Consider the following 48,819-nt stretch of genomic DNA (forward strand, 5'->3'; position numbering starts at 1 on the left):
GGTCGGCATTTGGGATCTCCCTATCAGGGTCCTTGTGGTGGCCTGACGGCTTGCCCTCAGCTGCGGCAATCCCGTCAGGCGTTCCTCGCGCCGGAGCCCCCGGGGGCATGCTCATCGCGTCGGGGCGGTGACCCGGCCTGCGGCGCCGCCGAGGGGCGCTGTCGTTGGTCCCGGGCGATGCGCGGCTCGATGGCCGTGGCGCCTGCGGATCAGCGGACGCTCGGGGCAGGAGCCCCCGGCCGGTCTCGCGGGTGCTGTCGCGATGTACCCCGCGGCACTGCGTGCGCCTGTTCTCCCGTACGCTTAGCCTAGGTCCCGAGCCCCATCGGCACTAGATGTCAAAGGGAAGAACCCGTTTATAATGAAAGGCATATATCCGGCCCCTCGGTCCGGTGCCGAATCCCACCCGGACCGCTCGCGGGAGGCGCGGCTGGCCGGCGACAGGGCGCGCATCGGGCGACACCCCTGCGGGATGAAGGACAGGGCTGTTGCCGCCACTCCAGCCGCCTCCAGCGCCGCGGCATGCTTGACACCTGGGTGCGGAAACCGGACGATGACCGCCTGCGTGACTACTCGATCGGCCGTCCCGGGGTTGTAGACGGTCTGTCCCCACCTCATCCATTGACCCACCGGGCGGTCGCGCACTCCCTTCCCCTAGGCGCTTCATGCTTCGCAAGCTCTATATCCAGACCTACGGTTGCCAGATGAACGAATACGACTCCGCCCGCATGGCGGACGTGTTGCGTGCGGCCGCGGATCTGGAGCTGACCGGGCGCCCCGAGGATGCGGATGTCCTCCTGCTCAATACCTGCTCGATCCGCGAGAAGGCCCAGGAGAAGGTGTTCTCCCAGCTCGGACGCTGGCGTCCGTTGAAGATTGCGAATCCAGACCTGGTCATCGGCGTGGGGGGCTGCGTGGCGAGCCAGGAGGGTGAGGCGATCCGGGCACGCGCACCCTTTGTTGATCTGGTGTTCGGTCCCCAGACTCTGCACCGGCTCCCGGAGATGATCAGGACGTTACGCCAGCAGCGCCGACCCCAGGTGGACGTGTCGTTTCCCGAGATCGAGAAGTTCGATCGGCTCCCGGCGCCCAAGGCCGAAGGGCCGAGCGCCTTCGTCTCGGTGATGGAAGGCTGCTCGAAGTACTGCACTTACTGTGTCGTACCTTACACGCGGGGTGAAGAGATCAGCCGCCCGTTCGACGACGTCATCGCGGAGGTCGCGAATCTGGCCGAGCAGGGTATCCGCGAGGTCAACCTGTTGGGTCAGAATGTCAACGCCTATCGAGGTGCCCTCGCAGACGAGCAGGGCACCGACCCCACCGCGGATCTCGCCCTCCTGATTCGCTATGTCGCGGCGATCGACGGCATCGACCGCATCCGCTTCACGACCAGCCACCCGGTGGAATTCTCCGCCGGCCTGATCGAGGTCTACGCAGAGGTCCCGAAGCTGGTGAGCTTCGTCCATCTGCCCGTGCAATCCGGCTCGGACCGGATCCTTGCAGCGATGAAGCGGGGCCACACGGCCCTGGAATACAGATCGACGATTCGCCGACTGCGCGAGGTTCGCCCGGACATCGGCATCTCCAGCGACTTCATCGTGGGTTTCCCGGGCGAGACCGAGGACGACTTCGCCGCAACCCTGGGGCTGGTGGAAGACATCGGATTCGATCAGAGCTACAGCTTTATCTACAGCCGCCGGCCGGGGACCCCGGCCGCAGAGTATCCCGACCATGTGCCGCTCGCGGAAAAGAAGGCCCGCCTGGATCGGCTGCAGGCGCTCATCACTGCCAATGCCCGGCGCTACAGTCTCGAGATGGTCGGATCGATCCAGCGGGTCCTGGTCGAAAGGCCTTCGCGTAAAGATCCGCTGCAGCTCTCCGGGCGAACCGAGAATAATCGCGTGGTCAACTTTGCCGGTGCGTCGGGGCTGATCGGCGATTTTGTGGACGTCGAGATCACCGAAGCGCTCCCGAATTCGCTCCGCGGTCGTGTCCTCGGGCCCGTTCCGGCGCGGATGCCGATGACCGGCCCGGGGGGGTGAGGCTGGCAACCGGCTTGTCCACGCAGCCCCAAACATTGGATCTGGAGCTCGAGCCCGCGGACAACGAGCGTCTGGCGAATCTCTGCGGTCAGCTCGATGGCCACCTGCGCCAGCTGGAGCACCGTCTCGGCATCGAGATCAGCAACCGGGGGGTAAGCTTCCGTCTGATCGGCGACCCCGAGGGTGTGCGCCTGGGCGAGCAGCTGCTTCAGGACTTGTACGCGGAAACCGAGCACGCGGTCTTGACGCCCGAGGCGATCCATCTCTCGTTGCAGGATTCAGGCGCCGATGCGTTGTTGGAGACGGCCGAGTCGCGACTGCCGGACGTCGTCATCAAGACCAAGCGTGGTCTCATCAAGGCGCGCGGGCCGAATCAGCAGAGCTACTTGCACGCCATCCTCAGTCACGACATCAACTTCGGCGTCGGCCCCGCCGGCACGGGCAAGACCTACCTCGCCGTCGCCTGCGCGGTCGAGGCACTGGAGGCCGATCGCGTGCGCCGGCTTTTGTTGGTCCGTCCGGCGGTTGAGGCGGGCGAGCGGCTTGGTTTCCTGCCCGGTGATCTGGCCCAGAAGATCGATCCCTATCTGCGTCCGCTCTATGACGCCCTTTTTGAGATGCTCGGTTTCGAGAAGGTCACGAAGCTGCTCGAGCGCAATGTCATCGAGGTCGCCCCACTCGCCTATATGCGGGGTCGGACGCTGAACGACTCATTCATCCTCCTGGACGAGGCGCAGAACACCACGCCCGAGCAGATGAAGATGTTTCTCACGCGGATCGGATTCGGCTCGACCGCCGTGATCACCGGCGATGTCACCCAGGTCGACCTGCCGCGCGGGCAGCCGTCTGGCTTGCGTCAGGCCGTGGAGATCCTGAAGGATGTCGATGGCATCAGCTTCACCTTCTTCAATGCCCGGGACGTGGTGCGCCACGCCTTGGTGCAGCGCATCGTCAACGCCTACGATGCCTTCGAGAAACCGAGTCCCCTGCGCGGTCGGACGGCTCCTGGTGCCCGTCAGCCAGGCGGGGGTTGAGCGAGACCGTGTCTGTCCGACTCGAGCTGGATCTGCAGATCGCAACACGGGCCACGTCCCTGCCCGAGGCCGCTGCCTTCGAGCGCTGGGCCGCCGCCGCCCTGGAGGGGCGGCGCGCTCGTGCCGCCCTGACGATCCGTGTGGCCGGTACAGAGGAGGCGACGATCCTGAATCGGGTCTACCGGGGGCGCGATGGGCCCACCAATGTCCTGTCTTTTCCCTTCGAGCTGCCCCCAGGGGTGGATCCCCGGGATCCGATCGCCGAATTGATCGGCGATCTGGTGATCTGCGCTGATGTCGTGGAGCGGGAGGCGCTCGCGCAGCGCAAGGCCGCGCCGGCTCACTGGGCCCATATGGTGGTCCACGGGGTCTTGCATCTGCTTGATTACGATCATCTGACCGAGCCCGATGCCGCCCGGATGGAAAGCCTGGAGACCCAGATCCTAGGCGGGTTAGGATTCCCGACACCCTATGAAACCGGAGCTGTGCGGTCAGGATGACCCGCTTCACAACAGCAACATGAGGACAGACGGCACACAATGACGAGCGATCGATCTAGCGAGGGTTCGCGTCCACGCAATTGGCTTGAGCGGATCGGCCATATGCTTGGGGGCGAGCCACAAGACAAGGAGCAGCTCTTGGAGGTGCTCAAGGACGCGCGGGAGCGCGAGCTGCTGGACACCGATACCTTGAGCATGGTCGAAGGGGCCTTGCAGGTTTCCGATCTGCGGGTCCGGGATATCATGATCCCGCGTGCCGAGATGGTCTATCTCAAACGCGATGACCCGCTGGAGACGATCCTCGAGATCGTCGTCAAGTCAGCCCACTCGCGCTTTCCCGTGACGGGAGAGGACAAGGGCGAGGTGGTCGGTATCCTGCTCGCCAAAGACCTCCTCTCGTTCTGCAAGGGCAACGGCCGGCGAGCCTTCAATATTCGAGAGCTGCTGCGCTCGGCAGTCTTCGTTCCGGAAAGCAAGCGCCTGAATGTGCTGCTGAAAGAGTTTCGCTCCAGCCGCAACCACATGGCCATCGTGATCGATGAGTATGGAAGTGCGGCGGGCCTCGTCACCATCGAGGACGTGCTCGAGCAGATCGTCGGCGAGATCGATGACGAGCACGACTATGACGAGGGTCCCGGCATCTTTCGGCGCGGCAAGAACGAGTTCAGTGCCAAGGCGCGCACGCCCATCGAAGACTTCAACGAGTATTTCGGCAGCGATTTCTCCGATGAGGAGTTTGACACGATCGGCGGCTTGGTGGTCAACGCCTTGGGGCATCTGCCGAAGCGGGGCGAATCGGTCGAGCTCGGCCGGTTTCGCTTCACCGTGATGCGTGCCGACAGTCGCCGTGTCCACTTGCTAAGCGTTGAATCCCTGGATTTCAGCGACGAGGCGTCCCACCCCGCAGAGGCCGCCCGGCGCGCCGATTGAGTCCAGCTCGCGATTCGACAATGCGATGTCTGAATCGCTAGGTTGACAGACCCGCGCTCCTCCCGGCCTGCGGCCCACCAATCTATGCTGGGCGCGAGGGCCCCGTCCCAGGGCAGCGGTGCCACGGACTCCCCCGCGGGCCCGGCTCGCTCTCGAGCCCCGCAGCGCAGCGGCAGTGCCCGGCCCTCAGACCTTACGGGCCTCCATCATGCGCTCGATGATGGGCTGAAGGATGATCTCCATGGCCATCCCCATTTTTCCGCCCGGCACGACCATGGTGTTGCGCCGCGACATGAAGGAGTCGTGAACCATGGAGAGCAGATAGGGGAAATCGATCTCCAGCTTTTCCGGGTTCTTAAAACGAATGATGACGAAGCTCTCGTCGGGTGTCGGGATGTCGCGGGCGATGAATGGATTGGATGTATCGACCGTCGCCACGCGCTGGAAGTTGATATCCGTCAGCGAAAACTGGGGCGTGATATGGCGGATGTAGTCCGGCATCCGGCGCATGATGGTGTCCACGATCGCCTCCGCCGAATAACCCCGCTCGGCATTGTCGCGGAAGATCTTCTGGATCCACTCCAGGTTGATGATCGGGACGACGCCGACCCCGAGATCGACGTGCTGGGCGACGTTGTCGCTCTCGGTGACCACAAGGCCGTGCAGGCCCTCGTAGAAGAGCAGGTCCGTGTTTTCCGGCAGATCCTCCCAAGGTGTGAACTGCCCGGCGTTGAGCTGGGTTCCGAGGCGTCCGTTGTGATACTCGGCTTCGGCGTCGCTGTGGATGTAGTAGCGCTTCTTGCCGGAGCCGCTTTCACCATAATTGCGGAACAGGTCCTCGAGGAGATCAAACCGGTTGGCCTCGGGCCCGAAGTGGCTGAGGTTTCTGTGCTCCTCGGCCGCATGAGCCATCTCTCTCTTCATCTCGGCCCGGTCGAAGCGATGGAAGCTGTCGCCCTCGATGACGGCCGAGTTGATCCCGTCACGATAGAAGATGTGCTCGAAGGCGCGCTTGACGGTTGTCGTACCGGCACCCGAGGAACCGGTCACCGCGACGATCGGATGCTTCTTGGACATAGTCTCTCTCCCCGTTCTCTTGAGCCAACAGCCGCAGCACGTCCGCCGGTGATCCGGCGGGGTGCGCAGACGGACCGGTCGATCCTGTCGCGCGGCATCGGACCGAACCATCGCCCGGTGAGCGCGAAGCGATTGGCTAATATACCATGATCCTTCGAATGACATTCGACGGCTTCTCTTCTCATCCAACCAATTGAACTGGCGGGCATTTGGTGGCGCGGATGGACCTTCCGCCGCGCGAGCTCGGCGACCTGCCCGCCCGCGCGGCAGGGCCGTACGCACGCCAAATGGATGTGTTGCCCCGGTGCCCTCGTGCCGACGTCGTCGGCCTCGAAGGGTAGCCGCGCCTTGCTCCGTGTAGCACAAAAAGCGCTCGAATTCCCGAGAAAGGTGTACAATTCGTGTGCGACCTGTCCGCAATGGCGAATGGCCATGTCCAGCCTGACCCCGTGCGGAACGGGCAGCGGGACCCTTTTAAGGGGATGCTGATTCATGGCTGTCCCGGTCAGAATCAGCACGAAGCGGCAAGACACGGTTTTTCCGTTCGCGGATTGTCGATCGCTTGAGCGACTGCGAATGGCTGCACCTCCGTGTGCCGCGGGAAGGGCCGAATTGTTCAGTGCGGTCCTCAGGGGCGGGAGTGGGAGGCGGGTGGATGGGCGGACTCATGCGGCGTTTCGGTCTGCCAGGCGCGCTGGGCGGGAACCCGGAATTCCAGTCTGCGCTGGTTCGTGTGACCGCCTGTCTCCTCGGCGCCCTCTACATTGCCTTGGCTGCCTTCACGGGGTACTACCGGATCGACGTCCCCGATTACCTGGTCCTGTTCGCACTCTACCTGGCGTCGAACATCGGTTTCCTGGCCAGCATCCTGCGTCGCCCCGACTGGCCGGCACGCGTCTATCTGGGAATCTGTCTGGATGTCGTCGCGATCAGTCTCGCCATCTTCATCACCCGCGAGGCGATCAGCCCCTTTTACCTGCTCTATATCCTCGTCTTCATCTCAGCCGGTACCCGATTCGGGAAGTCTCAGCTCGTCGTCGCCTCCACGGTGGCCGTCGCCGCCTACACGGTCGTCCTCATCGCGCTCGACGAATGGCCGCGCCACACCTTCGAGGCGGCCTTCTTCCTGGCGCTGCTGGTCCTCCTCCCACTCTATCAGTTTTTCTTGGTGCGCCAGGTTCAGCTGGCTCGCGCGGAGGCCGAGAAGGCGAACAAGGCCAAGGGTGACTTTCTGGCCTTCATGACGCATGAGCTGCGAACTCCTCTCACTGGCGTCATCGGCATGACCGATCTCCTCCGTGGTACCCGCCTCGATGCGGAGCAGCGTGATTATGCGGAGGCCATCGCCACCTCGGCCGACGTCCTCGGCGCGCTGATCGGAGACATCCTGGATTTCTCCAAGATCGACGCTGGTCAGCTTGTGTTAGAGCGGATTCCGTTCGATCCGCGTGTCCCGGTGCGAGACGTCTGCAACGCGCTTGCGAGCCGCGCCCGCGCCACCCGCCTGGAGCTCATCTGTGACCTGTCCCCCGATGTTCCGCCAAGCGTGGTGGGCGATCAGCTAAGGGTGCGCCAGATCCTGTTCAATCTGATCGGGAACGCCATCAAGTTCACCGAGCAGGGTGAGATCCTGGTGCGCGTGCGCGTCCAAACCGCGGTGCCGGGCCTCGACCGGCAGCACCTGCTCTTCGAGGTCCTCGACACGGGGATCGGCATCCCGGAAGACGCACTCGCGCATCTGTTCGAGCGTTTTCGGCAGGTCGATGAGTCCACCACGCGCCGCTTCGGAGGAACCGGTCTCGGCACCGCCATTGCCCGTGAGCTGACCTTGCTCATGGGCGGAACGATCGGCGTCGACAGCAAGGAGGGCCAGGGCAGCCGGTTCTGGATCCGGCTGCCGCTGATCGGCGCCGTCTCGCCGGGAGACGCGCCGAAGCGGCGACTCGGCGACATGCGGGTTCTGGTGGTGGAGCGGAACGCCACCTACCGGGATCTCGACCGGGCCGTGCTCGAGCGGGAAGGGGCGCGCTGCGAGGCCGTTGCAGAAACCGCGCAGGTCACCGCGCCGGACATCCGGGGCGACGGTGTGGATCTGATCGTCATCGCCGATCACCCGGAGGGTTTGGGCTTCCAGACCGCGCTCGCGCAGGTCACGCGGGCGCTGGCTGCTTCAGTACCCTGCCTCTTTCTGGTCTACCCCGGACGGCGCCCGGACCTGGGTTCGGCGCGGTGCGCCTATCTGGGCAAGCCGTACCTACCCGAGGACCTGGTCGCGGCTGCCGAATCGCTCCTCGGACGCGCGGAGCTGCGGTCGGGAGAGCCCCGAGCCGATCCGCTCGACCCGGCACCCCGTGCCGTCCGGGAGGTGTCGACATTCGATCGCTACCCTGTCCTGGTGGCGGAGGACAACGAGATTGCTGCCCGAGTGATCACCAGCCACCTGACCAAGATGGGGCTCGCCGTCACGCGCGTGGCGGATGGTCGGACTGCCTTGTCCGAGGCCCTCTCCGGGGCCTACCGGGTCGCCATCGTCGATCTGCGGATGCCCGGGCTCGACGGGATCGGGTTCGCCCGGTGCTATCGCCAGCAGGCGCCCGATCGACCGCTGCCGATCCTGGCCCTGACCGCGAATGCGTCGGAGGAGGTGAAGCAGCGTTGCCTCGCCGCCGGGATGGACGCCTTCTTGGCCAAGCCGGTTCGCCCGGATGCGCTGAGGCGGGCGTTGGAAGTGGCGGCTCAGGGACAAGACCGGTCCGCGGCGTCGAAGAACCCGAACCGTCAAGCGCTCGCGGACCAGTCCCTGGCGCTATGAAGCCAACCATTCGCTCAGCCCGGCGCGATCGCGCCGCTCGCGGGTGCCTGTGGAAGCTCGGGATGTGCCGCTCGCGCAGCTGCGCGGCGTCTGTTCCGTGCGTCGATCAGGTTCTTGAGCGCGATCAAGAGGCCCAGTCCGATGAAGGCCCCGGGCGGGAGGATCGCGACGAGGGCGCCCTGAAAGCCAGCGCCGAGGCTCAGGCTCAGGCCGGTCGCGGCCTCCCCGAGCAACAGATTGGCCTGATAGAAGAGTGTCCCCTGGCCGACCAGCTCGCGCATTCCCCCGAGCGCGACCAATGCGAGCGTGAAGCCGATGCCCATGGCGATCGCGTCGAGCAGCGCACGATCGACCCGGTTCTTGGATGCGAAGGCCTCGGCCCGGCCGATGATGGCGCAGTTGGTGACGATCAAGGGGATGAAGAGACCCAAGACAAGATAGAGCTCGTAGAAATAGGCTTGCATGCTCAACTCGACCGTAGTGACGAAGGAGGCGATGACCAGCACGAAGACGGGGAGCCGCACCTCCGGGCGCACGAGGTTGCGGATCAGCGAGACGGTGACATTGGACAGGATGAGCACCGCAGTGGTGGCAAGTCCCATACCGAGGCCGTTGGTGGCGCTGGTGGTGGTCGCAAGCAAAGGACAGAGGCCGAGCAGTGCAACCAAGGCCTGGTTATTGCGCCACAAACCGTCGCCGATGATGCTGCCGTAGGGTTGGGGGGCCGCCATCAGCCCGTCCCCTTGGTGGCGGTCACGTCGACCGGATCGAACAGCGTGTCACCCTGCTGCCGGACATAGATCAGCGTGTTCTTGACCGCATTGACGATTGCGCGGGGTGTGATGGTCGCCCCCGTGAACTGATCGAACTCACCGCCGTCGCGCTTGACCGCCCAGCCCTCGATCGTGGGGTCGGACAGGGACTTCCCGTCGAAACCCAGGACCCAGTCGGACTTGCGTTCCTCGATCTTGTCACCGAGTCCGGGCGTCTCATGGTGGAGCAGCACCCGCACCCCGCCGACCGTTCCATCGCGCAGCACCGACACCAGGAGCTTGATGGGTCCCGCATAGCCGTCCGGGACGACCGGATCCAGGATCACCGCCACCGGCTCGTCGCCCTTGCGAACGCGATAGACCCGCGTGCTCTCGGCACCCAGAAGCGGGCGGGCGCTGACCTGGATCAGGTCCTCAAGCGGGTCGTTGTCGAATTGTCCGCTCGGGATGATCGACTCGATCTTGCCCTGCATGGCCAGGCGTTCGTTCTCGGCGATGCGGCCATCCATCACCTGATGGGTCACGGCAACCAGCGCAACACCGGCCACTGAGAAGGCGCTCAGAACGACGGCGGCGAGGAAAATGGGTGCTGTCTTCATCGGTCGGCTCGGTCTTTGGCATGTCCGAAGACACGGGGTTGGGTGTAGTGATCGATCGTCGGGGCGGCGATGTTCATCAGCAAGACCGCGAAGGCGACCGCGTCCGGGTAGCCGCCCCAGGTGCGGATTGCGAAGACCAGCAAGCCGATCGAGGCCCCGAAGATGAGCTGTCCGTTCTTTGTGGTGCAGGCGCTGACCGGGTCGGTGGCGATGAAGAAGGCCCCCAGGATCGCCGCACCGCTGAACAGGTGGAAGGCCGGGAAGGGGTGAGTCTCAGGGTCGAGCAACCAGAAGATGCCCGCCGCGATCATCAGGGCGAGCAGCATCGCGGCGGGGATGTGCCAAGTGATGATGCGTCGCCACAACAGATAGAGCCCGCCCAGCAGGAACCCGTTGGCGACCCACTCCCAGCCGCGGCCGCCGAAGTCGCCCCACAGCGGACTCTGCCGGATCTCCTCGATGCGGAGACCCTGATCGAGCTTTCCCCGCATCTCATCCAGGGGGGTCGCTGCCGAGAGGGCGTCCCACTCCAGGCCTGTCGGCAAGGCGCCGGTGAAGATCAGTCGGAGTGATTCCGCAAACGACAATGGGTGCTCGGCCAGCACGTCGGGGGCCAGCCACGTGGTCATCGCCACCGGGTAGGAGACCAGGACGAAGACATAGGCGGCCATGGCCGGGTTGAAAGGGTTGTAGCCGAGTCCGCCGTACAGCTGCTTGACCAGGACGATGGCGAAGAGCATCCCGAGCAGGGTCATCCACCACGGCAGCGTCGGGGGTACCGAGATCGCGAACAGCACGGCCGTGACCACGGCGCTGTAGTCCCCGATGGCCGGGGTTACGGGGCGCCGCCGCAGCAGCATGATTGAAGCCTCGGCGGCGACGGCGACCAGCGTGGCGAGGGCGATATTGATCAGCGTGCCCCATCCGAAGAACCAGGTCATGACGATAACGCCGGGCACCAGCGCCAACAGGACCTCGAGCATGACGCGGTCGACCCGATACGGCCGGGGTCCGTGCGGGGAGGACACCACTGGCCCGCTCATGCCGATGCCTTCTTGGCCGCGGCGCGCTGCCGCGCGGCGGCGATGGCCGCCTTCTTCGCATCCTGCTCGGACTGTCCTGCCCCTGGGGCGGCGTCGAGCGACGCCTTCTTCTGACGCAGCCTGGCCTTGCGCTCGCGCTCCTGGCGTTCGAGGCGCGATTGCCTTGCCTCATGGCGTGCGCGTGCCTGTTGCGCACTGCGTTTCTCCTGCTCGCGCGCCCAGACTTCGTTCTTGGCATACCGATAGTACTGGACAAGCGGGATGTGGCTCGGACAGACCTGCGCGCAGCAGCCGCACTCGATGCAGTCGAACAGGTGGTAGTCCTGAGCCCGGTCGAGATCCTTTGCCCGGGCGTGCCAATAAAGCTGCTGAGGCAGCAGCTTGGCCGGGCAGACCTCGGCGCAGCGCCCGCAGCGGATGCAGGCGAGGGCCGGACCCGGGTCGGGCGCCTCCGCCTCGGTCAACGCCAGGATGCAGTTGGCCGATTTGGTCACGGGCACGTCGGCGCTCGCGAGGTCGAAGCCCATCATGGGTCCTCCGCACACGAGCTTGCGCGGGCGCTCGCGATAGCCGCCGGCGCGTGCGATCAGCTCCGAGACCGGCGTGCCGATCCGCACCTCGAGGTTTCGCGGCTCGCCAATTGCGCGTCCCGTGACGGTGACGATGCGCGAGATCAGGGGGCGGCCCTCTAGGACCGCGTCGGCCACGGCCGCCGCGGTACCGACATTCTGGCAGACGATGCCGATCTGCGCCGGGATGGCGTGGCTCGGCACCTCCTTGCCGGTCAGGATCCGGATCAGCTGTTTTTCACCGCCGCTCGGGTAGAGGGTCGGGATGGATCGGATCTCGGTATAGCCGCGCATGTCCGTCTCGGCCAGCGCGAAGCGGAGCGCCTCACAGGCCTCGGGCTTGTTGTCCTCGATCCCGATGAGGATCCGCGCACCTCCGAGCAGATGTCGCATGATCCGGGCACCCGCCAGGATGCTCCCGGCGCGCTCGCGCATGAGCAGGTCGTCGCAGGTGATGTAAGGCTCACACTCCGCACCGTTGATGATCAGGGTGCGGATCCGATGATCGGTGCTCGGGTTGAGCTTGACGCTGCTCGGGAAGGAGGCCCCGCCGAGCCCGACCACGCCCGCCCAACGGATGCGCTCGCGAATCTCGGCCGGATCCAGCTGGGGATAGCCCCCCATCGGCTCTGGCAGCTCGGCCCAGGTGTCCTCGCCGTCGGTCTCAATCACCGCACAGGGTGCCGAGAGGCCGGAGGGGTGGGGCACCGGGTGATCCTCGATGGCAACCAGTGTGCCCGAGCTGGATGCGTGGACGCAGGCGCTGACATTCCCGTCGGCAAGCGCCAGCAACTGCCCCTTCAGCACGCGCTCGCCGACCTGGGCGATGGGGCGTGCCGGCGCGCCGATATGCTGCAGCAAAGGGATGATGAGGCGCCTCGGCAGGGGCGCGCCCTCGACAGCACGCCCGTTGGAGAGGGCCTTCTCGTCCGGCAGATGGAGACCGCCGTGGAAGGTCCAGAGGCGCCGCCGGCCAATCAGTGGAAGCAGGGCTGCCATGCGTCTCCTCCGGTCAGGCCGCCTGGGGGGCCTCATGCTCCGGCGTGGTGGCTCGGGCCGACGACTTGCTGGATGGGTAGGGCCAGCGCCAATGCGGAATGTCCGCTGCGATCGGGACCATCCGAATGCAATCGACCGGGCAGGGCGGGAGGCACAGCTCGCAGCCCGTACAATCCGCGGCGATCACCCCGTGGAGCTGTTTCGCGGCCCCGACGATCGCGTCGACCGGGCAGGCCTGGAGGCAGAGTGTACAACCGATGCAGGTCTGCTCGTCGATCACCGCGACCGCGGGCGGCTTCTCGGCGATCTCCAGTGCGACGGGCTCACGTCCCAGCAAGTCGGCCAGGGCCAGGAGGGTGGCCTCGCCCCCGGGCACGCACTTGTTGATCTCGTCCTCACCCCTGGCGAGTGCCTCCGCGTAGGGACGGCATCCGGGATGGCCGCACTGCCCGCATTGGGTCTGAGGCAGGAGGGCGTCGATCTGATCGGCGATCGGGTTGCCTTCCACCCGAAAGCGCATCGCCGAATAGCCGAGCAGGAGACCGAGGGCACAGGACAGGCCGGTCATAGCCAGGATGGCGGTCAGCACATCGATTCCCCGTCAGCTCGACACGAGCCCGGCGAAACCCATGAAGGCCAACGACATGAGCCCCGCGGTGATGAGTGCGATGGCGCTGCCCTGGAAGGGTTCGGGGACATCCCCCACGGCAACCCGCTCGCGCACCGCGGCGAACAGGGTGAGCACCAGGGAGAAGCCGACCGCGGCACCGAAGCCATAGAGGGTCGCCTCGACCAGGCTGCGCTTGGCCTGGAGGTTCAGCAAGGCGACACCAAGCACGGCGCAGTTGGTCGTGATGAGTGGCAGGAAGATCCCCAGCACCTGATACAGGAGGGGGCTGGACTTGCGCATGACGGTCTCGGTGAACTGCACGACGGCCGCGATGACCAGGATGAAAGCGATGATGCGCAGATACTCGATGCCCAGCGGTACCAGCAGGTACTGGTTTACGAGCCAGGAGGTGATCGAGGAGAGTGTCAGCACGAAGGTGGTCGCCAATCCCATCCCTGCGGCGGTCTCGAGCTTCTTGGACACCCCCATGAAGGGGCAGAGTCCGAGGAACTTCACCAACACGAAGTTGTTGACCAACACGGTGCCGATAAGGATGAGGGCGTATTCAGTCATGCTGTCTGCGGGGCGTGCGACCGGAGCTGTGCAAACGCGGCCAGGGATTGCCGCGGGTGCGAAATCCTCGAAGGATACGCCCCCGGGCCGGATCGCTACAAGATTGGCCGAGGAGGGTTTTGAGGCAACGCGCCGAGCCGCCGGCGTGCAGCATCCTCGCCCTATTTCACCCGCATGCCCGGCTCGGCGCCCGCGTCCGGACTGAGGATGAAGATGTCCTTGCCGCCTGGGCCGGCAGCCAGAACCATGCCTTCTGAGGTGCCGAAACGCATCTTTCGAGGGGCCAGATTGGCGAGCATCACCGTGAGGCGGCCTTCTAGATCACGTGGGTCGTAGGCGGCACGAATGCCAGCGAAGACGGTCCTGGTCTCGCCGCCGAGGTCCAACTCGAGTCTCAGAAGCTTATCAGCGCCCGCGACTGGGCCGGCCGAGCGGATGCGGGCGATCCGGAGGTCGAGCTTGGCAAAGGTCTCGATGTCGACCACAGCGCCGATCGGGTCCCGAGCCAGGTGTGGGTTGGTGGGCTCAATCGCCGATGCGGGGCGGGCCGCGCTCAGGTCTTCCTTCGAGGCCTCCAGCATCGCGGCGATGTGGGCCGGCTCGACGCGGGTCATCAGGGGCTTGAACGGGGCGATCTCTCGGTCGAGCAGGGGTTCGGCCAGCGCCGCCCAGGTGAGGGGGCCGATCCGCAGGAAGGACTCCGCATCGGCGGCGGTGCCGGGCAGGATGGGGCGCAGATAGCCGATCAGGATGCGGAAGAGATTGAGTCCCAGGGAGCAGACGCCGTGCAGCCGCGCCTCCTGTCCGGCTTGTTTGGCAAGGACCCATGGCGCCTGCTCGTCGATGTACTGGTTGGCCCGGTCGGCCAGGGCCATGATCTCGCGCACAGCGCGACTGAGCTCGCGCCTCTCGTAGGCGTGGGCGATCGACTCGCCGGCCTGGACGAACGCGTCGAAGAGTCCCGTGTCGCACAGCGTCGGTGCGAGCCTGCCGGCGAACCGCTTGGTGATGAAGCCGGCGCTGCGGCTGGCGATGTTCACGACCTTGCCGACCAGGTCCGAGTTCACCCGTGCGGTGAAGTCCTCCAGGCTGAGGTCGACATCGTCGACGCCCGGGCCCAGCTTGGCCGCGAAGTAATAGCGCAGGTATTCGGGGTTGAGATGCTCGAGATAGGTCCGGGCCTTGATGAAGGTGCCGCGGGACTTCGACATCTTCTGACCGTCAACCGTCAGGAAGCCGTGCGCGAAGATGGCGCTTGGTGTGCGGAAATCCGCGCCATGCAGCATGGCTGGCCAGAAGAGGGCATGGAAGTAGATGATGTCCTTGCCGATGAAGTGATAGAGCTCGGCCGTCGCGTCCTTGGACCAGAAATGGTCGAAGTCGAGCCCTGCGGCCCGCCCGCGCGGGCTGTCGCAGAGGTTGCGGAAGCTCGCCATGTACCCGATCGGCGCATCCAGCCAGACATAGAAGAACTTGCCCGGATGGTCCGGGATCTCGAAGCCGAAATAGGGCGCGTCACGCGAGATGTCCCACTCCTGCAGACCGGCGGCGAACCACTCGTCGAGCTTGTTGGCGACCTGGGGCTGGAGTCCACCGCCGCGCGTCCAATCCTTCAGCAGGGCCTCGAAGTCGCCCAGACGGAAGAAATAGTGGTCCGACTCGCGCTGCTCGGGTACCGCACCGGAGACCGCCGATCGCGGGTTCTTGAGCTCGTTGGGTGAATAGCTGGCCCCGCAGACCTCGCAGTTGTCGCCGTACTGGTCGGCTGCCCCGCACTTGGGACACTCTCCCTTGATGAACCGATCGGGCAGGAACATGTGCTCGACCGGGTCGTAGGCCTGGGTGATCGAGCGCTTGCTGATGTGGCCCTTGTCGCGGTTGCGCGCGTAGATCAGGTTGGCGTAATAGCGGTTCTCAGCCGAGTGGGTGGAGTGGTAGTTGTCGAAATCGATCCGGAATGCCGCGAAGTCCGCGCGATGCTCCTCGGCGACCCGCGCGATCAGGTCCTCCGGCGTGATTCCCTCATGACGCGCCCGCAGCATGATCGGGGTGCCGTGCGCGTCGTCCGCGCAGACGTACCAGCAATGATGTCCGCGCATCTTCTGAAAGCGTGCCCAGATGTCCGTCTGGATGTATTCGAGCAGGTGACCGATATGGATCGGTCCGTTGGCGTAGGGCAGGGCGCTGGTGACGAGGATGTCGCGGATCTCACTCATGGAGCGGCTCAGGGGTCTCGAACGGAGGGCCTCAGTATCTCACGGGCCCTCCTTGCTGGAACAGCGCGGCCTTGCACCCTGGGCCCGGTGCGCGTCTGCGTGGCCTGCGGCCGGCAGGCCCGGCGATACTTGATTTAACGCCCGTCCATACCAACCGTGGGCGGAAAGTTTGTCGACTCGATTGTACGACCCCGTGCGCATCGACGGCACGAGCCTCGCGCGAGGACCGGCATCATCATTCACTTTGGAGTACCTCATGCCCGAACCCACGAAAGAAGCCATCGAATCCGCGATCAAGGGCTACACGGAGCCGCACCTCGGTCGAGATCTGGTGGCGGCGCACTCGATCAAGGACATCGCAATCGAAGGTGATCAGGTCCGCATCAAGGTCGTTTTGGGGTTCCCGGCGAAGGGTGTCCGCGAAGCGATCGCGGAGGCGGTCAGGGCGGCCGTGCTGAAGGTCGATGGGGTTGGCATGGTCCAGGTCGACGTGAGCTGGGAGATCAGATCCCATTCCGTCCAAAAATCGCTCAAGCCGATCGACAACGTCAAGAACATCATCGCCGTGGCATCCGGAAAGGGGGGGGTCGGCAAGTCCACGACCGCCGTCAATCTGGCGCTTGCACTGTCAGCCGAGGGCGCACGCGTCGGGATCCTGGACGCTGACATCTACGGTCCCTCCCAGCCGCGCATGCTGGGTATCACGGGTAAGCCCGAGTCCAAAGACGGCAATAGCCTGGAGCCCATGAACAGCTATCATCTCCAGGCCATGTCCATCGGCTTCCTCATCGACGAGGAGACGCCGATGATCTGGCGCGGTCCCATGGTCACCCAGGCGCTCGAGCAGCTCTTGAATGACACCAACTGGTCCGAGCTGGACTACCTGGTGATCGATCTGCCGCCGGGTACCGGAGACACCCAATTGACCCTGGCCCAGAAGGTGCCCGTCTCAGGCGCGGTGATCGTCACCACCCCTCAAGACATCGCCCTCCTGGATGCACGAAAGGGCCTCAAGATGTTCCAGAAGGTGGAAGTGCCGGTGCTGGGGATCGTCGAGAACATGAGCACCTATATCTGCTCGAGCTGCGGCCACGAGGAGCACATCTTCGGGGAGGGCGGCGGAGAAAAGATGTCGGAGCAGTACGGCGTCGACCTGCTCGGGTCGCTGCCGTTGAATGGCCATATTCGCGAAGAGACGGACAATGGCCGGCCGACCGTCGTCGCGCAACCGGAGTCGCGCGTCACCGCCATCTATCGTGAGATCGCGCGCAAGACGGCCGCCAAATTGTCACTCCAAGCAAAGGACTATGCGGCCAAATTCCCCCGGATCGTGATCCAGAACAACTGACCCCTGTCGATTGCCAGGGTTGGGTTCGGGAGGCGCACGGGCGCGAGGTCTCGAGCGCTCTCGTGCGGATAGAGGATGAAAGACGTCGGCGATGTGCGGGCGGCTTCCAGGCCGGCACGCGCCTCGCGCCCTGGTGACTGTCCGCTTTCGGCGCGGCGTTCCGCAGAGACGCGCGCCGTCCTGAGCTTGTTGAGGACGGCGGCGCTGGTGTAGCCTTCGCGGCTGTCTGCTGACCCAGAGGGCGCCATGGCCATCAAGTCTGACCGCTGGATCCGCCGTATGGCCGAGGAGCACGGCATGATCGAGCCCTTCGAGCCGACCCAGGTGCGCGAGGGCGAGCATGGCCGGGTGATCTCCTACGGCACGTCCAGCTACGGCTACGACATCCGCTGCGCCGACGAATTCAAGATCTTCACCAACATCAACTCGGCGATCGTCGATCCCAAGAATTTCGACTCCAATAGTTTTGTCGATCTCAACGCCGGCGTCTGCATCATCCCTCCCAACTCCTTCGCACTCGCCCGCACCGTTGAGTATTTCCGTATCCCGCGCAACGTCCTCACCATCTGTCTCGGCAAAAGCACCTACGCGCGTTGCGGCATCATCGTCAATGTGACGCCCCTCGAGCCCGAGTGGGAGGGTCATGTCACCCTGGAGTTCTCCAACACCACGCCCCTCCCGGCGAAGATCTATGCCAACGAAGGGGTGGCCCAGATCCTTTTCTTCGAGTCGGACGAGGTCTGTCAGACCTCGTATAAGGACCGCGGCGGGAAATATCAGGGACAGCGCGGGGTCACCCTGCCCAAGTCATAGGGACTGTTGACCATGACCGGTGTCGCGTGCCCCTGACGGGAAACGCCGAATACTCCTAGGACCGGCGCGGCTCGCGCCAGCGGGTCTTCAGATCGGATCGTCGGCCTCGAGGGCCGGATCGACCGAGGGGCCGGACGCCCGCGAGACGGTGCGGCGCTTGATCACCTGTTCATAGAGGTGCAGCATGCGCTCGGCGAGTACCGGCGCCGACCAGGATCTGGCGTGCTCGGCCGCCTCGCGGGCGAGTCGTGCACGCAGCTCGGAGTCGGTGAGCACGCGGACGGCCTTGTCCGCGAGGTCCCGCTCATCATCGTCGGCGATCAGGGAGCCGCGTCCGCCGGCCAGGACCTCCTTGGTGCCCATCACGGCCGTGGAGACGACCGGCACGCCGAGCGCCATGGCCTCCAAGAGGACCAGCCCCTGGGTCTCGGTGCGCGAGGCGAAGACAAAGGCGGCGCCGGCGCAATAGCAGTCTTCCAGTGAGCCGTCGCGATCGAGATAGCCGGTGAACAGGGTATTGTCGGTGAGGCCCAGACGACGGGTCAGCCTCTCCAAGTGGCGGCGCGCCGGTCCTTCCCCCGCGATGACCAGGAGGACGTCCGGAATCTGGACCTTGATCCGCGCGAGGGTCCGGAGGATGAGCTCGATATTCTTCTCGAAGGCCAGGCGACTGACATGGACCAGGACCGGCCGCTCGGCCGGTATGCCCCAACGGGCCCGGAAGCGGCTGCCGTCACCGTCACTGAACCGCCCAAGCTCGATCCCGGTCGGGATCACCGCGGCCGGCGTCTTCACCCCGTAGTGCTTTAGGATGTCCAGCATGGCGTGAGATGGCACGGCCAGGGCGTCGACATCGTTGCACTGGGCCGCTGAGAAGTACCGGGCCACGCGTTGCATCCAGGCGGTCGGCACAAAGGGGACGTAGTGATGGAGGTACTGCTCGAAAAAGGTGTGATAGCTCTCGACGACCGGAACGTCCAGGCGTCTGGCCAGGGCAAGACCGGTGTAGTGGGCGAAGAACGGGGTGTGGATGTGCACCAGGTCGTAGCCCCGGCGCGCCAGGGTCTCATAGTGGCGGCGGATCTCCCGCGGCCGCAGCATGCGGTCCTCCGGGTCGATCGGCAGATAGCGTGAGGGGATGCGCAGGATCTCGAAGGGCTCGGAAGGGGCCTCTGCGCCGGCGGATGCATAGTCCGGGGCGATCAAGGTGACGCCATGCCCCTTCCCGACGAATTCCCGTGCGAAGGTCTGGATCGACGTCGACACGCCGGTGATGCGTGGAAAGTAGACGTCCGAGATCATCAGGAGGCGCATGACGATGGGCTTGCAGGCTTCCGGCAAATCTAGTGATCATACCCCGAGTGGACCCCGAAGCCCATCCGACGAAGGTCTCATGACGCATTCCGCCCGCCGGCGCTCCGCTCGCATCCGGGGCTGCCTCCTTTTGATCGGCATGACACCCTGGTGCGCAGCAGTCGCGACCAGTCTCGCCCCAGCTGTCCCGGTCCTCTGGGGGGCCGGAGTCAAGCCCTGCAGCGATTTTCTCATGGCCGCACCTGCCGATGGGGCGGCGAACGCGATCGCCGGCGAGGGCTATCGACGCTACCGAGAATGGCTGGCCGGTCTGGTGACCGGGTTGAACCTCGCCACCGGTCGCGATGTCCTCGCCGGAGCCGATCTCGATGCCGCCCTAACCCGCATCCGGGCCAGCTGCGAGCGTTACCCAAGCGATGATTTTTTCGGTGCAAGTATGCGCTTGGTGCGGTCTCTGAGTGATGTGGGCTCCGACTGATGCGCTCGACGACAGGCCATCGTTGGCCCGGTCGTCATCGAAATGTCATATCGGGGTCATACAATGACCACACTTAACATAGAGAATCCAGGGTCGCTTCCAACCATTCTGGAGATATGTCGTGAGAATCACCATCATCGCCGCGGCCGTCACGCTCGCCGCGTCCTCTCTGTCGAGCCAGGCAATGGCCCGCGATTCGATCTGGATCGCCGGCTCGTCGACCGTCTTCCCGTTCTCCACGGCGGTTGCCGAAACCTTTGGACGTGAGTCGTCCTTCCCGACGCCCAAGGTCGAATCACTTGGGACGGGCGGTGGCTTCAAGCTCTTCTGCTCCGGCGTCGGTGTCGACAAGTCGGACATCAGCAACGCCTCTCGCCCCATGAAGCTGTCCGAATACGAGCAATGCCAGGCGAACGGCGTCAAGGACATCACCGAGGTCAAGATCGGTTATGACGGGATCGCCATCGCCCACTCGAAGGCCGGTCCGACGCTCGATCTCAGCCTCGGTGAGATCTGGCTTGCCTTGGCCAAGGACGTGCCGAACGAGGCGGGTGAGCTGGTGCCCAACCCCTATCGGAAATGGAGCGAGATCAACAAGGACCTGCCGGATACCCCGATCGAGGTCCTGGGTCCGCCACCCACCTCGGGGACTCGCGATGCCTTCGTCGAGCTGGCGATGGAAGGAGGCTGTAACAGCTTCGATGCCGTGAAGGCGCTCAAGGATGCGGACAAGGACAGGCACAAGGCGGTGTGCCAGGGCATCCGTGAGGACGGTGCCTTCGTCGAGGCCGGTGAGAACGACAACCTCATCGTTCAGAAGCTGGTCGCGAATCCAGATGCCCTGGGCATCTTCGGATTCAGCTTCCTCGATCAGAACACGGACAAGATCCAGGGCACCAAGATCGACGGCATCGAGCCAACGTTCGACAGCATCGCCGACGGCTCGTACCCAATCTCGCGCTCGCTCTACTTCTATGTCAAGAACGCCCACGTCGGCACCATCCCGGGTATCCCGGAGTATATCGCCGAGTTCACCGCCGACAAGGCGTGGGGCCCCGACGGCTATCTGGCCGACAAGGGTCTGATCCCGTTGCCCGAGGCGATGCGTGTCTCGGTGGCTGCCGACGCCAAGGCGCTCAAGCCGATGTCGCAGCCGTCCAAGTGACGTTTGACGACTAGAGGAGAGGCTGATTCATGGCCATTCTGGTCATCATCAGCACGCCGTCCGAGAGTCGCGACTCTCGGACGGCACCATTTTGAAGCGGTCAGGTGCCTGAAAACGCCGGGCCATGCGTGGCCAGGACGGGAAATGCGCTTAGTCGGCCTTTCCCAAACGAGATCGGCCCGAAGCCCGGGCCAGACCTGCCAGCGGCCTCTTGGCCGCTGGCGTTTTTGCAGGGGTAGCGCAGTCCCTCCATGCACTCATCGACGCTGCTGATCGTCCTGCTGGGGCTCATCGGTCTGGCATACCAATTCGGGCGCAGGCGTGCCGTCGCCACGGCGGGCGGCACCCGGCACATCAACACCCTGCATTCGCTCCCCGCCTACTACGGCCTCTACGCGGCGCTCTGGGCGGGTATTCCGGCACTCTTGCTCTTGGGACTCTGGAGCGGCGTCCAAGACGAGATCCTGATCGCAATCGTCAAGTCAGAGCTCCCGCCCGCCATGATCGAGGGGCTCTCGCCGGGCCGGGTCGGACTGCTGGTCAACGACATCAAGAACCTGGCATCCGGAACCATCGTTTCAGGCGCGGTCACCCCCGAGATTCAGGCCGCCGCCGATCGTTACGTTCAGCTCAAGCAGATTGCCGGCTGGGCCATGTGGCTGGCGGTGATGGCGGTCGCGCTCGGCGGGACGACGTTTGCGTGGAGCAGGACGCGGCCGCAGATGCGCGCGCGCAACCGGGTCGAATCCATCTTCATGGTCATCCTGGTGGTCTTCTCCTCGATCGCCATCCTGACGACCCTGGGAATCGTCCTCTCGGTCCTGTTCGAGTCCCTGCGGTTCTTCCAGGCCGTCTCCCCCCTGGAGTTCTTCCTCGGTACGCTCTGGAGTCCGCAGACCGCCCTGCGCGCGGACCAGGTCGGCGCCTCGGGTGCCTTTGGTGCCGTCCCGCTCTTTACCGGAACGTTGATGGTCTCGGCGATCGCCATGCTGGTGGCCGTCCCGATCGGGCTCATGTCGGCGATCTATCTCTCCGAATATGCCCCACGTCGTGTCCGTGCGCTGGCCAAGCCGGCCCTCGAGGTGCTGGCCGGCATCCCCACCGTGGTGTACGGGTTCTTCGCCGCGCTGACCGTGGCCCCTTTTGTCCGCGATCTCGGCATGTCGCTGGGGCTGGACGTGGCCTCCGAGAGCGCCCTGGCCGCGGGCCTGGTCATGGGCATCATGATCATCCCCTTCGTGTCCTCGCTCTCGGAGGATGTGATCAACGCCGTTCCGCAGGCCATGCGTGACGGCTCCTATGCCCTGGGGGCGACCCAGTCCGAGACGATTCGACGGGTCATCATCCCGGCGGCCCTGCCGGGGATCGTGGGTGGTATCCTCCTGGCCGTGTCACGGGCCATCGGCGAGACCATGATCGTCGTCATGGCGGCGGGTCTCGCGGCCAATCTCACCGCCAATCCGCTCGACAGCGTGACCACGGTGACCGTTCAGATCGTCACCCTGTTGACGGGTGACCAGGAGTTCGACAGCCCCAAGACCATGGCCGCGTTCGCACTGGGCCTCACGCTGTTCGCAGTGACCCTGACGCTGAACGTGATCGCCCTCCAGATCGTCCGCAAGTACCGGGAGCAGTATGAGTGAGACCTCGGCGGGCGGTGCCCCGCGTCCGCGCACCATCGACGTCGTGAATGCAAGCCTGAAGCGGCGCTACGCACGAGAGCGGCGTTTCCGTCTGCTCGGCCTGACTGCGCTGGTTCTGGGCCTGTTGTTCGTGGTCCTGCTGTTCGGGGACATCCTGAGCAAGGGCTACACCGCGCTTCAGCAGACCTACATCCGGTTGCCGGTGACCTTCGAGGCGGCCGTGATCGACCCGGAGGGCACACGCGAGCGCGAGACCCTGATGCGGGCCAACTACGCCGGGCTCATTCGCAACGCGCTGCGCCGGGCGTTCCCCGAGGTGACCGATCGGCGCCAGGTTCGTGCCCTCGCCGGCATGATCAGTGTCGGGGCGCCGACGCATCTGCGCGACATGGTGCTGGCCGATCCCGACCTGGTCGGCACGACGGTGGAGGTTTCGCTGCTCGCCGATGACGACATCGATATGCTGGTCAAGGGGCACATCGACCGAACACGCCCGGAGAGCGAGCGACGCGTCGATGATCAGACCCTCGGCTGGGTCGAGCGTCTCGAGGAGGGCGGGCGGGTCCAGAAGCGGCTCAACACCGTTTTTTTCACCCATGGCACCTCACGCGAGCCAGAGCTTGCGGGGATCGCGGGGGCGCTCATGGGGTCCTTCTACACCCTCTTGCTGACCCTGTTGTTCTCCTTCCCGATCGGTGTCGGCGCGGCGCTCTATCTCGAGGAGTTCGCCCCGAAGAACCGCTGGACGGACCTGATCGAGGTCAACATCAACAACCTCGCCGCGGTCCCCTCGATCGTCTTCGGACTCCTGGGACTGGCGGTGTTCATCGGTGTCTTCGGCGTGCCCCGTTCGACGCCGCTCGTCGCGGCCTTGGTCCTGACCCTGATGACCCTGCCGACCATCATCATCGCGAGCCGGGCCGCCTTGAAATCGGTCCCGCCGTCCATCCGCGAGGCCGCGTTGGGGGTCGGCGCCTCGCCGCTGCAGACCCAGCTCCATCATGTGCTCCCGCTCGCCATGCCCGGCATGTTGACCGGGACCATCATCGGCATGGCGCAGGCCCTGGGGGAGACCGCGCCGCTGCTGATGATCGGCATGATCGCCTTCATCGTGGACATCCCGAGCGGCTTCACCTCGCCTGCCACGGTTCTCCCGGTGCAGATCTTCCTCTGGGCCGACAGTCCGGAGCGCGCCTTCGTGGAGCGCACATCGGCGGCCATCCTGGTCCTGCTCGGCTTCCTGATCCTGATGAACCTGACCGCGGTGATGCTGCGGCGCAAGTTCGAGCGACGCTGGTGAGTGCGTCCCCGCGGAACCCACATTCGAGGTCAGACATGAGCACCACGGTCGAAGAGTTGAAGCAGCGCAGCGGCGCGGTGAGCGCGAAAGAGCTGGCCGGGGATCGTGAGTCGCGTGCGACGGTTGGGGACGTGACGGTCGCGGATCCCCGTATGGTCTGTCGCGCCGTCGATGTCTGGTACGGGGACAAACAGGCCATCAATGGCGTGAGCCTGGACATCGGTAAGAACGAGGTCGTGTCGATGATCGGGCCGTCGGGTTGCGGCAAGACGACCTTTCTGCGCTGTCTCAACCGCATGAACGACACCATCGACGGCTGCCGCGTGACCGGGTCGATCACGCTGGACGGTCAGGAGATCTACGACAAGGGGCTCGACCCGGTGCCGCTGCGCGCGCGGGTCGGCATGGTGTTCCAGAAGCCCAACCCCTTTCCCAAGTCGATCTACGAGAACGTCGCCTACGGGCCGCGCATCCATGGGCTCACCAACAACCGGGCGGAGCTCGATGAGCTTGTCACCAGCAGCCTGCAGAAGGCGGGGCTCTGGGAGGAGGTCAAGGATCGCCTCGGCCAGCCTGGCACGGGGCTTTCCGGGGGGCAGCAGCAGCGCCTCTGTATCGCGCGAACCATCGCGGTCTCGCCCGAGGTGATCCTCATGGACGAGCCCTGCTCGGCGCTCGACCCGATCGCGACCGCGGTCATCGAGGAGCTCATCGACGAGCTGCGGGCCAACTACAGCATTGCCATCGTCACCCACTCGATGCAGCAGGCCGCGCGCGTCTCTCAGCGTACCGCCTATTTCCACCTCGGGGATCTGATCGAGGTCGGCGAGACCAACCAGATCTTCACCAACCCCCGGCACAAGCTGACCGAAGACTACATTACGGGGCGTTTCGGTTGATGGCCGATCAGCGCTCTTCGCCGCCGCGCGGCGACATTGCTGGCGGCCACACGGTGCGCCGTTACGACCGCGAGCTGGCGGCCCTGCGCGGCATCATCCTGGACATGGGCCAGCGGGTGATCGAGCAGACGCGCTCCGCGTTTGCTGCCTTGGTGGATGGCGAGGAGACCCAGGCCTACCGCGTGCTCGATCGGGAGCCCCAGATCAACTATCTGTCACTGGACGCCGACGAGGAGATCTTCAGGGTGATCGCGCGGCGGCAGCCGACCGCGGTTGACCTGCGGATCGTGCTCGCCCTTTCCCGCATCGCCGGGAATGTCGAGCGGGCCGGTGACAAGGCGGTGCGGATCGCCCGCCAGTCGCTCGCCATGGGCGAAAGCGGGCTCGCCCCGGGTGCCCTCCCGTCGGAGACCCTGCAGGGGCTGCTGCGCAGCCTGGAGGAACAGGCCTGCTGCATGTTCGAGCGCAGCATCCAGGCCTTGCTGGGGTTCGACGTGGAGCTCGCCCTCGGCGTCTTCGAGGACGAGCGCCTGCTGGTCGAGATAGCGGACGAGACCCGCGCCTTCCTCGGCCGCGAGGATCTCGCGGGATTCAAGCCGCGTCAGATCGTCTGCCTCTTGACGAGCTCGCACGCCCTCGAACGCATCGGGAACCACGCCTGCAATATCGCCGAGCAGATCATCTATGTGGCCGAGGGCAAGGACATCCGCTACCGCAATCGCGAGATCCTGATCGAGGCCCTGCGGCGCGATCGTACCCGCTGACCTCGGCCGTCCCGACCAAGACGGCGTGAATGATCGGCCATCCCTAGCCGGAATGCGCCGGTGCGCCGGCATTCGGCACGCGGCGGTTGTGTTTGGTCGCGTCACACCCGAGAATCGACTGGCGCGCAGCCGCGCGTTCGATGAACCAACCGATTCGGAGATGCATCTATGGCGAACGAGGGCTACCACGAGCCGGTCGACGAGTTGTCCGACGAGACCCGGGACATGCATCGGGCCATCATCTCGCTCATGGAGGAGCTCGAAGCGGTCGATTGGTATAACCAGCGGGTCGATGCCTGCAAGGACGAGGATTTGAAGGCGATCCTTGCGCACAACCGCGACGAGGAGAAGGAGCACGCCGCCATGGTGCTGGAATGGATTCGGCGGAAGGACCCCGCATTTGACAAGGAGCTCAAGGATTATCTCTTCACGGAAAAGGCGATCGCCCATCACTGAGCGGGCGAAGGTGTCATCGGGGGCGCGCAACCGGGCCTCGTGCCATCTGTGCCAGCGGTCGTTCCCTCGCGGCCGGCCGCATCCGCGCCGGCGAAGCGCCGTCGCAGGTGTGTCTCGGACGTCGGGCGGGCGTGCCGCGAGCGAATCGTCGCAATGTCTTCGGTCCCACTTGGGGGAGCCATGACCTCATCACGACTGGACTCCCGGGCCATCGAAGCGGCCCTGTCGGAGCTGAACGCAGCGGCCGCCTCTCCGTGGAGCCTGAATGGCGAAAAACTCCACAAAATTTTTCAATTCAGAGACTTCGTGGATGCTTTCGGCTTCATGAGCCGGGTTGCACTGGTGGCGGAGGCGATGAATCATCACCCCGATTGGTGCAATGTGTACAATCGGGTCCTGGTCGACCTGTCCACCCACGACGCGGGCGGCCTCACGGCCCTTGATTTCACCCTCGCCCGTCGGATGGAGGATCTGGCCGGTTAGCCGGCGTTGGGCCTGGGTCGATGGCGCCGCGTCGATGCCGGCAGTGCAGGGGCCATGCTGTCCATCCCCGCTGGGAATTCGGGACTCCGCCGCTCGGGTCGGCCCTTGCCCTCCACGTCCAGGGCGCAGCTTCCCTGCAACCCGGGCCCAAATCCATTACCGCTGCGCGGGCCGGTCCGGGCTGGCGCACCGCGATCCTTCGCCTCCTCCGGGCTCGAGCCTCACCTGGACGATGTGGAGTCTCTTCAATGCCGTGCTGCCCTGCATCCTGTCGGTCGGCCTCGCCTGGCTGGCAGGTCTCCAGGCAGTCGGCCCACGCTTGGTTTGGCTCCGGTCGACCCAAAGACTCACCGGGAGAGGGGGTCAGGTTGCCCCCGTCAAGAATCGGAGATCGTCTTGGACACCGACATCCTCACGCGGATCGAGATCAGCAAGGAGTATCTCAACTTCAGCGCCGGTCATTTCACCATCTTCTCGGGGGGCGACCGTGAAAACCTCCACGGGCACAATTTTCAGGTCCGGTGCCATGTCACGGCGGCGGTCGGCGCCGACGGCCTGGCGTTCGACTATGTCATGCTCAAGCGTGTGCTCAAGGAGCTGTGCGATGCGCTCGACGAGCGCCTCCTGCTCCCCGAGCAGTCGCCGCATCTGCGGATCGAAAGCGCGGACGGGATGGTGATCGCCTGGTTCGGCAAGGAGCGCCTCACCTTCCTGGAGCGCGACGTCTTGGTGCTGCCGATCCGCAATGTGACGATCGAAGAATTGGCCGGCCTCTTGTTGGAGCGCCTCCGGTGTCGGCCGGAGCTGGCCGGTCTGGACCTCCGCGAGATCGAGCTCGGGGTCTCGTCGGGTTCGGGACAGTGGGCGTTTTCATCCTGGGAGTCGACATGAATCTCGTCATCATCTCGGGCGCCAGCTCCGGCATCGGGCGCGCAATCGCCACGCGCTTCCTGATTGAAGGCAGCGTCGTCGTGAACATCTCGCGCCGACCCTCTCCGGAGCCGGGGATAGTGAACCTGCCGTGCGATCTGGCCCAGCCCGGCGCAGTGGACGCGCTGGCGGCGCCCCTCGGCAGCTGGCTGGCCGATGCCGATCGGGTCTGTCTGGTCCACAACGCATCCGTGATGCGTCGTGACCGGGTCGACTCCTTGCTCAGCGCCGATCTGCGGACCGTTCTCGAGCTCAACCTGGTTGCCCCCAACGGGCTGAACCAGCTGGTTCTGCCGCATATGCGTGCGGGCTCGAGCATCCTGTATATCGGCTCGACCCTGGCCGAGAAGGCGGTCCCTGGGGTCGCCAGCTACGTGATCGCCAAGCACGCATTGGCAGGCATGATGCGTGCCACGTGCCAGGATCTCGCCGGTCGTGGCATCCATTCCTGCATGATCTGTCCCGGGTTCACCGATACGGAGCAGCTCCGTGCCATGATTGGAGACAATCCCGAGACGCTGGCCGCCGTCACCTCGCTCTCTGCATTCGATCGTCTCATCGAGCCCGAGGAGATCGCCGAGACGGTCGCCTTTGCGTCGCGCGCCCCTGTGCTCAACGGCGCCCTGATCCATGCCAACCTGGGTCAGCGCGAGCGATGAATCCGGATCGGCCGCGCGTCGTCTGCATCAGCGGCGGAACATCGGGAATCGGGGCGGGGCTCGTCGGCGCATTTCTCGTGGCAGGCGATCGGGTGCGGACGTTCGGGCGCGACCCGGCCAAGGTTGCCTCCCTCTCCGAGCGGTGGGCGGAGGCGACGGGCGCAGGTGACTTGACGGCATCGGCCGGCGATGTGACCGACGGCGATTTCCGTTCGCGCCTGGTCGCGGATATCGCTCAACGGCACGGCCGACTGGATGTGCTGGTGAACAACGCGGGTGTGATCCTGGGCCAGGGGGATATCGAGGAGCCGGTCGAGGCCTGGCGGGCGACCCTGGAAACCAACCTGATTGCGCCCTTCGCCCTCATCCAGGCCTGTCTGGAGCTGCTCGAGCGCAGCCCGGACCCGGTCGTGGTCAATATCTCATCGGCCTGCGCCCAACACCCCTTTGCGACCTGCACCTCCGGCAGCTACTCGGCGAGCAAGGCCGGTCTGGACATGTTGACACGGCGCCTTGCGATGGGCCTGGCCCCGCGCGGAATCCGCGTCAACTGCGTGGCGCCCGGTGTCGTCGAATCCCCCATGTGGGGCGGGGCGGGTGACCTGATCGAGACCACCGTGACGCACCGCCATCTGCTGGGGCAACGGGCGATCGAACCCCGGGATATCGCCGAGGCCGTGCTCTTTCTCGCCTCCCCGGGCGCACGCCTGATCACCGGGGCGACCCTGAATGTCGACGCCGGTTATACGCTCGGGTAGCGGGCCCGGGGCCTTTCTCCTATCCGTCCTGCCAGCTCAACAGACTTAGACCTGAGGCTGGTCGTAATGCGACTCCATGGCTTGAAAATATGCTCGGACCTGCCCCGGACGAGGGGCAAGGAAACCAGATCCCGCTCGGCGATTTCGTCCTCAGCGAGCGGGCACTCTGCCCAGCATCGGATGGCCTGACGAGGGCGACCCAGATCGATTGGGGAGATCAATCATGATGAACACCGCTGCGTTTTCGAAGACTGCTGCCGCGCTGACGACCATCCTACTGGTCGCCGGCTGTACCCAGGAAACCCAGAACAAATTCGGGCGCTCGATCCAGAACTGGACCGGCGTGAACGGCGTTCTCGAGGTCTATGCCGGCGAGAAGCTGGTCAAGCGCTTCATCAAGATCGACAAGCTCACCACCGCCGGCGCGACACAGGGTTCCGGCTCGCGGCCCTATCGCTTCGGTTACGGCGTTCTCGACACCAATCTGAACGGCGCTCAGGACAACGGCGAGAAGCGGGTCTATTTTGAGATCAGCGACTACTCGACCAACTATGTCTTCTTCGAGGATCCGCGGTCCTGACGCGGCGATGCCGTTCCCTGCAGTTCTCCGCCGTCTTAGGGTATGCCAGACGCCGTCCTGAGCCGGTTTTCCAGCCTGGCGCCGCAGCCAATCGCGCGATTGAGCGCCGCGGTTCGCCGCTCGACAGCCCCCGCGAGTGTGGCAACGGCCGCCTGATGAGCGGTGTCGATCTCGGTCGCGCCGAACGGGAAGGCGCCCAACTGCTTCAGGTCGTCCCCGAAGCCGGTTGGCCGGACAGTCGAGCTCGTTCGTCTCTCGATTTGGGAGCTAGGATGGATCCCCCCGCGACGGTGATCCGCTCGTGGTCGGTCATCAGACGAACACATGACTGATATAAGCTGAGGTGCCGACCCTATGCTTCGGGCGGGCGGAGCATCTGCAGCGGCTCGGGTGACTGCGCCCGCTGCCGAGTCGCCGCCCGAGGTGGGACGGACTCGGAAACGGCCGATCGATTCCAGGCGAGTGAGGAGCAAGCGATGAAGACCGAGAGCGACAAGTCCGCCACTCAGCAGGAGCACACCCGGACCGGCCTGTCCAAGGAGGCGCTGAAGCGGGCCTTTGTCGACAATCTCTTCTACCTGCAGGGGCGCTTTCCGGAGGTTGCCACCTCGCACGACCTTTACATGGCGGCCGCCTACACGGTGCGCGATCGGCTGCTGGAACGCTGGGTGAAGACGGCCCGGACCTACAAGGAATCCAATGCCCGGACCGTCTGCTATCTGTCGGCGGAGTTCCTGCTCGGCCCACACCTGGTCAACAACCTGATCAACCTGGGGATCCTCGAGGCGGCGCGTGCGGCGGGTGAGGAGCTCGGCCTCGACTTCGAGGCGATCGTCGAGCAGGAGGAGGAGCCGGGGCTCGGCAACGGCGGCCTCGGGCGGCTCGCCGCCTGCTACATGGACTCGCTCGCGACGCTCCAGATCCCCGCCATCGGCTACGGGATCCGTTACGAGTTCGGCATCTTCGACCAGAGCATCGCGAACGGCTGGCAGGTCGAGGCGACCGATGCCTGGTTGAAGAACGGCAACCCCTGGGAGCTCGCGCGTCCCAAGCTGCGCTTTCCGGTGAAGCTTGGAGGCTACACCGAGATGTACCGCGACGACGGTCACCTGCGGGTGCGCTGGGTGCCCGATCTGGTGGTCAACGGCGTCGCCTACGACACGCCGATACTGGGTTACGGTGTAGAGAACGCAAACCTGCTTCGCCTCTGGAAGGCAGAGGCCTGCGAGTCGTTCGATTTTCAGGTCTTCAACACCGGCGACTACTACGGGGCCGTCAACGAGAAGATGGTCGCGGAGAACATCTCGAAGGTCCTCTACCCCAACGACGAGCCCGAGGCCGGCAAGGAGCTGCGCCTGAAGCAGCAGTTCTTCTTCGTCTCCTGCTCGCTGCAGGACATGATCCGCCTGCAGCTCGGGACCGCGGGGTCGCTGGAGGGCTTTCACGAAAAGTTCGCACTCCAGCTCAACGACACGCATCCGGCCTTGGCGGTGGCGGAGCTGATGCGCCTGCTGGTCGACGAGCATCAGATGGGCTGGGATCAAGCCTGGACGATCACCCGCCAGACCTGTGCCTACACCAACCACACCCTCCTGCCCGAAGCGCTCGAGACCTGGTCGGTGGCGCTCTTCGGTCGGCTGCTGCCACGGCACCTCGAGATCGTCTACGAGATCAACCGCCGCTTCCTCGACGAGGTGCGCATGCGGTTCCTGGCGGACGAGGCCCGGGTGGCACGCCTGTCCCTGATCGACGAGCAGCATGGCGGGCGGGTGCGTATGGCCCATCTGGCCACCGTCGGCAGCTTCGCGGTCAACGGTGTGGCCGCGATGCACTCGGATCTGGTCAGATCGACCATCCTCAAGGATTTCCATGACATCTGGCCGGAGCGCTTCCACAATGTAACCAACGGGGTCACCCCGCGTCGCTTCATGGTCGTCAGCAACCCGCGCCTGGCGGCGCTCCTCACTGACTGCTGCGGCAGCACGGACTGGGTGCGTGACCTCTCCGCCCTCAAGGCGCTCGAGACACGCGCCGACGACACCGCGTTTCAGGGGGAGTGGCGCGCGGTGAAGCGTGCCGCCAAGCAGGATCTTGCCAAGTGGTTGAGCGTACAGGCGGATGTGACGGTCGATCCGGAATCGATGTTCGACGTGCAGGCCAAGCGCATCCACGAGTACAAGCGGCAGCACCTGAACGTGCTGCACATCATTACACTGTATGAGCGTCTCAAGGCCGACCCGAACCTCGAGCTTGCCCCGCGCACCTTCATCTTTGGCGGCAAGGCGGCCCCGAGCTATTTCATGGCCAAGCTGATCGTCAAGCTCATCAACTCGGTCGGTGAGGTGATCAACGGGGACCCGCAAATCAACGGCACCCTGCGAGTCGCCTTCATGCCCGACTTCAACGTCAAGAATGGCCAGCGGCTCTATCCCGCGGCGAACCTCTCCGAGCAGGTCTCCATGGCGGGCAAGGAAGCCTCGGGGACGGGCAACATGAAGTTCTCCATGAACGGGGCGCTCACCATCGGGACCCTCGACGGGGCCAACGTGGAGATCCGCGAGGAGGTGGGCGACGAGAACTTCTTTCTGTTCGGCCTGACCGCAGAGCAGATTCATCAGCTGCAGGCCGAGGGTTACCGACCTTGGGATTTCTACCATGAAAGCCTGGAGCTGAAGTCCGCCATCGATCTGATCGACTCCGGACTCTTCTCACACGGCGACCGTGAGCTCTTCCGACCGATTACCCAAAACCTGCTTCAACACGATCCCTTCATGGTGCTGGCCGACTATCAGGCCTACGTCAGCCGCCAGACCGAGGTCGGCCACGCCTGGGGCGATCCGGCGCACTGGGACCGCATGTCGATCCTCAATGTCGCCCGGATGGGCAAGTTCTCTTCCGACCGATCCATTCGCGATTACTGTGAGCGCATATGGAAGGTCCAGCCCATGCCCGCGGAGGTTTAGATGGACACGCGGATGACACCCCTCGAGAAGGTCGAGGCGCTCTACGCGGAGCTGGTCGAGTCTTACGGGGAGGGCCGCGATCGCGAGATCCGGGCGGCATCCAAGCTGCTGATGATCGCCCTGCTGCGATTGAAGGAGCACGGGGGGTTCGGCTGGCGGGCGCTGGTCGAGGAGTACCTGACCATGTTGAGCCAGGATCCCGAGCGCTATCAGCGCATGCTCGAGGCAAACCGCGGCGGCGACAAGGAGGGCCGGACATGACCGGGGCGGGGGCTGCGGCACGCCGATTCGGTGATCGCAGCCGCGGTCTCCGCAGAGCGGTGCCGATGAGGTATCCGAAGACATCCGACAACGAGAGGAGATGACGATGCATCCGGTTCGCCTGATCCGGTCTCTTTCTGTGGCCGGTGCCACCTGGCTGCTCCTATCCCAGGCCGCGATGGCGTCGGACGTCATCAAGCTGACCGGGGCGGGTGCCAGCTTTCCCGCGCCGCTCTATCAACGGTGGTTCCGCGACTATTATCTGACGCACCCCGATGTACGCGTCGACTACCAGGCCATCGGAAGCGGCGGAGGCATCGCCGGTCTGATCGGCGGGAGGCTCGACTTTGCCGGGTCGGACCTTCCGATGACGCGTGAGGAGGCCGAGCAGGTCGAGGGAGGGGTGATCCAGATCCCCATGACGGCCGGGGCGGTGGTCTTGGCCTATAACCTGCCCGGCATCCAGGGTCTGAGACTCTCCCGCGAGGCGGTCTCGGCGATCTTTCTGGGTCGGGCCGGCCGATGGAACGACCCGGTCATTCAGGCGGCGAACCCGGGGGTCGATCTGCCCGACATGCCAATCGTCCTGGTCGCCAGGGCCGATGCAAGCGGGACCACCTATGTGATCACGCGCCATCTGAGCGCGATCAGCCCGGAGCTCGCGGAGTCGGTCGGGACGACCATGAGTCCGGCATGGCCCAAGGTCCTGCAAGAGCGTGGGGCGCTCATCCGCGGCCAGGGCAACGGCGGGGTGGCGGCCTACGTCCAGGCGGTTCCGGGGGCGATCGGGTACGTGCAGTTCGCCTATGCGCATCAGACGGGTATGCAGGTGGCGTCGGTGCAGAATCAGGCGGGAGAGTTCGTGCCTCCCAGCGGTGAGGCCTTTCGCGCCGCGGTCGAGTCTTTCCGTGCGGAGCTCGACCTGAGCCAGGTCGCCGATCCTCGCGGGGCGGGGTCCTACCCCATTCTGACCCTCTCCTGGCTGATCGCACGGCGGGACTACGACGATCAGAAGTCGGCGGCTTTGACCGACGTGATCCGTTACGCGCTGACCGAGGGCCAGGCGGTTGCCGATCTGCTCGGCTATATTCCGCTCACCGAGCAGGCGGTCCGGCTCATCCTGCAGGACCTCGAGCAGATCGACTCACGCTGAGCAAGGCAGCGCTTCCCGTTCTGATTATCGGCCAGGATAGCGGATTAATCAGCATCTTAGGACGGGGAAGGTGGGCAGGGAGCCCATGCGCGTCGGAGGACCCGGTGCTGATCGCGCGCCCCCTGGTGGTAGGACAGCCCAGGCTCGGCAGCAGCCCCAGCGGGGTGGGCCAGAGCCTGAGTGTGATCGGTTTGGGCGGCCCTCTCCTGCGAGGGCATCCCGAGTGCCCCGTGACCGGGCAGTCCCGGCGGCTCCAGGGTCTTGGCGTAGATGGCGACCAGAAAGCCGAGCAGCGTCGAGAGGCCGACACCCGATCCGCCCTTGAGATACGCCTCCGGAAGCATGGTCTCGGCGATCATGGTCAGCATCGCCCCCGCGGCGAGTCCCTGCATCAGCGCGAAGATCGCGGGGTCGGCGCCGACAAAAAGCTGACTGCCGGCCGCCGCTCCCGCCCCTGTGATGAGCATCAGGAGCGACCACATCATCACCACCCTGCCGAACGACATCCCTTGCTGTCGCATCCCGATCGAGCTGGACAGGGCCTCGGGGTAGTTGGACAGGAAGAGACCCACGAGCAGCGCGATGCCCATCGATGCCTGCATCGTGCTGGCGCCGATCACCAGAGATTCCGGGATGCCGTCCAGGGTGATGCCGAGGAAGATGGCGAGCGGGGCGCCTGCGATCTCACGATGCGCAGGGGCCATTGCGGCGGCTGCCGGGAGGGGCTGCCGGGCCGCCAGTGCACGCAGCGCCGAACGGCACCAGCGCTCGGCCTTCTCGGCCGTGAACCGCTGGCGCTCGATCAGATAGTCCTTCGCCTCGTCGCCCTCGATGAAGGCCCGGATCCGCTGGGCGAACGCCGGCGCGTTGCGCAGGAGCTCCTGGAGATCGGCCCGACGCAGCTCCCACACGGTCGTGTCTTCGGTTGCCACTGCGGTCATGGTGTGATGCGCGCCGGTCAGCAGGGACAGGGCGCCGAAGGCGTCGTTGGCGCGGATGGACTCATGAGTCCGGCGACCGGCATGCGGGTCGATCAGGCTCACCCGGCCGCGCTCGATGATGAACATCCGGCTCGCCGGCTCGTTCTGATGGAAGAAGTGCTCGCCGCGGCGATGGGCCTTGTAGAGGAGTCTGCTGAGGATCAGCTCCTGCTCCTCCGGTGGCAGCCCTTGGATGAGGGGAAAACGCCGGACGTCTGCAAGCCGTTCACGGAACAGATCGCGCTTGCGCGTGACCGGGAGCGCCGGTGGGACCCGTCCGGATGACAGCAGGGTATGCGCCGCCTGGTCCAGCCAGGCCTGCGCCGCCCCCGGATCCATGCCCTGGCGCGCCACCAGGTACTCGGTGATCCGCTCGCTGCGCAGCAGCCGATGCACGCGCTGGTTTAGCTCCGGGGAATTGCGCACCAGCGAGTCGATGGCGGCCTTGGGGATCACCCACAGGGAGACATCGGTGGCGGCGACCGCAGCCTCGCTGGTCGGTGCCCCCGTAATGCACGACAGCCAACCGAATGCCTCGTTGCGTCGGATCCGCTCGACCGGTTTCGTCGTGTCGGAGGGGTCGTAGAGCTCCACCTCGCCCGAGGCAATGACATAGAGCGCATCCGCCGGGTCGCCGGTCTGGTAGATGCTGGCGCCCCGTGCCAGCTCGAGGTTGCGCACGGAGGGGGCGAGTGCCTTGTACTCCCAGCGGGTCAGGTCGCGAAGCAGGTCCGCGCGGCCGATCTGACCGGCGATGTGCTTGACGCGGCGATACTCCTGCCGGCGTAGGTGATGGAGGGTCGTGGAGGTCTTGCGCAGGAACCCGCCGAAGTCGTTGACCACCTGGTTTAGACCCACGAAGAGGACGCCCCCCGACAGGGCGCCGAGGGCCAGGGCGTTGAAGTGGCCGGAATCCAGCGCGGATCCCACGAGATCGATGGTCAGCGCCGCGAGCAGGGCGCCGCCGCCGAAGGCCATGAGCATGGCCGTCGTGCGGTCTCCCGGCGTCCAGAACCGGGTCGTCAGCGCGCCCAGCGGGAGCGAGCAGGCGCTGAGGATGCCCATCCAAAAGGCGGTCCAGGCGATTGATTCGGGCATGGCTCTCGTTCCCGGGCCGCGAGCGGACAACGGCGCCCGAGCGGGTGCAGCGGAATAGGTGCGAGGGCGGGCGACCGTTCGCCGGCAGGACCCGGCTGCGGGCCGGCCTTCGGCGCCCGGATCGAAGCCCAACTCGCGCCCGGCGGGCCCAAACCGTGGCTCGCGGGGGACGTCGCCCGGTGACGCCGGTTTCGGTCACCCTGCCTTCAGACGTCAGGCCCCGCATCCGCCCCGCCTTGACGGGCGGGAGCGCCGGCGGACGAACCCGCCTCTGCCCCCTCGGCAGCCGGCAAGCCGTCACCTTCGATCGCCGGTCCGAGCAGGATGGCAAGGGGGCGGGTATGCGGGCTGGCGTCCAGTGCGATGATCAGGGCGGTGGTGAGCGGAACCGCCAGGAACATGCCCACCGTGCCGAACATCCAGCCCCAGAACAGCAGGGCGACGAAGACCGCCAGGGTGGAGATGCCGAGTCCCTTCCCCATGATCCTCGGCTCGAGCACATTGCCGATGACGGTATTGATCACCAGGTAGCCGGCCGCGACCAGCAGGGCCGTCGTCAGGTCGGTCTGAACCAGCGCGAGCAGGACCGGCGGAATCATCATGACGATGTTGCCGACGACGGGCACGAAGTTGAGGAAGAAGGCGAGCACGACCCAGAGGGCGGCGAAATCGATCCCCAGAAACCACAGCCAGACCCACACGCACAGGGCAACGCACAGGCTGGTCAGGGTCTTGATCAGCATGTAGCGCCGGATCGACACCAGCATCCTGAGCAGACGCGCCTCGCCCGCCTCGGACAGATGGAACGCGGCCTTGAGCTTCGCCTGCAGGGTGCTCACCTCGAGCAGGATGAAGACCACCGCGAGCACCACCAGCAGGCCGGTCGCGAAGAACCCGCTGGCATTGGAGAGGATCAGGCGCACGCCCACGGCCACCTTGCCCGGATCCAGGAGATCTGGGATGGCCTCGCGGGAGCCACCCACCCCGGCGGTCTCGAGCCATCCGCCGAGCTGGTCGCTGAGCAGCATGAAGCGCTCCTGATAGGTGGGGAGGCTGTCGCGGAATCCTTCCAGCGCCCCGGTGGTGACCAGGGCGAGCAGGCTACCGATATCGAGCATCACGAAGATGATCAGGGCCAGGGCGCCCCACTTGGGCACGCCGCGCCGGCGCATCCAACGCAACGCGGGGGTGGCGATGACGGCGATGAAGACCGCCAGCAGCAGCGGGACGAGGACCGGCGCGGCCGCCTTTGCCAGGGTCAGGACCAGTGCGAGCGCACCGGCGACGATCAGCCCGCGTGCGATCGGGGTGAAACCGGAGAGCGCGCTCATCATCTCGGGGTCGCCTCGATCTTCTGCAGCTCTGAGCTTGATGCAATGGTAGCCCCGGCCAGAAGCACGGACAAGACGCGTCTGCAATGCCCCTCGGTCGAGGGCCGGCCCCCGCACCATCGACGCGGGTTGACCCCCCTCGCGCCCGGGGGTGGCGATGCAGTGCTCCAGCGCCGCCGGCTCGCCGCCCGGTCCGTCAGGCCGCCCTGGTGAGGTAACGCCTGGCCCCGTTCTCCCGCAGCAGCTTTGCAAAGCGCTTCTTGAGCTTCGGGAGTCCGATCAGCATGCTCAGGCCGTGTCGCCGGGTGTCTTTCGCCAGGCTCGAGGGGTCGAAGTAGGCCTTGGCGTTCTCCACCGAAAGGACGAAGGGCGGCTGGCCTTCGCGAGCCAGGATGTAGCTCATGACGAGCGCGCCGGTGCGGTGGTTCCCCTCGATGTAGAGCTGTGGCTGACTCAGGATGTGGATGTAGGCCCCCGCCGCGCGATACCAGACCTTTTCGTCCTGGTGACGCTGCAGCCAGTCCATCAGCGCGCCGATCCCGCCGCCTTCGTTCTCGTAGAAGTGGCGTTCGGTGGAGGCGATGTGGGCGGCGAACTCCGCGCGCCTGCATGCATCGGTCCCGCAGAGGACGAGCGCGTTGAGCTCCAGCAGCCATCGCGAGTGCCCCATCTCGAACGGATTCAATCCGCTTGCCAGGGCGTCGTCGACCAGGCGGTAACCGGCCATCATGTTGCTGAGGACCCCATCGGTCATGGCATCCCGGGGCGTCGTCAAGGTCCGGTTGATGCGGTCGAAGTCTGTCTGGACGGCGCGGAGCGAAGACTGGATCGCCGGAAGATTGAGACGCAACGGGTCCATCTGAGCATCGCTGGAATTGGAACGGCCGATCGGGACTCGGAGCCCTGGTCGGCAAAGCCGGCCGCAGTCGCGGGTCGCTCGGGGACCGCCGCCACGGCGGAGACTATTGGATGTCCGCGACGGCGCGCGTCGCCGCCGCGGCGATGTTGTCCGGGAGCGGAATATAGCCCATCTCCTCCGCGATCGGCTGTCCCTGGTTCAGCCCCCAGGTCACGGCTGCCTTGAGTGCCGCCGCCTTCTCAGGCTCGGGGTATACCCCGTAGAGCAGGAGCCAGGAGAGCGTCACGATGGGATAGGACTCCGGCCCCGGGGGGTCTGGGACGAACAGGCGCAGGTTCTCAGGCAGATCCGCCGCCGCAGCCGCGGCGAGCGCCGCCTGTCCGCTGCCCGCACCCGGCTTGACGAAATCGCCGTCGCGATTCTCCAGGGACGCGACCGGCAGGCCCAGGCGCTTCGCGAAGCCGTATTCCATATAGCCAATCGAGCCGAGGCTGATCTTGACCTTTTGGGCCACCCCCTCGTTGCCGACTCCTGTCATGGCACCGCCGGGCCAGTCGATCTGGGTTCCGGTGCCCGGGCCGTCCCGCCAGTCCAGGCTGACGGCGCTGAGGTGGTTGGTGAAGGCGAACGTCGTGCCGGACCCGTCACGGCGCACGACGGGCTGGATGAGCTTCGACGGCAGGACCAGGTCGGGGTTGGCCGCAACCAGGCGGGGGTCGTCCCAGCGCCAGACCTTGCCCAGGAAGATATCCACATAGACGTCGCGCGGCAGTCGCAGCTCCCCCTCGACGCCAGGCAGATTGTAGGCGAGGACCACCATGCCCGCGGTCGTCGGGATCAGATTGACGCCGCGCGACACCTGCGCGATCTGCTCGTCCGTCATCGCCGCGTCGCTGCCTCCGAAGTCGACCGCCCCGGCGATGAAGCGCTTGATGCCCTCACCGCTGCCAACCCCCTCGTAGCTGAAGGAGACGTCGGGCCGCTCCTCGCCGTACCGGCGCATCCATGCCACGTACAAGGGCTCGGGGAAGGTGGCCCCCGCCCCCGAGATGCGCAGCCTGGCCTCCATGTGCCCCCCTGATTCCGGGGATTCGGATTCACCGCCGCAAGCGGTCAAGCCAACCGAGACCAGCACCGCCAAAGCGACGCGGGTGACCCCAGGAAACCTTCTCATGGCCCGTCCTCGTAGACTGAGTGTTCGTGCGCCGGCATCTCTCCAGCCGCCTCCCTGAGGGAGCGGCGGGGCAGGGAGACCCGCCGTTTACAGTGGCCCGAGCCGCTGTAAAGGAGAGGGGAAGCCGCGTTTTCGCTTCCCGTGCCGATTCTTGGCCAGGATGCCAATGAATCAGCGTTTCCTCAGCTGAACTCGCCCGCGACGTACTGCTTGGTGAGCTGTTCCTGCGGATCCTCGAAGATCTGCTTGGTCTCGCCCATCTCCACCAGATAGCCGGTGCGGCCGCCGGCGGAGATGTCCACGCCGAAGAAGGCGGTCGTGTCGGCGACGCGCATCGCCTGCTGCATGTTGTGCGTGACCAGGGCCACCGTGTAGCGTTCCTTGAGCTCGAGCATCAGCTCCTCGACCTGCCGCGTGGCGATGGGGTCCAGGGCCGAGCAGGGCTCGTCCATCAGCAGCACATCCGGCTCGGTTGCGATGGCCCGGGCGATGCAGAGGCGTTGCTGCTGACCGCCGGACAGGGACAGGCCGCTGTTGCTCAGCTTGTCCTTGACCTCGTTCCAGAGTGCGGACCGCTCCAGGGCCTTCTGCACGCGCTCGTCCATGTCGCCCTTGAATCGATTGAGTCGGAGTCCGAAGGCGACATTGTCATAGATGCTCATGGAGAAGGGGTTCGGCTGCTGGAAGACCATACCGATGTAGCGGCGGACCACCACCGGATCGACCTTCTTTCCGTAGACGTCCTGCCCGTGGTATTTCACGTGCCCCTCGAACCGGAAGGTCGGGATCAGGTCGTTCATGCGATTCAGGCTGCGCAGCACCGTGCTCTTCCCGCAGCCCGACGGACCGATGAAGCCCGTGATCTTGCCCTTCTCGATCGGCAGGCGACTGTCGCGGACCGCGAGGAAGTCACCGTAGAAGACCTTCTTGAGATCGCAGTCGATCACCGCGTCGGCGACCGGGGAAAAGGCCGCCGCGCTCGATGTCACTGCTTCAGCGGTTGCGCTCATAGCTCACACCTCGGGATGGGTTACACCTTGGACCGACCGATCAGGCGCGCCAGGATATTGAAGACGAGTACGATCAGGACGAGCACCAGGGATGCAGCCCAGGCAAGCTCGATCTGGTTGTCGAAGGGCATGGCGGAGAAGTTGTAGATGAGGATCGAGAGGGAGGCGGTCGGCTCCATGAGCTCGGTCATGAAGTAATTGCTGAACAGCGCCGTGAACAGGAGCGGGGCGGATTCGCCAGCCGCGCCGGCCACCGCCAGCATGATCCCCGTCAGGATGCCGGGCAGGCCGGTCGGCAGGACCACCTTCCAGATCACCTGACTGCGGGTGCAGCCCATGCCGAAGGCGGCGTCGGTCATCTTCTGGGGGACCTGCTTCATCGCCTCCTCGGCGGCCAGCACGACCGTTGGGAGCATCAGCACGGCCAGGGCAACACCGCCGGCGAGCGCCGAGTAGCCGAATGAGATCACCAGCACGGCATAGGTGAAGACCCCCGCCAGGATCGAGGGAAAGCCGGTCAGCGTCTTGGCCACGAAGCGCGCCACGCTGGACAGCCGGCTATGGGGGTCCAACACGGCGAGATAGACGGCCGCGAGGAGACCGAGCGGCACGCTGATGGCCGTCGCGATGGCGACCATCACGAGTGTGCCGATGATCGCATTGGCAAAACCGCCCCCCATCTCGAAGCCGGCCGGCGGGAGCGAGGTCAGGGCCTCGAGGTCGAGGCGGGCGCCGCCCTGCATCACCAGCATGACGATGACCGAGAAGAGCGGGATGCTGCCCAGGATGGCGATGAGCCAGGTCAGGCCGGTGAGCAGCCCGCTCTTCATGGCGCGCAGCTCGAATGGCTGGCGCTCCAGCCGCATCACGGGCGCTGCTTGTGCCGTCGAGCTCAGGTCGATGTCGCTCATGTCTTGCCCTCGAATTTGCGGACCGTGTACTGCTGAATGGCGAGCCCGGCGATGTTGACGATGAGGGTGATCACCAACAGCACGACGGCGGCATACATGAGCGCCTGCACCTCGACCTGGCCGGCCTCGGGAAAGCTCGACGCGAGCAGCGAGGCCAGGGTATTGGCTGGGGCGAACAGTGACAGGTTGATCTGGTTGCTGTTGCCGATCAGCATCGCCAGGGCCATGGTCTCTCCGAGCGCCCGCCCGAACCCAAGGACCAGGGCTGCGAGGATGCCGGAGGAGGCGGTCGGCAGCATGACCTTGAGGATGGCCTCCCAGCGGGTCGTGCCCATCCCGTAGGCGGCCTCTTTGACCTTGTAGGGGATGCGCCGGAAGGCGTCGACCGAGATGGCCGCGACCGTCGGCAGGATCATGATGGCGAGCACCAGCGCCGCGGGCGCGAGGCCGGGACCGCTCAGCTCGGTCCCGAACAGCGGGATGAACCCGAGGTGCTGATGCAGCCACTCGGCGCCCGGTCGCAGCAGCGGGATCACCACATAGATGCCCCAGAGCCCGTAGACCACCGAGGGGATGGCGGCCAGAAGCTCGACGATCGTCCGGAAGACCGCCGCGAGCCGCGCATGGATGAAATCCTGCGTGAGAAAGATGGCGATGGCGACGCCGAAGACGCCGCCCAGGACGAGGGCCAACAAGGAGCTGTAGAGGGTGCCCCAGATCTCAGGCAGGACGCCGAACTCCTCCTGGCTGACGTTCCAGCTCGTGCCCGAGACGAACCCCAGACCATGCTGCGCCATCGCCGGGACTGCCAGGCCGCCGATCTCCCACAGGATGTAGAGGATCAGGACGACGATGAGGGCCGCGCAGGTGAGGGCGACTGTGCGAAAGACGGAATCGGCGAGATAGTCGCCTCCGGAGGGCGGACCGGAGACCGTGCTCGCCGATGCGGCGTTCTTGAAAGGATTCGAGGCCATAGTTCGGGTCTGCCGTCGAAAGACTGTTGAGTGACCTGGCGGTCTGCCAAAAACACGCTCTCGGGCGTGTCGCCCGAGAGCGCAAACAGTACCACCTCAACGAGCCGCGGTCTTCACTGGATCTTCTGCGAGACCTCGCGGACCGTCTCCACGACGTTGGCCGGCAGCGGGATGTAGCCCATGGCGTCCGCGCTCTGCTGGCCCTTGGTCAGGCAATATTCGACGAGATCGCGAGCGACCTGCGCCTTCTCGGCGTCCTGCGTCTCAGGGAAGATGAGCCAGGTGAAGGTGGCGATCGGGTAGGCCTTCTCGCCTTCAGGGTCGTAGATCCAGGCGCGCAGATCGGGGACGTCCGAGCCGGGCAGGTTGCCTGAGGGGAACTCGGCACTGGCCAGGGCGGCTGCGCCGGACTCGGGGCCTGGCGCAACGAAAGCGCCGGACTGGTTCTCGAGCATGGCGACGGGGGCCTTGGTCAGCTTGGCGAAACCATACTCGACATAGCCGATGGCCCCGGGGGTCTGCTTGACGGTGGCGGTCACGCCATCATTCTTCGGTGCCTTGACGAACTTATCGCTCTTCGGCCACTGCGGGGACTTGCCCTGGCCGACGCTGTCCTTGAAGCCGTCGTCGACGGCCGCCAGGTGACCGGTGAAGACATAGGTCGTCCCGGACGAGTCGGAGCGGACCACGACGGTGATGTCCTCATCGGGGAGATCGACGCCGGGGTTGGCCTCGGCGATCTTGGGGTCGTTCCACCTGGTGATCTCGCCCGTGAAGATGGCGGGATAGACCGCCCGCGGCAGCTTGAGCTCCTCGACCCCTTTGAGGTTATAGGTGAGGACGATCTCGCCGGCGGTCATGGGCAGCAGCACGGCGCCGCTCTTCACCTGACCGATCTCCTCGTCACTCATCGCGGCGTCGCTCCCGGCGAAGTCGACGACCTGGTTGATGAAGTCCTGGATGCCGGCCCCGCTCCCCTTGGACTGATAGTCGACACGCACGCCCTTGTTGGCGGCGCTGAAGTCCTTGAACCATTTCGCATAGATGGGTTGGGGGAAGCTCGCGCCGGAGCCGATGAGCTTGACATCGGCGAACGCAGCCGGGGAGAAGGCAACGGCGGAGAGGCAGCCCGAAAGGACAGCAGTGCTCAACAACGATGAGATTCGCATGCTCTAAGGTTCTCCGATGGGGTTGGTGCGGTGGGAAAGAGCCGGTTGGCGGGCAGATTATCCCGTACCTGCCCGGTCAATCATGTGACGGTTTCATGATGCTTGCGTGACGGCAGCGGCAGACCGAGCGCTTGCGCCCGTGCCAGGACAATGACGAGTATCGGCCTCCAAGCGTGGGAGAAAACAGCGACCTGCGAGGTACGATCTTGTGCGAGCGCGATCCCCGGGAGATGTCATCGCGATCGGCTTCGGTGGTGGTGTTGCCGACCACATCGGGACGCGATGGCGCGCGGGGCTACAGCGCGTTGAGGTAGGCGATACCGCCGAGCCGGCTCATCTGGCCCCGGATCCAGGCTTCGCGGCGCCGCACCGATGTCGATGGGGCATCCAGGCGATAGACGTTCGGGTTCGGCAGCACGGCTGCGATCAGGGCAGCGTCCTGTGCGTCCAATGCGACCACGGGCCGATCGAAATAGCGCCAGCTCGCGGCGCCTACGCCGAAGGTATCCGGACCGAGCTGGGCGATGTTCAGGTAGACCTCCAGGATCCGCTCCTTCGACCAAAGGCCCTCGATCAAAAGGGTGAACCAGGCCTCCAGACCCTTGCGCAGCGGGTCGCGGCCGGACCAGAGGAAGAGATTCTTCGCCGTCTGCTGGGTGATGGTGCTGGCCCCGCGCAGCCGTCCGCCCTCGAGATGCTGCTGCAGTGCCCGGCGGATCTCGACCGCGTCGAACCCGCGGTGCCGCGGAAAGCGCTGGTCTTCGGCAGCGATGACAGCGAGCTTGACCGCCGGGGGAATGGACGACCAATCGGTCCATTCGTGATGGACCTCGGGCGCGCGGCCGGACGCAAGTCGGCCGGCGACCCAGTGCTCGATCATGAAGGCGGAGGTCGGGGGATCCACCCAGCGAAACAGGCCCACCAGGAGCGCCGACGCCGACATGCAGACCGCCATTGCGATCGCGACCCTGTGCATCAGTGTGCCGGTGCGACGCTTGCGCTTGGCTGCCATGGTTCAGGCGGCTCCAGACCCGGCGCCGGTCGGAGCCCCTTCCCAGCGCGCGCTGCCGTCGCTCAGGGTCCAGCCTGTCGGCATGCCGTCTCGTCCGAGCAGTCTCAGGATCGCGTGCCGGTGGAGCTCGTCCGGCGTCAGCGGAATGCCCCGCTCGTTCAGATAGGCCGGCGCGGCATAGAGCCCGATTGGGAAGATCGCGAGACGGCGTGCGGCGAGCAAGGCATCGTCGGGCAGCGCAATGCGTCGTGAGAGCGTGGATTTGGGGAGCCCGACGCGCTCGGCGGCGCGGCTGAAGCCGCCGGCATCAGCGACAGACGCGAAGAGCAACAGGTCGTTGGGCTCGAACTGTTCCATGGGTGGGACAATGTTATCCAAAACGGCCGCTTTCATCGCGTCTTCGACGTCAATAGATTCGCGACAGGTCACGATCACTGTCGCGGCGGATCTTGAGGCGGCCTTCACCTCAGTCGAGGCGCCCGGGGATTGGGGCCGCAACCGGCTTGAGCCGGCCTGTGGGCCGGTTCGGGCCATACCTCGCCAGCGACGTGAGCCCTTGGGGGACGCCGGTCGGTGGCCTTATTTCGAGCCTGCGCGATTGATGAATTCCAATGTGCATCGGGCCGAGCGCTCATTCGATGCAGGAGTGATCAAGATGACGAGCCCAGTCTCCCATACCGAGTCGGTCAATCGGTCCCGCGCCGTCGAGCAACTGGTCATCGGGCAGGCGACCTCCGACGGCGCCGGCGTGACCCTGACCCGCGTCCTTACCCAGCCGCTGCAGCAACGCCTCGACCCCTTCCTGATGCTCGACGCCTTCGGCAGCGACGACCCGGATGACTATATCGCCGGGTTTCCCGACCACCCGCACCGCGGCTTCGAGACCGTCACCTACATGGTCGCCGGACGCCTGCTGCATCGCGACAGCGCTGGCCATGAGGGTCTGATCGAGACCGGCGGCGTGCAGTGGATGACGGCCGGGCGCGGGCTGATCCATGCCGAGATCCCGCAGCAGAGGGACGGGCGCATGGAAGGCTTCCAACTTTGGCTGAACCTGCCGGCCCGCGACAAGATGAGGGCACCCTGGTATCGCAACTTCACGGCACCCGAGCTCCCAAGTCTTTTGACCGAGGATCGGGCGAGGGTGACCGTGATTGCGGGTGTGAGCCGGGCCGTGACGGGCGCGGTGACGCGGGAGACCACGGCCCCGCTGTTCCTGGACCTGCATCTGCCGGCAGGCGCGCGCTTCGCGCAAGCGCTGCCGCCCGAGCACAACGCCTTCGTCTATGTCTACCGCGGTCAGATCGAGATCGCCGGCCAATCCGTTCCGGCCCAACGCATGGCGATCCTCGCAAACGACCCGGTCGCCGACGGTGTGGTGGTCGAGGCGAGTGTGGACGCACGTGTCTTGCTGATCGCCGGCCGGCCGCTGCGCGAGCCGATCGCCCAATACGGTCCCTTCGTCATGACCACGGCTGAAGAGATCCGCCAGGCGGTGCGCGACTTCAATGCCGGACGTCTCGCCTGAGTCGCCTGCAGGCTCGAACGCGCGGTGCGTGCCGGTCCGTTCCTCAATCCGGCTTCACGCCCCGCGCCACGCCGGTCGTTCCTCACCAGGTCAAGGTCTGCGTGTCATCCTTGAACAGCGCACCGCCTGTGAGGTCGGGGTTTCCGACCTCGAGTCCCGGGATCAGATCGCCGGCGCCGACGCCATAGTGCTTCATGCACATGGGGCAGATCAGGACCTGCGCGCCTTTGTCCATCAAGGTCGCCAGGTCCACCTGATGTGAGCCGAAGGTCGAGGCATTCTGTTTCGCGCCGATGAAGACACCCTTGTCGTTGAGGAAGATGGTCAAGGGGTGCCCGCGCTCGAATTGGTTGCGTCCGAACGTGATGGCCATGTTGGCGCGATGCGGGTCATCGGTCGTGAGATTGATGAAGAGCGGATCAGCGTCGCCCGCCACGGTGGGGGCGAGGGCATTGCCGGCGACGAGCAGGGCGGCGCACAGCAGCGTAGGCAAGAGCTTCATGGAGATCACCCGAAGAGATGGCGGCCGACCCTCTGCCGGCGCCCGGCCCTGAGACTCTAAGACCAAGGTGCGGCGAGCCGCAACCGTGTCTTGCCATTCTTGCCGGGTTCGACGGTTCCGACCGCTCGGAGCCGCCTGACCGGTTTCCGCAGTCGTTCGTTCTGGAACCTGACCTGGATCAGGTTCGATCCGTGCCGGTTTGACCCGGATCAAGGCCAGCCCCTTCCCGCCGAACCAGACTCCCGCTCGCGGACCGCCGGGTGTCCCGACACTCGCCGATGGGAGAAGCGGGTTGTCCACACCGATCGACAGACGAACCCGAACAAAGGGGCCAACATGTATTGCAACCAATGCGAACAGACCTTTCGTCAAAGCGCCTGCGTCAACTCGCCGGGGACCTGCGGAAAGGACGAGGATGTCCAGTCCTTACAGGAGACCTTGCTCTTCGGTCTCAAAGGGATGGCCGCCTACGCCCATCATGCGAGGCGCCTCGGTAGATATGACGAGCAGGTGTCGGCCTTCATCGAGGAGGCCCTGTTCGCGACCATGACCAACGTCAACTTCGACCTGGAAACCCTCCTCGGCTACTGTCTGACATGCGGGGAGATGAACCTGCGCGTGATGCAATTGCTGGACGAAGCCCACATGCAGGCCTTTGGTCGGCCGCAGCCGACGCGGGTCCGGGAGGGTACACGCGCCGGGCCCGGGATCCTGGTCACCGGTCATGATCTGCTGGATCTCTGGACGCTCCTGGAGCAGGTCGAGGGCAGCGAGATCAAGGTCTACACGCATGGCGAGATGCTGCCGGCTCATATGTACACCGGCTTTCAGCAGCATCCCAACCTGGCCGGGCACTTCGGCGGTGCATGGCAGGACCAGAAGAAGGAGTTCGCGGCCTTCCCGGGACCTCTCGTCGGCACGACCAACTGTGTGTTGATTCCGCCGGAGACCTATCGCGACCGGCTGTTCACCACCAACGCGGTCGCGATGCCAGGGGGGCGCCGCATCACGGAAGGCGACTTTGCACCGGTGATTGCAGCCGCCCGCGCCTGCCCCCCTTGTCCGGAGCAGCAGACCGGTGAGTCGACGGTGGGATTCCATCGGACCGTCCTGCTCGAACAGGCCGCGACCATCGTCGAGGCCGTGCAGGCCGGCAAGATCAGCCGGTTCTTCGTGATCGGCGGTTGCGACGGCGCGGAGAAGGGGCGCAACTATTTCAGCGACTATGCCCAGGCGACACCGCCGGATTCTTTCATCATGACCCTGGGCTGCGGCAAGTTCCGCATCCGCGACCACGACTACGGTGAGCATCTGGGGCTGCCGCGGCTGCTTGACATGGGCCAGTGCAATGACGCCTACGGTGCGATTGCCGTTGCCGCGGCGCTGGCCGAGGCCTTCGACTGCGATATCGACGCGCTGCCGCTTACCCTGGTGATCAGTTGGTTCGAGCAGAAGGCCGTGGCGGTGCTTCTGACCTTGCTGCATCTGGGCGTGAGGGGCATCACCCTGGGTCCCAATCCGCCCGCCTTCATCACGCCGAACATCCTTCGGCTGCTGCAGGAGACCTACGATCTGCGTCTGAGCGGTGGCGATGCACACCGGGACCTCCGCGTCGCCATGGCCCGATGACTCGGGCGGTTGACAGGACCGGTCTCGTCGGTCGACTCTGGACCCCGATCTCCCGCCGGCGCAGTGGATCGGCGTCAAGTCCGACAGGCTGCTAGGATGATACAGGAGCTGAAGACGGCACCCCTACTGGTCCATCTGAGGAGCGAGCAGCTGGAGCGCGTCAGCCGACACGCCGAGCGCGTCGTCCTCGGCGCCGATCAGCTCTTGTTCAGCCAGGGCGACCTCGCGGGGCGTTTCTATCTGGTCCTGCGGGGTCAGATTCAGCTCTTTCGGCTCTCGACGGGCGGGGCGGTGAAGGTCATCGAGCTGGTGTCAGCGGGCCAGACCTTTGCCGAGGCACTCATGTTTCTCAACACACCGCGCTATCCGGTCTGTGCCGCGGCGCTGACGCCGGCGGAGCTGCTGAGTATCGATTCGAGCGATTTCGCCGCGATGTTGCGCGAGTCCGTCGATACCTGTTTCGTCATGCTCGGGGCGCTGAGCCAGCGTTTGCGTGGTCTGATCGGTGAGATCGACAACCTGACCATGCACAGCGCGAGCAGTCGGGTCGCCCGTTATCTGCTGGCCAAGAGCCAGCCGGATCGGCGCTCGGTCAGGCTGGATGTCCGCAAGGGTGTGCTGGCATCCCGCCTCTCGATCCAGCCCGAGACCTTCTCCCGGGTCGTCAAAGATCTCGGTGGACGCGGCATCATCGATCTGCGCGGCTCGCATGTGACGATTCTCGATCGCGCGGCGCTCGCCGAGGTGGCGGGGGTGGCGGACAACATGGATCTGGGGCCGCTTCCCGACGGGTTGCCGGAGCCGCGGGCGTGACCGGGAGGCTTGACCTCGATCACGGCCACACGCGATGAACCCGGGTCCCCGTATCACGCGTGAGAAGAAGACCATCGCCGCGATG

The 48,819-nt window shown here is 65.4% G+C and carries 45 protein-coding genes; 25 read left to right on the top strand and 20 right to left on the bottom strand.

Going from position 1 to position 48,819, the window contains the following annotated elements:
- Nucleotides 1-665 precede the first annotated feature (665 nt).
- Genes miaB through LJE61_RS07975 form a run of 4 tightly spaced genes read left to right on the top strand, consistent with a single transcriptional unit; the run spans nt 666 to nt 4,506 of the window.
- Nucleotides 666-2,042: a tRNA (N6-isopentenyl adenosine(37)-C2)-methylthiotransferase MiaB gene (gene miaB / locus LJE61_RS07960; RefSeq protein ID WP_296917995.1), complete on the top strand. Its 1,377-nt coding sequence runs from the start codon at nt 666-668 to the stop codon at nt 2,040-2,042.
- A gap of 14 nt (nt 2,043-2,056) precedes the next feature.
- Entirely contained in the window at nt 2,057-3,076 is a 1,020-nt protein-coding gene (locus LJE61_RS07965) for a PhoH family protein (RefSeq protein WP_296917997.1), read from the top strand.
- An 8-nt stretch (nt 3,077-3,084) separates the two neighbouring features.
- The gene (gene ybeY, locus LJE61_RS07970) at nt 3,085-3,576 is read left to right on the top strand and encodes an rRNA maturation RNase YbeY (protein ID WP_296914590.1); all 492 of its coding nucleotides are present in this window, start codon (nt 3,085-3,087) and stop codon (nt 3,574-3,576) included.
- A gap of 39 nt (nt 3,577-3,615) precedes the next feature.
- Complete coding sequence (locus tag LJE61_RS07975) at nt 3,616-4,506, top strand: CorC family transporter (protein WP_296914593.1); 891 nt, start codon at nt 3,616-3,618, stop codon at nt 4,504-4,506.
- A gap of 186 nt (nt 4,507-4,692) precedes the next feature.
- Here LJE61_RS07975 and LJE61_RS07980 read toward each other — a convergent pair whose 3' ends face one another.
- Nucleotides 4,693-5,583, bottom strand: a complete 891-nt coding sequence (locus LJE61_RS07980; RefSeq protein WP_296914596.1) for a phosphoribulokinase — start codon at nt 5,581-5,583, stop codon at nt 4,693-4,695.
- Between the two features lie 655 nt (nt 5,584-6,238).
- Here LJE61_RS07980 and LJE61_RS07985 point away from each other — a divergent pair.
- On the top strand, nt 6,239-8,395 hold the full coding sequence (locus tag LJE61_RS07985) for an ATP-binding protein (protein ID WP_296914598.1): 2,157 nt from the start codon (nt 6,239-6,241) through the stop codon (nt 8,393-8,395).
- A gap of 14 nt (nt 8,396-8,409) precedes the next feature.
- Here LJE61_RS07985 and LJE61_RS07990 read toward each other — a convergent pair whose 3' ends face one another.
- From LJE61_RS07990 to metG, 7 genes are all read right to left on the bottom strand, one after another.
- A complete protein-coding gene (locus LJE61_RS07990; protein ID WP_296918000.1) occupies nt 8,410-9,126 on the bottom strand; it encodes an electron transport complex subunit E in 717 nt (238 codons plus the stop codon).
- Entirely contained in the window at nt 9,126-9,767 is a 642-nt protein-coding gene (gene rsxG / locus LJE61_RS07995; protein WP_296914604.1) for an electron transport complex subunit RsxG, read from the bottom strand. The genes LJE61_RS07990 and rsxG overlap by 1 nt, the downstream gene beginning before the upstream one ends.
- Nucleotides 9,764-10,810 (bottom strand): electron transport complex subunit RsxD, encoded by a 1,047-nt coding sequence (gene rsxD / locus LJE61_RS08000; protein ID WP_296914608.1) that lies wholly within the window; start codon nt 10,808-10,810, stop codon nt 9,764-9,766. The genes rsxG and rsxD overlap by 4 nt, the downstream gene beginning before the upstream one ends.
- On the bottom strand, nt 10,807-12,378 hold the full coding sequence (gene rsxC / locus LJE61_RS08005; RefSeq protein WP_296914611.1) for an electron transport complex subunit RsxC: 1,572 nt from the start codon (nt 12,376-12,378) through the stop codon (nt 10,807-10,809). The genes rsxD and rsxC overlap by 4 nt, the downstream gene beginning before the upstream one ends.
- Before the next feature lie 13 nt (nt 12,379-12,391).
- Nucleotides 12,392-12,967: an electron transport complex subunit RsxB gene (gene rsxB, locus LJE61_RS08010; protein ID WP_296914614.1), complete on the bottom strand. Its 576-nt coding sequence runs from the start codon at nt 12,965-12,967 to the stop codon at nt 12,392-12,394.
- Between the two features lie 12 nt (nt 12,968-12,979).
- Nucleotides 12,980-13,561, bottom strand: a complete 582-nt coding sequence (gene rsxA / locus LJE61_RS08015; protein ID WP_296914617.1) for an electron transport complex subunit RsxA — start codon at nt 13,559-13,561, stop codon at nt 12,980-12,982.
- Nucleotides 13,562-13,722: 161 nt separating this feature from the next.
- Nucleotides 13,723-15,777: a methionine--tRNA ligase gene (gene metG, locus LJE61_RS08020; protein ID WP_296914621.1), complete on the bottom strand. Its 2,055-nt coding sequence runs from the start codon at nt 15,775-15,777 to the stop codon at nt 13,723-13,725.
- 256 nt (nt 15,778-16,033) lie between these two features.
- Between metG and apbC the strand changes: the two genes are divergently transcribed.
- Together apbC and dcd are read left to right on the top strand one after the other, a co-directional pair.
- On the top strand, nt 16,034-17,125 hold the full coding sequence (apbC, locus tag LJE61_RS08025; protein ID WP_296912943.1) for an iron-sulfur cluster carrier protein ApbC: 1,092 nt from the start codon (nt 16,034-16,036) through the stop codon (nt 17,123-17,125).
- Nucleotides 17,126-17,371: 246 nt separating this feature from the next.
- Nucleotides 17,372-17,938 (top strand): dCTP deaminase, encoded by a 567-nt coding sequence (gene dcd / locus LJE61_RS08030; RefSeq protein WP_296912940.1) that lies wholly within the window; start codon nt 17,372-17,374, stop codon nt 17,936-17,938.
- A gap of 87 nt (nt 17,939-18,025) precedes the next feature.
- Here dcd and LJE61_RS08035 read toward each other — a convergent pair whose 3' ends face one another.
- Nucleotides 18,026-19,252 carry a glycosyltransferase gene (locus LJE61_RS08035; protein ID WP_296912945.1) on the bottom strand — a complete coding sequence of 409 codons (1,227 nt, stop codon included), beginning with the start codon at nt 19,250-19,252 and terminating at the stop codon, nt 18,026-18,028.
- 79 nt (nt 19,253-19,331) lie between these two features.
- Between LJE61_RS08035 and LJE61_RS08040 the strand changes: the two genes are divergently transcribed.
- From LJE61_RS08040 to pstS (LJE61_RS08110), 15 genes are all read left to right on the top strand, one after another.
- Nucleotides 19,332-19,730, top strand: a complete 399-nt coding sequence (locus LJE61_RS08040; protein ID WP_296912937.1) for a hypothetical protein — start codon at nt 19,332-19,334, stop codon at nt 19,728-19,730.
- Between the two features lie 121 nt (nt 19,731-19,851).
- Nucleotides 19,852-20,895, top strand: a complete 1,044-nt coding sequence (locus tag LJE61_RS08045; protein ID WP_296912935.1) for a PstS family phosphate ABC transporter substrate-binding protein — start codon at nt 19,852-19,854, stop codon at nt 20,893-20,895.
- Nucleotides 20,896-21,146: 251 nt separating this feature from the next.
- Nucleotides 21,147-22,538, top strand: coding sequence for a phosphate ABC transporter permease subunit PstC (pstC, locus tag LJE61_RS08050; protein ID WP_296918002.1), 1,392 nt, complete (start codon nt 21,147-21,149; stop codon nt 22,536-22,538).
- Nucleotides 22,531-23,838 (top strand): phosphate ABC transporter permease PstA, encoded by a 1,308-nt coding sequence (pstA, locus tag LJE61_RS08055; protein WP_296912929.1) that lies wholly within the window; start codon nt 22,531-22,533, stop codon nt 23,836-23,838. The genes pstC (LJE61_RS08050) and pstA (LJE61_RS08055) overlap by 8 nt, the downstream gene beginning before the upstream one ends.
- Nucleotides 23,839-23,873: 35 nt before the next feature.
- On the top strand, nt 23,874-24,737 hold the full coding sequence (gene pstB, locus LJE61_RS08060; protein ID WP_296912926.1) for a phosphate ABC transporter ATP-binding protein PstB: 864 nt from the start codon (nt 23,874-23,876) through the stop codon (nt 24,735-24,737).
- Entirely contained in the window at nt 24,737-25,501 is a 765-nt protein-coding gene (locus LJE61_RS08065; RefSeq protein ID WP_296912923.1) for a PhoU domain-containing protein, read from the top strand. Before pstB (LJE61_RS08060) ends, LJE61_RS08065 begins: the two co-directional genes overlap by 1 nt.
- 168 nt (nt 25,502-25,669) lie before the next feature.
- Nucleotides 25,670-25,957 carry an encapsulin-associated ferritin-like protein gene (locus LJE61_RS08070; protein ID WP_296912919.1) on the top strand — a complete coding sequence of 96 codons (288 nt, stop codon included), beginning with the start codon at nt 25,670-25,672 and terminating at the stop codon, nt 25,955-25,957.
- Nucleotides 25,958-26,137: 180 nt separating this feature from the next.
- Nucleotides 26,138-26,440 (top strand): 4a-hydroxytetrahydrobiopterin dehydratase, encoded by a 303-nt coding sequence (locus LJE61_RS08075; RefSeq protein ID WP_296912917.1) that lies wholly within the window; start codon nt 26,138-26,140, stop codon nt 26,438-26,440.
- Between the two features lie 396 nt (nt 26,441-26,836).
- Entirely contained in the window at nt 26,837-27,331 is a 495-nt protein-coding gene (locus LJE61_RS08080) for a 6-carboxytetrahydropterin synthase (protein ID WP_296912915.1), read from the top strand.
- The gene (locus LJE61_RS08085; RefSeq protein ID WP_296918004.1) at nt 27,328-28,029 is read left to right on the top strand and encodes an SDR family NAD(P)-dependent oxidoreductase; all 702 of its coding nucleotides are present in this window, start codon (nt 27,328-27,330) and stop codon (nt 28,027-28,029) included. The genes LJE61_RS08080 and LJE61_RS08085 overlap by 4 nt, the downstream gene beginning before the upstream one ends.
- Nucleotides 28,026-28,787: an SDR family NAD(P)-dependent oxidoreductase gene (locus tag LJE61_RS08090; RefSeq protein WP_296918006.1), complete on the top strand. Its 762-nt coding sequence runs from the start codon at nt 28,026-28,028 to the stop codon at nt 28,785-28,787. Before LJE61_RS08085 ends, LJE61_RS08090 begins: the two co-directional genes overlap by 4 nt.
- Before the next feature lie 223 nt (nt 28,788-29,010).
- Nucleotides 29,011-29,367, top strand: a complete 357-nt coding sequence (locus LJE61_RS08095) for a hypothetical protein (RefSeq protein ID WP_296918008.1) — start codon at nt 29,011-29,013, stop codon at nt 29,365-29,367.
- Between the two features lie 476 nt (nt 29,368-29,843).
- Nucleotides 29,844-32,330 (top strand): glycogen/starch/alpha-glucan phosphorylase, encoded by a 2,487-nt coding sequence (locus tag LJE61_RS08100; protein WP_296918010.1) that lies wholly within the window; start codon nt 29,844-29,846, stop codon nt 32,328-32,330.
- Nucleotides 32,331-32,591 (top strand): hypothetical protein, encoded by a 261-nt coding sequence (locus tag LJE61_RS08105; RefSeq protein WP_296913882.1) that lies wholly within the window; start codon nt 32,331-32,333, stop codon nt 32,589-32,591.
- A gap of 106 nt (nt 32,592-32,697) precedes the next feature.
- Complete coding sequence (gene pstS / locus LJE61_RS08110) at nt 32,698-33,744, top strand: phosphate ABC transporter substrate-binding protein PstS (protein WP_296913879.1); 1,047 nt, start codon at nt 32,698-32,700, stop codon at nt 33,742-33,744.
- Between the two features lie 56 nt (nt 33,745-33,800).
- Here the strand turns inward: pstS (LJE61_RS08110) and LJE61_RS08115 are convergent, their stop codons facing one another.
- From LJE61_RS08115 to LJE61_RS08160, 10 genes are all read right to left on the bottom strand, one after another.
- Nucleotides 33,801-35,822: a cyclic nucleotide-binding domain-containing protein gene (locus tag LJE61_RS08115; RefSeq protein WP_296918013.1), complete on the bottom strand. Its 2,022-nt coding sequence runs from the start codon at nt 35,820-35,822 to the stop codon at nt 33,801-33,803.
- Nucleotides 35,823-36,028: 206 nt separating this feature from the next.
- Nucleotides 36,029-37,153: an AI-2E family transporter gene (locus LJE61_RS08120; RefSeq protein WP_296913620.1), complete on the bottom strand. Its 1,125-nt coding sequence runs from the start codon at nt 37,151-37,153 to the stop codon at nt 36,029-36,031.
- A 196-nt stretch (nt 37,154-37,349) separates the two neighbouring features.
- Entirely contained in the window at nt 37,350-38,012 is a 663-nt protein-coding gene (locus tag LJE61_RS08125) for a hypothetical protein (RefSeq protein ID WP_296913615.1), read from the bottom strand.
- Between the two features lie 103 nt (nt 38,013-38,115).
- Nucleotides 38,116-39,186, bottom strand: coding sequence for a phosphate ABC transporter substrate-binding protein PstS (gene pstS, locus LJE61_RS08130; RefSeq protein WP_296913612.1), 1,071 nt, complete (start codon nt 39,184-39,186; stop codon nt 38,116-38,118).
- A gap of 182 nt (nt 39,187-39,368) precedes the next feature.
- The gene (gene pstB / locus LJE61_RS08135; RefSeq protein ID WP_296913610.1) at nt 39,369-40,196 is read right to left on the bottom strand and encodes a phosphate ABC transporter ATP-binding protein PstB; all 828 of its coding nucleotides are present in this window, start codon (nt 40,194-40,196) and stop codon (nt 39,369-39,371) included.
- A gap of 20 nt (nt 40,197-40,216) precedes the next feature.
- Nucleotides 40,217-41,107: a phosphate ABC transporter permease PstA gene (gene pstA, locus LJE61_RS08140; RefSeq protein ID WP_296913608.1), complete on the bottom strand. Its 891-nt coding sequence runs from the start codon at nt 41,105-41,107 to the stop codon at nt 40,217-40,219.
- A complete protein-coding gene (gene pstC, locus LJE61_RS08145; protein ID WP_296913604.1) occupies nt 41,104-42,081 on the bottom strand; it encodes a phosphate ABC transporter permease subunit PstC in 978 nt (325 codons plus the stop codon). The genes pstA (LJE61_RS08140) and pstC (LJE61_RS08145) overlap by 4 nt, the downstream gene beginning before the upstream one ends.
- Nucleotides 42,082-42,194: 113 nt before the next feature.
- Complete coding sequence (pstS, locus tag LJE61_RS08150; RefSeq protein WP_296918015.1) at nt 42,195-43,250, bottom strand: phosphate ABC transporter substrate-binding protein PstS; 1,056 nt, start codon at nt 43,248-43,250, stop codon at nt 42,195-42,197.
- A 295-nt stretch (nt 43,251-43,545) separates the two neighbouring features.
- Entirely contained in the window at nt 43,546-44,262 is a 717-nt protein-coding gene (gene mtgA, locus LJE61_RS08155) for a monofunctional biosynthetic peptidoglycan transglycosylase (protein WP_296913598.1), read from the bottom strand.
- A 3-nt stretch (nt 44,263-44,265) separates the two neighbouring features.
- Nucleotides 44,266-44,619, bottom strand: coding sequence for a LysR family transcriptional regulator (locus tag LJE61_RS08160; protein WP_296918017.1), 354 nt, complete (start codon nt 44,617-44,619; stop codon nt 44,266-44,268).
- Nucleotides 44,620-44,917: 298 nt separating this feature from the next.
- Here LJE61_RS08160 and LJE61_RS08165 point away from each other — a divergent pair, with 298 nt between their 5' ends.
- Nucleotides 44,918-45,790: a pirin family protein gene (locus tag LJE61_RS08165; protein WP_296913594.1), complete on the top strand. Its 873-nt coding sequence runs from the start codon at nt 44,918-44,920 to the stop codon at nt 45,788-45,790.
- 82 nt (nt 45,791-45,872) lie between these two features.
- Here LJE61_RS08165 and LJE61_RS08170 read toward each other — a convergent pair whose 3' ends face one another.
- Nucleotides 45,873-46,292 carry a DsrE family protein gene (locus tag LJE61_RS08170; protein WP_296913592.1) on the bottom strand — a complete coding sequence of 140 codons (420 nt, stop codon included), beginning with the start codon at nt 46,290-46,292 and terminating at the stop codon, nt 45,873-45,875.
- A 336-nt stretch (nt 46,293-46,628) separates the two neighbouring features.
- Here LJE61_RS08170 and hcp point away from each other — a divergent pair, with 336 nt between their 5' ends.
- Nucleotides 46,629-47,921, top strand: coding sequence for a hydroxylamine reductase (gene hcp / locus LJE61_RS08175; RefSeq protein WP_296913589.1), 1,293 nt, complete (start codon nt 46,629-46,631; stop codon nt 47,919-47,921).
- A 96-nt stretch (nt 47,922-48,017) separates the two neighbouring features.
- Nucleotides 48,018-48,734: a Crp/Fnr family transcriptional regulator gene (locus tag LJE61_RS08180; RefSeq protein WP_296913586.1), complete on the top strand. Its 717-nt coding sequence runs from the start codon at nt 48,018-48,020 to the stop codon at nt 48,732-48,734.
- Nucleotides 48,735-48,819 lie beyond the last annotated feature (85 nt).

Source organism: Thiocapsa sp. (assembly GCF_022340925.1).
Classification (GTDB): domain Bacteria; phylum Pseudomonadota; class Gammaproteobacteria; order Chromatiales; family Chromatiaceae; genus Thiocapsa.

Bases quoted from the DNA above. Each gene is read 5' to 3' on its own strand.
- rsxC (WP_296914611.1), bottom strand. From the start codon at position 12,378: ATGGCAGCCCTGCTTCCACTGATTGGCCGGCGGCGCCTCTGGACCTTC.
- LJE61_RS08070 (WP_296912919.1), top strand. From the start codon at position 25,670: ATGGCGAACGAGGGCTACCACGAGCCGGTCGACGAGTTGTCCGACGAG.
- rsxG (WP_296914604.1), bottom strand. From the start codon at position 9,767: ATGAAGACAGCACCCATTTTCCTCGCCGCCGTCGTTCTGAGCGCCTTC.
- pstC (WP_296913604.1), bottom strand. From the start codon at position 42,081: ATGGCCTCGAATCCTTTCAAGAACGCCGCATCGGCGAGCACGGTCTCC.
- LJE61_RS08120 (WP_296913620.1), bottom strand. From the start codon at position 37,153: ATGAGCGCGCTCTCCGGTTTCACCCCGATCGCACGCGGGCTGATCGTC.
- LJE61_RS08065 (WP_296912923.1), top strand. From the start codon at position 24,737: ATGGCCGATCAGCGCTCTTCGCCGCCGCGCGGCGACATTGCTGGCGGC.
- LJE61_RS07990 (WP_296918000.1), bottom strand. From the start codon at position 9,126: ATGGCGGCCCCCCAACCCTACGGCAGCATCATCGGCGACGGTTTGTGG.
- LJE61_RS07980 (WP_296914596.1), bottom strand. From the start codon at position 5,583: ATGTCCAAGAAGCATCCGATCGTCGCGGTGACCGGTTCCTCGGGTGCC.
- LJE61_RS08105 (WP_296913882.1), top strand. From the start codon at position 32,331: ATGGACACGCGGATGACACCCCTCGAGAAGGTCGAGGCGCTCTACGCG.
- rsxA (WP_296914617.1), bottom strand. From the start codon at position 13,561: ATGACTGAATACGCCCTCATCCTTATCGGCACCGTGTTGGTCAACAAC.
- LJE61_RS08090 (WP_296918006.1), top strand. From the start codon at position 28,026: ATGAATCCGGATCGGCCGCGCGTCGTCTGCATCAGCGGCGGAACATCG.
- LJE61_RS08165 (WP_296913594.1), top strand. From the start codon at position 44,918: ATGACGAGCCCAGTCTCCCATACCGAGTCGGTCAATCGGTCCCGCGCC.
- LJE61_RS08085 (WP_296918004.1), top strand. From the start codon at position 27,328: ATGAATCTCGTCATCATCTCGGGCGCCAGCTCCGGCATCGGGCGCGCA.
- dcd (WP_296912940.1), top strand. From the start codon at position 17,372: ATGGCCATCAAGTCTGACCGCTGGATCCGCCGTATGGCCGAGGAGCAC.
- LJE61_RS08180 (WP_296913586.1), top strand. From the start codon at position 48,018: ATGATACAGGAGCTGAAGACGGCACCCCTACTGGTCCATCTGAGGAGC.
- LJE61_RS08040 (WP_296912937.1), top strand. From the start codon at position 19,332: ATGACGCATTCCGCCCGCCGGCGCTCCGCTCGCATCCGGGGCTGCCTC.
- LJE61_RS08075 (WP_296912917.1), top strand. From the start codon at position 26,138: ATGACCTCATCACGACTGGACTCCCGGGCCATCGAAGCGGCCCTGTCG.
- mtgA (WP_296913598.1), bottom strand. From the start codon at position 44,262: ATGGCAGCCAAGCGCAAGCGTCGCACCGGCACACTGATGCACAGGGTC.
- pstS (WP_296913879.1), top strand. From the start codon at position 32,698: ATGCATCCGGTTCGCCTGATCCGGTCTCTTTCTGTGGCCGGTGCCACC.
- LJE61_RS08125 (WP_296913615.1), bottom strand. From the start codon at position 38,012: ATGGACCCGTTGCGTCTCAATCTTCCGGCGATCCAGTCTTCGCTCCGC.
- LJE61_RS08160 (WP_296918017.1), bottom strand. From the start codon at position 44,619: ATGGAACAGTTCGAGCCCAACGACCTGTTGCTCTTCGCGTCTGTCGCT.
- pstC (WP_296918002.1), top strand. From the start codon at position 21,147: ATGCACTCATCGACGCTGCTGATCGTCCTGCTGGGGCTCATCGGTCTG.
- pstS (WP_296918015.1), bottom strand. From the start codon at position 43,250: ATGCGAATCTCATCGTTGTTGAGCACTGCTGTCCTTTCGGGCTGCCTC.
- hcp (WP_296913589.1), top strand. From the start codon at position 46,629: ATGTATTGCAACCAATGCGAACAGACCTTTCGTCAAAGCGCCTGCGTC.
- LJE61_RS07985 (WP_296914598.1), top strand. From the start codon at position 6,239: ATGGGCGGACTCATGCGGCGTTTCGGTCTGCCAGGCGCGCTGGGCGGG.
- LJE61_RS08095 (WP_296918008.1), top strand. From the start codon at position 29,011: ATGATGAACACCGCTGCGTTTTCGAAGACTGCTGCCGCGCTGACGACC.
- LJE61_RS08100 (WP_296918010.1), top strand. From the start codon at position 29,844: ATGAAGACCGAGAGCGACAAGTCCGCCACTCAGCAGGAGCACACCCGG.
- LJE61_RS08170 (WP_296913592.1), bottom strand. From the start codon at position 46,292: ATGAAGCTCTTGCCTACGCTGCTGTGCGCCGCCCTGCTCGTCGCCGGC.
- pstB (WP_296912926.1), top strand. From the start codon at position 23,874: ATGAGCACCACGGTCGAAGAGTTGAAGCAGCGCAGCGGCGCGGTGAGC.
- pstA (WP_296913608.1), bottom strand. From the start codon at position 41,107: ATGAGCGACATCGACCTGAGCTCGACGGCACAAGCAGCGCCCGTGATG.
- rsxD (WP_296914608.1), bottom strand. From the start codon at position 10,810: ATGAGCGGGCCAGTGGTGTCCTCCCCGCACGGACCCCGGCCGTATCGG.
- LJE61_RS08115 (WP_296918013.1), bottom strand. From the start codon at position 35,822: ATGCCCGAATCAATCGCCTGGACCGCCTTTTGGATGGGCATCCTCAGC.
- metG (WP_296914621.1), bottom strand. From the start codon at position 15,777: ATGAGTGAGATCCGCGACATCCTCGTCACCAGCGCCCTGCCCTACGCC.
- miaB (WP_296917995.1), top strand. From the start codon at position 666: ATGCTTCGCAAGCTCTATATCCAGACCTACGGTTGCCAGATGAACGAA.
- pstB (WP_296913610.1), bottom strand. From the start codon at position 40,196: ATGAGCGCAACCGCTGAAGCAGTGACATCGAGCGCGGCGGCCTTTTCC.
- pstS (WP_296913612.1), bottom strand. From the start codon at position 39,186: ATGAGAAGGTTTCCTGGGGTCACCCGCGTCGCTTTGGCGGTGCTGGTC.
- LJE61_RS08035 (WP_296912945.1), bottom strand. From the start codon at position 19,252: ATGCGCCTCCTGATGATCTCGGACGTCTACTTTCCACGCATCACCGGC.
- pstA (WP_296912929.1), top strand. From the start codon at position 22,531: ATGAGTGAGACCTCGGCGGGCGGTGCCCCGCGTCCGCGCACCATCGAC.
- LJE61_RS07975 (WP_296914593.1), top strand. From the start codon at position 3,616: ATGACGAGCGATCGATCTAGCGAGGGTTCGCGTCCACGCAATTGGCTT.
- apbC (WP_296912943.1), top strand. From the start codon at position 16,034: ATGCCCGAACCCACGAAAGAAGCCATCGAATCCGCGATCAAGGGCTAC.